Here is a 55,898-nt window from a genome sequence, read left to right as displayed (position 1 = left end):
GGCGGCGTCAGTGACGTAGACGAGGCCGGCGTCAGCCTGCCCGCTGGTCACCTTGCCCAACACGTCGGTCACCGACGACTCCTCGCTCGCCGGGGTGAGCTCGACGCCGGTGGCGGTCTCGACCTTCTGGGCCGCCGAGCCGCACGGCACCTGTGGCGCGCAGACGACGACGCTGATCCCGGGCTTGGCAAGATCCCGAAAAGTGCTGATCTGCTTGGGGTTTCCCGGCGCCACCGCGATCGTCAGGGTGTTGGATGCGAAGTTGACGGGAGCACCGCCAAGCAGGCCGGCCGCCGCAGCCTTGTCCATGTTCTTGGTGTCGGCGGACGCGAAGACGTCGGCGTGGGCGCCCTGGGTCAGCTGGGTGACGAGATCGGAGGACCCCGCGAAGGAGAACTCGACCGACGATCCGGGATTGTCCTTGCTGAACTGGTCACCGATCGCGGTGAAGGTCTTCTTCAACGACGCCGCGGCGAACACCACGATCTTCTCACCGGCGGGCGCCGACGAGTTCTGTCCCGACCCGCAGGCGGGGAGGGTGGCCAGCAGCAGCGCCGTGGCCAGTGCGGGCCACCGCCGGGTCACGACTGACCGCCCGGGGTCTCGACGATGACCGTGGTCGCCTTGACCACCGCGACGGCGATGCTGCCCGGCTCGAGCTGGAGCTCGCGCACGGCCTCACTGCTCATCAGCGAGACCACGGTGAACGGGCCGCACTGCATCTCGACTTGGGCCATCACAGTGTCGGTGACCACTCGGGTCACCAGACCGGCGAACCGGTTGCGCGCCGAGCTGGCGACCGCCAGTGGGTCTTTCGGTGCGGTTGCGGCGTGGTCTCGGGCATAGGCGGCCAGCGCGGCACCGTCGATGGTTTTGCGCCCGGCCGCGTCGTTGCTGACCGGCAGGGCGCCGTCGTCGATCCATCGCCGAACGGTGTCGTCGCTGACGCCGAGCAGTTCGGCGGCCTCGCGGACTCTGATGGTGGGCATGCCCGCAGAGTATCCGATCTAGCCGCATATGCGGATAGATAGCGATTACTAGTCCGCTTATGCGGGTTGATCGCGGATCGGCATCTCGATGTGTATGCGGGCGGTGCCCTGCGCCTCAGCGGCCGCCAGCTGCCCGCCACTGACTTCGATCCGTGCCCGTTGCGCTGCGAGTCCGGCGTCCTCCGCCGCCGACCCTGCCCGCGGGCAGTCGAAGGTTATGTCGAGGGAAATGCCGTCATCGACCACCCGGAGCGTGATGTCGGCCTGCGTTGCCTGCGCAGAGGGAACCACGCTGCAGAGCACTTCACGCACGGCACCCAGCACGATCGGTTGGGCAGAGCTTCGCGCTCCGGCATCGTCAACGTCGGTCACAATGGCGATTCCGGATCGCAGCTCCGTCTGTCGCGCTATCAGTTCGATCGCGTCGGCGAGGCCGATCCTCTCGATCACAACGGGATTCAGGTCGAACACCGCCTCACGCAGTTGCGTCGACGCCACGTCCAGACTCGCTACGGCACGATCGATTCCGGCGCGGTCCGAGCTTCCCGAAAGCTCGACCAGTTCCTGTCGAGCGACCAGGAGGTCCTGCAGCGCACCGTCCTGGATCCGGCGGGCGACATGTTGTCTGAGGCTGTCGGCACGCTGCAGCACCGCGGCCAGTAGTTCGTTCGCCGGATACGAACCGGGGGGAGCGTCACTCTGGTGCTGACATACCTCGATCTGCGGCCCCGCAGCCATGTGTCTGCCCACCTTCTAGGTCTCTTGGACCACTGGGATGCTGCGCATCCAAGCATCGATGCCGGGCAGTCAGGATCGCCGACTCCCAGTCGAAACACAGAAGAACTTTTCCACGGTGGCGTATGCCGCGGTATCGGTCAAATGTCCGGAACTTCTGTCCACCGAATGGGGGACACCGGCCTGCCCCGGTGGCGGTGCCCGGCCATTCTCGTGCCGACTGGCGCGGAACGCTGAATAAATTGCGGAACAGCGCATTTCGGTGTGACTGTCCTCCAAATTGGGGAAGATGGTGTCATCAACTTCGAGATCCCTTTTGCCGATACAGCCCAACCAATCCCGCTGCAATAGTTCATTTCAGGCCAGGAACACCCGGCCAACAGAACAAAAACCGGCATCGCCCTTACCCAGGAGAATCTCATGAACGCAGCGACCCAGAAACTCACCACCTATCTCGCCGGCTCGGTCATGGCCCTCGGCCTGCTCGGCGCAGCGACCGGCATCGCCAACGCCACCATCGGCGACCTCAGCGGCCTGACCTCGGCCGGCGCTGTCGACACCATCACTGCCAACGTTGTGAACCGCACGCCGCCGAAGCCGCGGGTTCCGTCCGTGCCCAAGGCGCCCACCAGCACCGGCGCGAACCCGGCCCCGCCGACCGCCCCCTGAACGCGGACCCTGCAGTCCGACAACAACAGTGGTGTGACGTATCCCGATCGGGGTAGGCCACACCACTGTTGGCAGTTGCGCGACGGCTACTCCACGAGACCCTGGCGCATGGCTTCGGCCACCGCCGAGGCGCGATCGCTGACTCCGAGCTTGTCGTACAGGCGCTGAACGTGAGTCTTGACTGTCGAGGGAGCCAGGAACAACTCGTCGGCAATCACGACAACGGTCTGTCCCTTGGCAATTCGCTTGAGCACCTCGAGTTCCCGAGCACTCAGCGTTGCGGTGGGCGGCCTTTCCCCGCGACGCCGGACCTCGAGGGCAAGTCCGGCCGCCAGCGCAGGCGAGAGCACCTCCTGTCCGTCGGCGCACTGCAGCACTGCGGCAACGATCTCAGAGCGCGCCGATTCCTTCGGCAAGAATCCAGCCGCGCCCCGCTGCAACGCGTGGTACACCAGTGTCGAATCTCTATTCGCCGACACCAGAAGAACTCTCGTCGGCAGACCCTCCTGCCGTACCGCGGCGGCGATCTCCGACCCATTCAGGCCCGGCATCTGATAGTCCAGCAGCGCCACGTCGGGTTGGTGCTCACGAATGAGGGCCAGCGCCGCATCGCCAGTGTCGGCCTCTGCCACGACGGTGGTGTGGTCGCATTCCTGCAATGCCCGCACCAGGCCCTCCCGATATACGGGATGGTCATCGGCGACGATTACCTGTACCGGTGCCGCGCTGTTCATGATTGGCAGCTTCGCATAACGGCACCGATTTTGGGGTGGGGATTCGGCGTTCGCTACTTCGGTGGCCGGATATGCCACTTGGGCAAACTCGCTGGGGCGGTACAGAACTGAGAGCCGGAAAACATGCAATAGGTTCATATTGCAAATAGGAACGCGTCGGCACGAACGCAGAGCGAATCGTGTCCGTCGTTTTACGGACACAGCTGTCCCCACTTTCGAGGCCCGTCTTCCCGATAGAACTCCCCGCTCCGCGACTGCCACGCTGGCAGCCATGACCACGCTCCCAAAGCCTTCAGTGCCCTCGTTCGCAAGCAGCCTCATGGCGGCAGCGGTCGTCGCCGGCGCATTCGGCGCACTGACCGTCGCACCCGCAGCCAACGCCAGCTGTGCCTCCTTCTTCGGGATGAGCACGAGCGCCGAGTGCACCAGCGGGCCCACCGGCATTGCGATCGCCATCGGTACCGGCGCCAGCGCACAGGCCAACGGACTGTTCGCAGTGGCCATTGCGGCGGGCATCAGCACCTCGGCAACAGTCGATACCGGCGCCTTGTTCAGCAGTGCCGCGGCGATCGGCGACGACACCCACGCCGACGTTCGAACCGGCGCCTTCGATGTGGCCTCACGACTGGGCAACGCCGGTGGGGCGACCGCAGCGGGCTACTTCAGCCTGGCCGCCGCCTGGGGCGAGAACGTCTCAGCTCGCGCGGGCAAGCTCAGCACAGGCACACCTGTCGGCAACATTGCCCTCAACCTGGCCAACAGCACACTGACCAACAACGCGGTGACGGCCGACGGGGCGTTCAGCCTGGCCGTCAACGTGTTCGGCGATCGCACCGCGCAGACCGTTCAACACGTCGCCGCCTATGGAGTCGGTGAGGTTGCGGTCAATGTCGCCGGCACCAACAACGACGTCGCAGCCGGGGGAGCACGCACCACCGCTTACGCAGGTCTGGCATTCAGCGCATTCGGCTCCAACAACGTCGTCAGATCTGGCCAGGGTCCGGTCGCGCTCGCCGGGTCGATCAACCAGAACTCGGCCGTCGTCTCCCAGTCGGCACCCGGAGTGAACATCAACCATTCCGCCACCGCCTCGCCCGCGGCGACTGTCGCGCGGCGCGGCACGCCGGCCGCCGACACCAAGCCGGGGACGTCCGCTTCAGTGGGCAGCGCCCGGTACCGCGGACACAAGCGGTGACAGTGCCGGCCAAACGTCGGCACTGCCCGCCGAGTTCTCGCAAAATCGGCATATGCCGACGGCCCCAGTGCTAAGACAATTCGCATTGTCAGATCGATTTCCGTCCCCGGAGCCCAATACATGAGTGCCGTTCCCGCCTCGCCCACGACGGACGACAACCCGTTTGGGATCAGGGCAGCATTGAGATCGGCTTTCCTGCGCGGCCGGCCGCCCTCTGCTGCACTGGGATTCGCGATCGCGGCGGGCCTCATCGTTGTCGAGACGTTCGCCCTGGTTCTCTTCAAGAGCCAGTATGCCGAAGCGTTTGCCGCACTGTTCCTGGTCGGTGTGGTGGTGACCGCCGCGCTGTGGGGGATCGGTCTGGGCTTGTTCGCCGCGGCAGCCAGTGCAATGGCGCTGAACATTCTCCTCTCCGATCTGGCTGACACGCAAAGTGTGCAACGCATGAACGCCCTGTTGGTGTTTGTGTTCTTCGCGGTGGTGGCCGTGGTGACCTCGAAAGTCGTCGGCCGGCAGAGCTGGGAGATCAAAGACGCTGCCGCTGAGCAACGTTGGTCGAGTTTGGGTAATGTCGCACGCCAGCACCAGATCCGCCGACTGCGCGTTGCGTCGATCTTCCGTGTCGGCACAGTGGCGATTCTGATATCGACAGCGCTGCTGCAGGCCCCCTCAGCTCACCCGCTCGCACAGAAGGTGCTGCTGGGTTGCTATGCCGCTGCGGCGATTTCAGCGTTTGTGGTGGCCTTCCACCCCGGCGGACCTGCGACGCTGACACCCGAGCGACTGCTGGTGTTCGCGTTGGCCGATGTGTCGGTTGTCTTCGGCTTTCAGTTGGTATCGGCAGGAGGCCCGCTTCCACTTCTGGTGCTGGCGCTCGCTCCGTTCATCGTGGTGCCGGAGGTGTCGTGGCGTGGAGCCGCGGTGGTACTGGTCATCGTCAATGCCGCATTCGTCGTCGCGCTGCTGCGGGAAGGATCTGTCACCGAAGCCCTCGGGCCGCTGCAGACCGCACTGGTCATCAGTGTCTACACCGCGTTCTGCTTCATCGGATTCGTGGCTGCCTACCTCGCCGAGAACCATTTCGGCGAGATCGCCGAGCTCATCGGATCTCGAGAGGCACTCTTGGCGTCGACCATGACGGCGACCGACAAGCTGCAGCGCGAAGTGGCCGAGGCCATCCATGACGGCGCGCTGCAAGATATCGTCGTGGCACGGCAGGACCTGATGGAACTGGCGTCGGCATCGCCCGACCCGCGCATCGACCGCGCGTTGCGCAGCCTCGAAGACGCCACCGCAAGGCTGCGCGAGGCGGTATTCGAACTGCACCCGGTGGTCGTCGAACAGCTCGGGCTCGGACCCGCCGTCGAGAAGCTCGCCGACGACACCGCTCGCCGCTCAGACATCGAGATCGCGACATTCGTCGATCAGACTGGTCCCACGGCGGTCGACGGGATCGTCTTCGGGGTGGTGCGCGAACTGTTGTCCAACGTCGTCCGTCACTCCGGGGCGACCTCCGCTTCGGTGCACCTGGCCCTCGTCGGGGACAGCTACCGTCTCGACGTCCAGGACGACGGCGTGGGCGTGGATCCAGCTGCCGCACAGGAGAAGGTCGCCCGGGGACATATCGGACTGGCCTCACACCGCGCCCGAGTCGAAGCCTCCAACGGGGTGTTCGAATTCATCCCGGTTGCGGTGGGCACCCACGTCCGGGTCGAGGTACCGCTCCCGCGCGGCCAGCAGGCAGCCGGCCCGAGCCTGAAATCGACCTCGGCGGCCTGACAACTCGGCCGGACGGCCGTCGCCGACCTTAGGGTGTGACAATGCGCAGCAGATGCCTCGTCGTGCTGGTCGGGATGGTCGTGCTGGGCTGGCTCGCCGGTCCGGTCGGCGCCCAGGCCGACCCCAATGCGCTGTGGACGATCGTGCACGACCAGTGTGTCGCCGACGAAGGTGCGCACCACGATCCGGCACCGTGTTCCCGGGTCGATCTCAGCGCCGGCGAGCAGCGTGGCTATGCCGTCATGAAGGACATCGACGGGGCCCGGCAATACCTGCTTCTTCCCACCGCGCGGATGGCCGGTATCGAGAGCCCCGAGCTGCTCGCACCTGATGCCACGAACTACTTCGCCGAAGCCTGGCAGGCCCGGGCATTCGTCGAGCAGCGGGCCGGCGGGACGCTGCCGCGCGACTGGATGAGCCTGGCCATCAATTCGGCGGTGGCGCGGTCCCAGAACCAGCTGCACATCCACCTCGATTGTGTGCGCACCGATGTCCGCGACGCGTTGCGCGCCGACGCCGCCCTGATCGGGCCGACGTGGGCACCGTTCCCGATACCGCTCACCGGGCACTCGTACTGGGCGATCGCGGTGCCGGGCGTCGACTTGGCCGCCAACCCGTTCACGCTGCTGGCCGACGGGATCGACGGGGCTCGCGCCGAGATGGGGCTCTACACCCTGGTCGTGGTCGGCGCCGAGGACGTGGGTGGGCGTCCGGGATTCGTGGTGTTGGCCGACCGTGCGGACAGCGTGACCGGCGACATCGCTGGGGGAGAGCAGCTCCAGGACCACGATTACTGCCCGCCGCCGATTCCCGCGACCGGTTCGACGGGCAAGTAGCCCGAACTGCCCGCAGCGCTCGAATCAGGGCGATCCGATTGCTGGCCATTGTTCGCCGACCTCTCGAACATCGATGCCGTAACTGCACCACGGCGACCATGAGGTGATCACGTGACCGAACCTGACCGGCCCAGCGGGGTCGACGGCAGCCCGCAGCGGCTCCATCTCAGCGTCGACTGGTGGGCGACGATCGTCGCCGGCGTCGTCGTCGTGCTGGCGGTCCTCAACGTCCTTCCCAAGATTCCCTGGTGAGGCCATGAGCACAGTAGAGGTCGCCTCCGACACCGACGAACCGATCTTCACCAGTCGCAACCTGCTCGACTACATCCCTGGCGTGCTGCTTCTGGTCGGGATCGGACTCTTGGGCAAGTACGCCCAGGTGTGGTGGAATTCGCTTGCCAAGCACCAACATTGGACAGTCCCAGACATCGAGTATGTGCTGTGGGCAATCGTGTTCGGACTACTGGTCGCCAACACCGTCGGCGTGCACCGCATCTTTCGACCCGGTGTCCAGACCTACGAGTTCTGGCTCAAGATCGGCATCGTCGCGCTGGGGGCGAGGTTCGTCCTGGGCGACATCGTCAAGCTCGGAGGGATCTCACTCGTTCAGATCCTTCTGGACATGACGATTGCCGGCGCGATCATCCTGGCCGCGGCGCGCCTCTTCGGGCTGTCGGGCAAGCTCGGTTCGCTGCTGGCGATCGGCACGTCGATCTGCGGGGTGTCGGCGATCGTTGCATCCAAGGGGGCGATCCGCGCCCGCAACTCCGATGTGAGCTATGCCATCGCGGCCATCCTGGCCCTCGGTGCGGTGGCCCTGTTCACGCTGCCGGTGCTTGGGCACCTGCTGGGTCTCAGTGACCACGAGTTCGGATTGTGGGCCGGGCTCGCGGTGGACAACACCGCGGAGACCACCGCCACCGGCTATTTGTTTTCGGAACAAGCCGGGAAGCTGGCCGTTCTCGTCAAGTCGGTCCGCAACTCACTGATCGGATTCGTCGTCTTGGGCTTCGCGCTCTACTGGGCATCCCGCGGTGAGGCCGACCAGATCGCTCCGGGATTCGCCGCGAAGGCGCGATTCATCTGGGAGAAGTTCCCGAAGTTCGTGCTGGGCTTTTTGGCGGTATCGGCCATCGCGACCGCGGGCTTGCTGACCAAAGGCCAGAGCACGAACCTTGCGAACGTATCGAAGTGGGCGTTCCTGCTCACGTTTGCCGGGGTCGGCCTGAACACCAACTTCCGAGAACTGGCCCGCACCGGGTGGCGTCCACTGGTTGTGGCCGTCATCGGGCTTGTCGTGGTAGCCGCGGTGTCACTGGCCCTGGTGCTGGTCACCTCGCGGGTGCTGCACTGGGGTGTCGGCGCTCATTGAACAGGTCTACGACGTCGGCAGCTGACCGTTTCCTGACGCGCCGGACAGGCCGTTGATGACGTCCAGGTAGTGCTTGAGCTGCAGCTGGGACAGCCACGGCGGGTTCTGGTTGGGGGGCGGCGCGTCGGTGAGCTGCCACGGCTGGCACCCGTTGGTCTTGAACGCGGTATCCGTCGGTTCGATCTGGACGACCTGCGGCTTGCCGCTGAGCGCGTTGTCGAGGGTGGTTGCCCCGTCCGGGCCGCCGATCCGCTTCCAGTAGCACCTGTCGCCGTCGACGGGGCCCGCCGAGGCGTAGGTGCCGGCGACGATGTCGGTGCCGACCGTGTATGTGCCGTTATGAGTCATCGTCGTTTGCGGCACGCCGGGCGGGGTCGTCGGCGCCGTGGTGGACGGGGCTAGTGACAGCGCGGGTGCGGCTGACGGTGCCGTCGATGTCGACGGAATCGGTGCAGGTGAGGGATCCGGCGTCGCGGGATCAGCGCCTGCGGCGCCGGCTCCGGCGAGGACCACGGCGGCAGCCAGCGACGCAGCGGTCAGGATTGCTGATGTTCGAACCACGCTGATCAGGGTACGCGCGCCGGGTAAGCCGGCGAGCCGCGCTCAGGCCGTCTTGCTCAGCAGCGGCAGCAGGAACCGGCGGCGGTTGAGTATCGCGTCGTCGAACTCGTGCTCGGCCTCGGCCACCGAGCCCACGACCGGGAACAGGATGTCGTTGTTGCGGATGCGCAGGCGCCGGGTCACGGCATCGCTGCCGACGACAGCCCAGTCCACGCCGACCACACCGCAGCGCTCATCGACAGCAAAGAGCAGCCGAACTGCTTGCGGGGTAAAGGAATCCACCCCACTGAGATCGAGGACGAACGGCTTGTCGGCCAGCACGAACCGCGTGACGTAGTCGGTGACCTGGTCGACGTTGGAGGCATCGATGCGGCCACTGATGGCGGCTACCGTCGCCACATGCCGGAAGTGGGCGCGAACGTGAGCACCCTTGAAGTCAACAGCGGGGTTGCCGTAGCGCGAGGTGAAACTCGTCATGTGCAGCCTCATTCCGGTCAGTGTGCGGATGCGGGTACGCCTTGCGGCCTCCCCACCAATGACCCAAACGCTATGCCGCAAATCTAAGGCCGCTGGGAGCAGTGCCTAAAACTCTGTTAAGAACCCAACTTTCGCTCGAGCCCCCGAAAACGGGCAACGTCGGCCGCAATGAGGCGACCCTACCGATCAGTAAGTAATCGCCGGACGGGACTGTCAGGTCAGCGCCGGCAGGACGTGGTCGGTGAGCAGCTGCACCGACTTCCACGCCTCCTCGACGGGCATCCCGCCGACGAGCGGATGCAAGGTGATGGGGCCGTAGTCGTCGGCGCCGCGCACTTCGGCGATCAGTTCCTCAGGGGTCAGGAAGCGGTATCGCCCCGATACCCGCACCTCATCGAGGGTTTGCACACCCGGTAGGTGCATCAGCGAGCGGGTCTCCTGCGACCACTGCCCGTAGGTCACGGCCTCCCACAGGATGTGCTCACCGAGTTCGGCCCAGGCCCGGTCGGGATCGGGGTGCAAGTAGATCATCCCGCGGTTGACCTCGGCAGGCATGATGACGAACGGCCGGATCCCGGCCTGGGCACACAGCTCGTTGTAGTACTGCGCGAGGTCGGGCCGGTGGTCGGGCAGGCTCAACGGCAGACCGAAGCGGACCGCCCGGCGCACGGTCGCACGCACCCCGCCACCGACATACAGCGGCGGCCGCGGGCGCGACCACGTTCCCGACACCACGCCGGTCGTGCCCGACCAGGCCGCGAGCATGATCTCCAGGGCCTCGTCCATCAGCTCACCGCGCCGGGCGAAGTCCACACCGAGGGTGTCGTACTCGACTTCGCGATATCCCAGGCCGACGGTGGTATGCAGCCGTCCGCGGCTCATCGCGTCGACAAGGGCGATGTCCTCGGCCATCCGCACGGGATTCCACAGCGGCCCCAGGGCACAGTCGATGCTGGCGATGACGTTGGAGGTGCGGGCCAGCAGCATCCCGGCCGTCATGACCGGATTGCAGCTCCAGCCGTGGCCGGTCGCGTGGTGCTCGTCGACGCTGACCGCGGCGACACCGCGGGTGTCGACGAACTGCGCCAACTCCAGTGCCGCCGAGAGCAGTTCACCCTGGAGCTTGGGGTCGCCGCCGGGGGAGGCGAAATTGAACCGCAGCACTGCGAGAACCATCAGAGCACTGTATGGGCACGGGTCACGTTTTGGCAGACCTGGTTCGTCGGTTCCCGGTCCTGTCGGACGGCGCCGCTACGGTGACTGCGTGCGCGAGGACCCGAGGCTGACCACCGCGGTGCAGTGGCTGGGTCTGTGGCTCGGGGCGACAGCGCTGCTGGGGCTGGCAGGCCTGCTCAACAACGCGGTGTGGGTGCTGGCCGCGCTCACCGCGGTCGCCAGCGTGGTCAGTGCGTGGCGGGCCGCGCTGGCGTACCTCGACCATCGACAGAACCGGCGGCTCGACGCCCTCTACCGCGCCTCCGGCCAGGCCGCCGTCGACGCGATGACCGGTGTCGAATTCGAGCACTACGTCGCCGCGGTACTACGAGGGCGCGGCTACGACATCGAAATGACCAGGACCACAGGCGATTTCGGAGTCGACCTGATCGCGACCCGCGACGGCGTGCGCACCGCGGTGCAGTGCAAGCGGCAGGCCAAGCTGGTCAATGGCGCCGCGATCCAGCAGGTGGTCGCGGGGGCAGCGGTCTACGACTGCACCGCCACGATGGTGGTGTCCAATCACCGCTACACCAGAGCGGCCGAGCAGCTGGCCGAGGTGCACGGCTGCGCGCTCGTCGACCGGACCCGGCTCGCGCGGCTGGCACGCAACCCTGTTCAGCCGACGAAACGCTCCCGATAGCTCCGCAGCCTGGCGGCCACGTCGTCGGCATCGAGTCCGACGTCGGCGAGGTCGTAGATCACCTCGCCGTAGCGGCCGCGGGGATGCTCGGCGATGAACTGGGCCATCGCCGCGCGCACCTCGTCGTCGTAGGGCTGGTCGGCCAGCTCGTAGATCGCCGCGAGGGTGCCGGACTCGTCGGCCATGAAGTCGGTGAAGCGCACGTCGATCGATTGGTGGGCCGGCAGCACGTCACGGTCCCACACGCATCCGTTGAACAGATCCTCGGCGCGGCCCAGCCAGTACTGACCGATCTTCACCGGATCGGGGTGCGCGGTGGCCATCCGGGAGGCGTAGGCCACCATGGTGGACATCGACCGGGTCACCTCGACCGGATCGCGATGGGTGACGACGAACGTGGCGTCGGGGAAGGTCGCGTACAGCGTCGGGAACTGTTCGAGATGCTGCGGCGACTTGAGCACCCAACGAGTGCCGCCGCGCAGGAACTGCAGGGCCTTGAGGCTGCGTTTGAGGTAGGCGTACGACGGGCCCTGATCGTGGGCCTTGTAGTACTCGGCGAAAGACGGCAGATAGTAGGTGGTTTCGAACAGCATCGTGGACAAGTCGTTGGCCAGCAGCTGAATCTCTTCGTGCGCGTGGTCGACCGTCATGTCGTGCATGCGCCGAAACTCCGGCATCGAGGTGTTGACCAGATCCAGGCCCGCCGAACATCGTTCCCGCCGCGGTGTCTCGTCCTCCTCGTCGGGGGCGGGGAACGGCTCGAGGCTCTCCCAGTACGGCAGGTAGCGCAGGTTCGGGTCGGCGGCCATCAGGTTGTGCAGGTGCGTGGTCCCGGTGCGGGGCAGCCCACAGATGATGATGGGCCGTTCGATCTCGATGTCCTCGATCTGAGGATGCTCGGCGATCAGGGCCTCCAATCGCAGCCGGTTGACCAGATTGCCGACCAGCTGCTCGAAGGCCACCGCGACGCCGACGTCGGACAGGCCGGCTTCCTCACGCAGCGACGCACACAGCACGTCGAGGCGTTCGCGGAATGCCGAGTCGCCGAAGTCGTCGAGTCCGGTGCGTTCGGTCGCCGCGCCAAGCAGCGCCTGTGGGTCGAGTTCGAGGATTGCGCCGTAGCCGGCCAGCGCCTCGCGCATCGGCAGCGCCGCGTCCGGATAGACCGGGTCGGCCAGGTCGGTGAATCTGATGGGCTTGGGCCGAGCCACACCGGTCGTCACGCCGACACCTCCGCGACGTCGACCACCCGGCACACCGGGCGTTTCGGAGTTTCCTCGGGCAGGAACCAGCGCAGCCAGATCAGGCCCGTGCGGCGCCCGGCGGTGGACACCCAGTTGGGATGGCCGGGGTCGGTGTCGCTGACCACGATTCGCCACGACCCGTCCGGCTCGTAGGTGATATGCGCACCGTTGATGGTCACCCGCTCGTAGGTGTAGTCGTAGGTGTGCAACCACGGGTTCCACAGGCACAGGTTCCAGAACACGCAGGGCGGCGAGGTGCCTTCGATGATCAGGGCCTGATCCGGCGCCAACTCGTAGGCGCCCATCGCATATGCCGCGTCGCCGGCCGCCCAGCCGTAGGTCTGTTGCGGAACCGGGTAGGGCTCGGCGATCTCGTTCGGCGGCTCGACTTTGACGGGGATGAACGAAACCTGTTCGTTGAGCCAGTTTTTCGCTGCCCGCAGTCGACGGATCAGATCGGTGCGGCTCTCGACGAGGCGGGCCGGCGGGTCGACGGCCTCGATCTTCCACTGCACGCGGCGGTCGGTTTCCGGGTTGTCCAGGTAGTCGCGGGTGAGTGCGACGACGGCATCGGGTTCGAGTTTGAGCCATGCCCCGGGTTGCGGATCGGGGCTGATGGTGAACTCGAAGTTGCCCTCGTCGTCGAACTCCAGCGAGCGGTCGTTCATCGTGCCGACGATGCGGTTGCTGTAATGCCCGTCGTCGGGGCCGCCGTAGACGGTGATGGACAGATACACCGAGTCGCCGCGGTTACCGGTGACGCGGTAGGTGCGATTCGGGTCGATCGGTGCGAGTTGATAGAAGGCGTCGGAGTTGTCACCGCCCCAGCGCTGATAGGGGCCGATGACGTCGACGAAGCGGGGGTTGGCCTTGTCGCCCCATACGTAGGCGTCGACGGCGACCCGCAGCAGGCTGAACGTCAGCCGGTATCCGTCGATGACGTCGGACTCGTCCAGTGCGGGATCGGCGTCGAGAATCTTGGCCTCGATGGCCGCGACTTCGTCGAGCAGGTCCCGGAACGCCTTCGAAAGGTCCTGCGCCACAACGTCGGTCGTCATCGTTGTTCCTTGTCTTGTCGGTCGTCCTGCACGCCTCGCATCAGCAGGGCGCTCAGCTTGTCGGCGAGTTGGTCGGAGGTGTCGCGCCCGTCGACCAGCGCGGTGTAGAACGCCGCCCCGACGAGGGTGTTGAACAGTGTGTCGGTGTCGACGTCGGCGCGAACGACGCCCTGCTCGGCACCGGATCGCACCAGCGCGGCCAGCTCGGCGCGGATCATGTCGTCGAGCAGTTGCTGTGTGCGGATGTGCAATTGGGCGTCGCGGCGCCGTTCGGCGAGGATGCCCATCGTCGCGGCCTCCACCACGGGCTCGCGCCAGAACGCGAGCGCACGCGCAATGAACTCGTGCAGGTCGCGGGTGAAGTCCCCGGTGCGCACCACCATGTCGGGCTCGGCGGCGGAACCGAACGCCGCCTCGAACACCACGTGGGCTTTCGACGGCCACCGCCGGTAGATCGTCGGACGGCTGACGCCCGCGCAGCGGGCGATCGACTCCATCGACACCTGCTCGTATCCGACGTCGGTCAGCAGCTGCCGGGTCGCCGCCATGATCGCGTCATCGGTGCGTGGATCACGGGGCCGCCCGCGCGCCGGCTCGCGTCCGGATTCGGGTTCCGGGGCAGCAGTTGAGCTCACGGCGCTTTATATTTCGTTACGACACGTAAATTGTCAACGGTCGCCGCCCCGACCCGATGACGCAATTCTGACCCCTGCCCCGATGACGTAGCCGCGGTTTGGGCAGAGCAATACGGTGAACTTCTGAACAGTTCAGTTCGTGACACCACAGTGGGCCGGCTCGACACCGGCCGGCGTTACGGCGACACCCTCAACGGCCGGGAGGTCATCTCATGAAGCTTCGATTGCACCGAGTCATTCGAACGGCTGCCCTGGTTCTGGCGAGCACCGCGCTGGTGTTCAGCGTCGCCAACCCGCCGGCCGCCGTCGCCGACGACCAGCTGAACTTCACCGGGACCACCCTCAGCGGCGCCCCGTTCAACGGGGCAAGTCTGCAGGGCAAGCCCGCGGTGCTGTGGTTCTGGACGCCGTGGTGCCCGTTCTGCAACGCCGAAGCTCCCAACGTCAGCGCGGTGGCCGCGGCCAACCCGAAGGTCACCTTCGTCGGTGTCGCCGCCCGCTCCGACGTCGGTCAGATGGAGAACTTCGTCTCGAAGTACAACCTGAACTTCACCAATCTCAACGACGCCGACGGATCGATCTGGGCACGGTTCAACGTTCCGTGGCAGCCCGCCTACGTGTTCCTCCGTCCCGATGGAACCTCGACGTTCGTGAACAACCCGACCTCGGCGATGTCGCAGCAGGAGCTCACCGACCGGGTGCGCGCCCTGGCGTCCTGACGCCAGGTGGACCAGAACCTCGTCGGTCTGGCGTTCGCCGCCGGAATGGTCGCGGCGTTCAACCCCTGCGGCTTCGCGATGCTGCCGGCCTACCTCGCGCTGGTCGTCAACGGTGAGCAGTCCAGCCGTCTGACGGCGGTGGGGCGAGCGCTCGTTGCCACCCTCGCGATGGCACTGGGGTTCCTCGTGGTGTTCGGATCCTTCGGCCTGCTGACCGTGTCGATCGCCTCGACGGTGCAGCGCTATGCGCCGTACCTCACCGTCGTCGTCGGGATCTCCCTTGTTGCCCTTGGTCTTTGGCTTGCCGCCGGGCGCGAACTCGGCGGCATGGGATCGGGGGCCGCCCGGCTCGGCAGCCGGTGGACGCCCACCGCGAAGGTCGGGTCGATGTTCGGCTACGGCGTGGGATATGCGATCGCATCCCTGTCGTGCACCATCGGCCCGTTCCTCGCCGTGACCGGCAGTGCGGCCCGCGGCGGTCCGCTGCTCGACGGCCTGGCCGCCTACGTGGCCTATGCGGCCGGGCTGGCCCTCGTCGTCGGGGTGCTCGCGGTGGCGGTCGCGCTCGCCAACTCGACTCTGGTCGATCGCATGCGCCGGGTGCTTCCCTACGTCAACCGGGTCAGCGGTGTCGTCCTGGTGCTCGTCGGGCTCTACGTCGGCTACTACGGCGTCTACGAGATCCGGCTCTTCAGTGGCAGCGGCAGTGCCCAGGACCCGGTGATCGACGCCGCGGGCCGAATCCAGCGAGCGGTGGCGGGCTGGGTCTACACCCACGGCGGCTGGCCGTGGCTGCTAGCGCTCGGAGTGCTCCTCGCAGCGGCCGTGACCACCGGGGTGATGTGGCGCCGACGCCGTCGCAGCACGGTCGGCTGACGGGCCGACTGCCTGCGGCGATACGCGGATCGGTGGTGCGCACAGCGGGCGTCGATATACTCCCCAGCACGTCCGAACCCGGCTCGGCCGACGAGGAAAGGGGACCGGCTATGAAGTATTCGGTGCGAACTCTGGGGGGTGCCGCCGCGGTGGTGTTCGCCCTCGCCGGCCTCCCGCTGACGGTCACGACCATCCAGCCCAGTGGCGATGCCAACGCCGACGTCTGCGCCAGCGCAGGCCGGCGCGTCACGGTCAGCGGCTGCGCCAACCTGGCTGACGTGGTGGCCCCGTATGTGCCGCCGCCGGCCTACTACGCGCCGCTGCCCGAGGACTACCCGCCGCCTCCGCCGCCGCCACCGCCGGCGGTCACCGGGTGCGTGGGCTGGAACGGCCGTTGGGTCAACGCCGGCGCCTGCAACTAGCCACAATGACGAAACCCCGCGGACCGAGGTCCGCGGGGTTTCGCTGTTAAGGGACTGCTGTCAGGCCAGATCGAACCGGTCGTTGTCCATGACCTTCGCCCACGCCGAGACGAAGTCCTTGACGAACTTCTCCTTGGCATCGTCTTCGGCGTACACCTCGGCCAGCGCCCGCAGCTGCGAGTTCGAGCCGAAGAGCAGATCGACGCGGCTGGCGGTGTACTTGGCCGCACCGCTGGCTCGGTCCTTGCCGATGTAGGTGCCGTCGTCAGCCGGCGAGGGCTCCCACTTGGTGCTCATGTCGAGCAGGTTGACGAAGAAGTCGGTGCTCAGCACACCCGGCTTGTCCGTGAACACACCGTGCTTGGTGCCACCGAAGTTGGTACCGAGCACACGCAGCCCGCCGACCAGAACCGTCAGCTCCGGACCCGACACGCCGAGCAGGTTCGCCCGGTCGATCAGGTGGTACTCGGCGGGCAGGTTCAGACCCTTGCCCGCGTAGTTGCGGAAACCGTCGGCCTTGGGCTCCAGGTAGGCGAACGACTCGACATCGGTCTGATCCTGGGTGGCATCGCCACGGCCCGAGGTGAAGGGCACCTCGATGTCGAAACCGGCTGCGGCAGCGGCCTTCTCGACACCGACATTGCCGCCCAGCACCACCAGGTCGGCGAACGACACCGGGAAGCCGGCCGAGGACTGGATGCCCTCGAGCGCGCGGATCACCTGAGCCAGTTCGTCGGGCTCGTTGACCTCCCAGCCGAGCTGCGGCTGCAGCCGGATGCGGCCGCCGTTGGCACCACCGCGCATATCGCTGTTGCGGTAGGACGACGCCGCCTTCCATGCGGTCGACACCAGCTGGGCCACGGTCAGACCGGAGTCCGCGATGGCCGACTTGAGCGCGGCGACCTGTTCGGCTGACAGGGGAGTGCCTGCCGGGATCGGGTCCTGCCACACCCACGTCTGCTTCGGCACATCCGGGCCGAGGTAGCGCACGACCGGCCCCATGTCGCGGTGCAGCAGCTTGAACCAGGCCTTGGCGAACTCGTCGGCGAGCTCTTCGGGATGGTCCAGCCAGCGGCGGGTGATCTCGCCGTAGATCGGGTCGAACCGCATCGACAGGTCGGTGGTCAGCATCGACGGGTGCGTCTTGCCGTCACCCTGCGCCATCGGAACCGAGTTGGCCCAGCCGTCGTTCTTAGGCTTCCACTGGTTGGCACCGGCGGGGCTCTTGGTCAGCTCCCACTCGTTGCCGTAGAGGATCTCCAGGAAGCTGTTGTCCCACTTGGTCGGGGTGTGCGTCCAGGTGACCTCGAGACCACTGCTGACGGTCTCGTTGCCGACACCCGAGTTGGCCCAGCCGAAGCCCTGCAGCTCCAGCGGCGCGGCTTCGGGCTCGACGCCGTTCTCGACCGGGGTCGCACCGTGCGTCTTGCCGAAGGTGTGTCCGCCGACGATCAGCGCCGCGGTCTCCACGTCGCTCATCGCCATCCGGCCGAAGGTCTCGCGGATGTCGACCGCAGCGGCCAGCGGGTCCGGAACACCTTCCGGGCCTTCGGGATTGACGTAGATCAGGCCCATCATGGTGGCGCCCAGCGGGTTCTCCAGCTTGGTGCGGTCGCTACCGGCGTAGCGGTCCTGCGAGCCGAGCCATTCCGCCTCCGCGCCCCAGTAGACGTCCTCTTCGGGCTCCCAGTAGTCGGGACGGCCGAACGCGAATCCCGCGGTCTTGAAGCCCATGTTCTCCAGTGCCCGGTTGCCTGCGTAGACCAGCAGATCCGACCACGACAGTTTCTTGCCGTACTTCTTCTTCACCGGCCAGAGCAGCCGGCGCGCCTTGTCCAGGCTGACGTTGTCGGGCCAGCTGTTGAGCGGGGCGAACCGCTGCATGCCCTTACCGCCGCCGCCGCGACCGTCCTGCACCCGGTAGGTACCGGCGGCGTGCCAGGACATCCGGATGAAGAACGGGCCGTAGTGGCCGAAGTCGGCGGGCCACCAGTCCTGCGAGTCGGTCATGACCGCGTCGACGTCCCGTGCCAGCTCGTCGAAGTCCAGGCCGAGGACCTCCGAGCGGTAGTCGTAGTCGGGGTCCATCGGGTTGATGACCTCGGGATCCTTCTGCAGGATCTTGAGGTTGACGGCGTTCGGCCACCAGTCGCGGTTGCTGCCGCCCTCGACGGGCGGCTTGATGCGCATCGGGCAACCGCTTTCGGCGGGTTCGCTCTGTGCCGCACCGATGGGTGGGGTTTCCTCAGCCACGTTCATTCCTTTCGGGATTGGGTGTTGGTGAATCCGGCCGCGGTCACGGTTGTGCCCGCGAAATCTGTTGGGTGGAGCAGTCGGGGCACAGGCCCCAGTAGATGACCTCGGCTTCGTCGATGGCGAAGCCGAGATCGTCGGCGGCGGTCAGGCATGGCGCCTCACCGACGGCACAGTCGACGTCGCCGATCACTCCGCAGTGTCGGCAGACGATGTGGTGGTGGTTGTCGCCGACCCGCGACTCGTAGCGCGCCACCAGACCCGAGGGCTGGATGCGGCGCACCAGGCGGGCCGTGGTCAGAGCGTGCAGCACGTCGTAGACGGCTTGCCGGGAAACATCGGGCAACCCGGTGCGCACGACGCTGAAGATCGTCTCGGTGTCGGCGTGCGGATTGGCCTGCACGGCCTCGAGGACCGCCACCCGGGGCCGGGTGACCCGCAGGTCAGCTGCACGCAGCTGGTCCGCGAAATCCGCCATCGAGCTCACACGGCAGATACTTCCACCGTTTTCTGGACTGAGTCAAGACTAAGTTTCCAGCGTGTCGTGAGTCCTCGATCACGGTCACGGCGTGGCTGCACCTTGGGTCGGTACCACGGGTGTCAGCGGCGGCAGGGGTTTCGGGCTGAACGAGTTGGGACCACCATTGACCGCTTTGCTGGTGGGCTGGACCGATCCACTGGTCGTGGACTGCTGCGGCGCCTCCGCGGGCTTGGCGCATGCCGCCACGACCATGAGGGCCGCCGCGGTCAGAAGAATCGCCCAACGCCGTCCCGTCGAACGCCTCATCGGCTCACCCTCCGCACGATTCCGCCATGGCACCCGAAGCCGGGCCGCCGACACCCACCGAAGCTACCCCCCGGCCGAGTCCCGAACAGAAGTTTGCCCCATCTACCGGCAGATGTCCTGGCAGGCGGGATGTGGGCAGTCCTGAACGCCTGTCTGAAGTCCGGTCGGTATGGTGATGCATTCCCTGTCGTCTGATCAGGAGCAGCTTGGTGCCCCTCAACACGGTCGCGCTCGAACTCGTGCCACCGAATACCGACCGCGGTCCCGAGGAAATTCTGGACGAGGCTCGCAAGGTCATGCGGTACTCCGCCGAAACAGGGCTGCACGGGGCGATCCGGCACGTGATGATCCCCGGCATGATCGCCGAGGACGACGACCGTCCGGTCGAGATGAAGCCCAAGCTCGACGTGCTGGACTACTGGTCACGTATCGCGCCGGAACTTCCCGGCTTCCGCGGACTGTGCACCCAGGTCACCGCTTTCATGGACGAGACCACGCTGCGTGCCCGATTGACCGAACTGCTTACCGCCGGGATGGAGGGCATCGCGTTCGTCGGCGTTCCCCGCACGATGAGTGACGGCGAGGGCTCCGGCGTCGCTCCCACCGACGCGCTGACCATCTACCGCGACCTGGTGCCCAACCGGGGCGTCATCCTGATTCCCACCCGCGAGGGCGAGGAAGGACGGTTCGGCTTCAAGTGCGGTCAGGGCGCGACATACGGCATGACCCAACTGCTGTACTCCGATGCCATCGTGGGGTTCCTGACCGACTTCGCCCGCGAGCACGACCACCGCCCGGAGATCCTGCTCTCGTTCGGTTTCGTTCCCAAGGTCGAAACCCGTGTCGGACTGATCAATTGGCTGATCCAGGACCCCGGTAACGCGCTGGTGGCCGCCGAACAGGACTTCGTCGCGACCCTGGCCGGCAACGAACCCGACGTCAAACGCAAGATGCTCGTCGACCTCTACAAACGCATCATCGACGGGGTCGGCGACCTCGGCTTCCCGCTGAGCATCCACTTCGAGGCCACCTACGGCATGTCGAAGGCGGCGTTCGAGACGTTCGCCGAGATGCTTGCCTACTGGTCACCGTCTCCTTCGTAACCCGGCGCCCGTGCAAACCCTGATCGACTTCGACAACGCGCCGGTATTCGCGATCCCGGTCCGCGATGGCTATCCCGGTTTCGCCGGTCGCGAGGGGATGCTTCTGGAAGGCCCGCAGGGCTGGGGTGAGTTCAGCCCGCCCGCCGCTGCGACAGATCTGCACGCGGTGCGGTTCCTGACCGCGGCGGTCGAAGCGGGAACCGTCGGCTGGCCGGATCCGGTGCGCGGACGGGTGCCGGTCGCGGTCACCGTTGCGGCCGTCGACCCCGCCGAGGCCACTGCCATGGCGTCGCAGAGTGGCTGCCCGGCGGCCGACGTGCGGGTGGCCGCGCACCCGGACTCGCTGCCGGAGGACATCGCCCGGCTCGAAGCGGTGCGCGCCGCCCTCGGACCGGCGGCCGCCATCCGCTGTGACGCCGGGGGAGCGTGGGACGTCGACACCGCCGTCACCGCGATCGCGGCCCTCGACGCCGCCGCAGGCGGGCTGGAGTTCGTCGAGCAGCCGTGCGCGACGCTGGCGGAGTTGGCCGCCGTACGCAGGCGAGTCGACGTGCGCATCGCCGCCGACGAATCGATCCGCGATGCGCCCGACCCGTTCGGCCTCGACCTCGCCGACGCCGCCGACGTCGCCGTCCTCACGGTCGGGCCGCTCGGGGGTGTTCGCCGCACGCTGCGGGTCGCCGAGTCCTACGACATCCCCTGCGTCGTCTCCTCGCCGCCGGACAGCAGCATCGGCCTCGCCGGTGGGCTTGCGGTGGCGGGCGTGCTGCCCGACCTGCCCTTCGCCTGTGGCCTGGCCACCGTCATGGCGCTGGCGGGCGATCTGGTCTCGCCGGGCCGTTCACTGATCCCGGTGGACGGCCACCTGCCGGTCGCGCCGATGCCGGCCGCGCCGGACCGCGATCTCCTGCAGCGCTTCGCGGTCACCGACGCCGAGCGGGTCGCCTGGTGGCGTGAACGATTGCGGACCGTTCAGCACCTGCTCTAGCGCCTCGGCCGCCAGGCCGCGATGGCGACACCGACGCCGATCAGGGCGATGAGCGGTCCGAGCACCGACCACGTCGTCGTATTGCTCATCGGGCTGCCCTGCACCGCCCCGAAACCCTGCAGGGTGAACAGCAGGCCGAACAGCGCCACCAGAACACCGAGACCACCGACGACATTGCGCATGTCAGTTCCTTCCTCCGTTGGGGATGGCGGCGGAGAAGGCACGCATCACCATTCGTTTGACTTTCACCGCACCGGTCTCCGTATTCGCCCGCTGCGGCGGTTCCAGTTGCAGCACATCGCCTTCGGCGATCACGCCCGGTTTCGCGACGTCGCCGTACGCGCCCAGACAACGCCTCGAGTGGGTAGCGATGGCCCGGGTGACGTCGCGATCCTGCTTGAGCTCGGGCTGCTCGTGCGACGGCATGACGCAGCGGATGGTCGGGATCAGCGGCGCCAGGTCGGCGTGCGGACCGTGCAGCACTCCACCGCACCAGTCCCACTCCGGATGCGCCGAGTCCGAGGCGGCATCCACCAGGACCGTCGGCCGGAATCGCCGCACGTCGAAATCGGAATCAGGGGCCACCGCCGCCATCGCGGCCAGGCTCTGCGTGGTCAGGATGTGCACCGGGTAGGCATCGACATAGCTGCCGACCGGGGTGGCATACCGGGTGATCTCGGCGAGCTTGCGCACCGGAAACATCGACAGGTCCGGCAACGGCTCGTCGTCGGCGAGGCCGAAGATCGTCCGCAGGTCGCTCTTGGTGGCCATCGGGGTGCGGTACTGGTGACGGTCGGAAATAGGTGGCAGCGGCCGCAGTTCGACGTCGTGGTCGACGTACTCCGACAACGCCCGGTGCACACCGGGATCGGCGCTGGAGAACTCCCGGCCGTCGGGCAGCCCGACGATCACTTCCGGCGCGCGCCCCGGCCCGGCGTCGGCGGCCGGCGGCTGCGCGTAGCGGGCCGTGCACCACAGCAGTCCCGGCAGCTTCTTGGCGCTGGTCGTGGTGTCGTGTTCGACGTCGCGCACCGCCCAGGTGCGATCGGCATGCAGACCGAGCGTTCCGATCTGCGCGTTGGCGATCCGCTCGCCGGCCATCGATTTCACGGGATATCGCCAGAGCGACACGATGCGACCGGCTTTGACCATGGCGTCAGCTTATGCCTGCCACAGTCGCACCGGCCGGGCAACGACCTGCCGTCGGTGCAGCACCCCGCTGCTGCCAGGATGGTGCTGCACATTCGCGGCAGGAAAGGCGCCAGGGCAACACCATGTACGACCAGAGCAGCGGCTGGGATTCCAACGAGTCCCACGACGTCGGATTCCGCATCGACCCGGTGCTGGCCCGCAGCTGGCTGCTGGTCAACGGCGCCCACGCCGACAAGTTCGCGGCGGCGGTGCGCTCGCGTGCCGACATCGTCGTGCTCGACATCGAGGACGCCGTCGCACCGAAGGACAAGACATCGGCGCGGGACAACGTGGTGGCATGGCTGGCGGCCGGCAACAGCGACTGGGTGCGCATCAACGGCTTCGGCACGCCGTGGTGGGCCGATGACCTCGAGGCGTTGGCCACCACGTCGCTCGGTGGGGTGATGCTGGCGATGGTCGAGTCCGTCGACCATGTCACCGAGACCGCCAAGCGGCTGCCCAACACCCCGATCGTCGCCCTGGTCGAGACCGCGCGCGGACTGGAGCGGATCACCGAGATCGCGTCCGCGAAGGGAACCTTCCGGCTGGCGTTCGGCATCGGCGACTTCCGCCGCGACACCGGGTTCGGCGACAATCCGGCCACGCTGGCCTATGCGCGGTCGCGGTTCACCATCGCCGCCAAGGCGGCGCACCTGCCGGGCCCGATCGACGGCCCGACCGTGGGCTCGAGCGCACTCAAACTCAGCGAGGCCACCGCGGTCTCCGCCGAGTTCGGCATGACCGGCAAGATCTGCCTGACGCCGGATCAGTGTCCGACGGTCAACGAAGGGCTCGCGCCGTCGCAGGAAGAGATCACCTGGGCCAAGGAGTTCTTCGCCGAGTTCGAGCGCGACGGCGGCGAGATCCGCAACGGCTCGGATCTGCCGCGGATCGCGCGCGCCAACAAGATCCTCGACCTGGCCCGCGCCTACGGCATCGAGGTCTCGGAGTTCGACGATCAGGCGGTCCACGCCAGCGCGCCGTCGGACACCTACCACTACTAGGACGAGTCGATGACGCAGAACCGGGGCTCGCGACTGTTCAGCCTTGCCGGACGGCTGATGAGCCGCCCGTGGATGCGGCCGGTGACGCGCACGTTCAGCGATCTGCACGCGACGCTGTACCGGGCGACCGGTGGCGCGGCGCAGAACCCGAACTACCCGACCATGCTGCTCACCGTGACCGGCCGCAAGAGCGGCAAGCAGCGGACGGTGCCGCTGATCTACCTCCAGGACGGCGACCGGCTGGTCATCGCTGCGGCGTACGCTGGTAGCGACTCGAACCCCACGTGGTGGCTGAATCTGCAGGCGAACCCGGAAGCCGTTGCGCGGCTGCGGGATCGGGAGATTACGGTGCGCGCCGAACTGGCTCCTGCCGAACAGCGCGGCGAGCTGTGGCAGCGGTTGGTGGCGATGTATCCGTATTTCACCGAGTACCAGCAGCGCACCGGCCGGGAAATCCCCGTGGTGATCCTGACACCGACCGGATAGCTCAAGGTTTGACCGCCTGCAACGTATAGCTCAGCGGCAGCCGGTCACCGTGCTCGATCAGCCGCCATTCGCCGCCGTCCTCGCGCATCCGCCCGGGCAGTGCATCCCAGGGCACCGAGTCGTGTTCGACGAACATGGTCAGGCGCAGGCCGGCGTCGAGTATCGCGGTGACGATCTCACCCATGCCGTGGTTCCACTCCCGCGACTCGGCGTTGGTGAAGACCGCGTCGGTCTGCACATAAGTCTCCGAGGCGTCAAACCGTAACGGCTCCTCGTGTTCGAAGTACGGATATGCCAGCGCGATCACGTCCGTGCGGGTCTCGTCGACCGACCACAGCACCGGGTGACCTTCGCGCAGGAACAGCCGGCCGCCCGGCCGCAGCAAACGGGCGACCGATTCGGCCCAGCGACCGACGTCGGGCAGCCACACCAGCGCCCCGATTCCGGTGTACACGAGATCGAAAACGTTCCCGCACAACACTTCCGGTGCCGCATAGACGTCGGATTCGACGTAGTCGACGCTCACCCCCGCCGCCGAGGCGATCCCGCGGGCGATCTCCAGTGCGGCGCGGGAGAAGTCCAGCCCGGTCATCCGCGCCCCGAGACGGGCCAGCGAGATCGTGTCCGTGCCGATATGGCACTGCAGGTGAACCGCGCGCAGTCCGGACAACGCACCCAGTCGGGGAACGTCGAATCGGACGACGTCGGAGAGTCGGTTCGGATCGGCGATCAATTGTTGAACCGCATAGTCCGGCGATGCCGCATGCGCCGGGGCGCGCTCGTCCCACATCGCGCGGTTGACCTCACGGTGTTCGGTGTACACACCACCCACTGTGGCAGCCCGCTCGCGATTCAGCGCGCGTTCAACCGTCGAACATCGACCGAAGATGAGGACTGAGGCCGGGGCCCCTACAGGTCCACCGGCATCGGAGTGACGTTCCAGATGTCGTCGCAGTACTGCGCGATCGCCCGGTCCGAGCTGAACTTGCCGCTGCGGGCCGCGTTGAGGATCGACATCCGTGACCAGGTGTCGCGGTCCTGCCAGGCCGCACTGACCTTGGCCTGGCAGTCCACGTACGAGCGATAGTCGGCCAGCACCAAGAACGGGTCATGGTGAATCAGGTTGTCCACCACCGGCCGAAGGACCTCGGTGTCGCCGTGCGTGAACGCGCCCGAAAGGGTCAACTCCAGCACCTCGGCAAGTTCGGGATCGTTCTCGATGTAGCTCGCGGGCCGGTAACCCTCGGCCTTGATGCGCTCCACCTCGTCGACGGTGAGACCGAACAGGAAAAAGTTCTCGGCCCCGGCCTCTTCGCGGATCTCGACGTTGGCACCGTCGAGTGTCCCGATGGTCAGCGCGCCGTTCATCATGAACTTCATGTTGCCGGTGCCGGAAGCTTCCTTACCCGCGGTGGAAATCTGCTCGGAGAGGTTGGCGGCCGGGTAGATCAGGTGGGCGTTCTGGACGTTGAAGTTCGGCAGGAACACCACTTTCATGAAGCGGTTGACATCGGGGTCGTTGTTCACCGTGGCCCCGACCGCGGTGATCATCCTGATGATGCGCTTGGCCATGAAGTACCCGGGCGCGGCCTTGCCGCCGAAGATGAACGCCCGGGGGGCGATCGCGAAGCTCGGGTTCTGCTTGAGCCGGTTGTAGAGCGTGATGATGTGCAGGACGCTGAGATGCTGGCGCTTGTACTCGTGGATTCGTTTGACCTGGATGTCGAACATCCAGGTTGGGTCCAGCTCGATGCCGGTGGTCGAGTGGACGAACTCACCGAGTCGACTCTTGTTGGCACGCTTGACATCTCGCCAACGCTGCCGGAACTCGGGATCGTCGACGAAGTTCTCCAGCTCACGCAGCTGGTCGAGTTCGGTCAGCCAACCCTCGCCGATCGTCTCGTCGAGCAGGCTGCGCAGCCCCGGGTTGGACAGGGCCAGGAAGCGGCGCGGCGTCACGCCGTTGGTGACGTTGCCGAAACGCTCCGGCCACATCTCGTAAAAGTCTTGCAACACACTGGCTTTGAGCAGTTCTGAGTGCAGTGCGGCCACCCCGTTGATCGCGTGACTGCCGACCGTGGCCAGGTGTGCCATCCGCACGCTCTTGCCGCCGTCCTCACCGATGAGCGACATCCGGCGGATACGATCCTCGTCGCCGGGAAAACGTGCCCGCACCTCGTCAAGGAAGCGGTTGTTGATCTCGTAGATGATCTCCAGATGCCGCGGCAGCGACTCGCCGAAGATGCCCAGCGGCCACGTTTCGAGCGCCTCGGGCAGCAGCGTGTGGTTGGTGTAGCCAAAGGTTTCCAGCGTGATGGCCCACGCGTCATCCCAACTCAGATGGTGCTCGTCGATGAGCAGCCGCATCAGCTCGGCCACCGCGATCGAGGGGTGGGTGTCGTTGAGCTGGATGGCCCACTTCTGGGGCAGCGCGTCCAGCGGCAGGCTGGCCCGCTCGGTGTGGATGCGCAGGATGTCCTGCAGCGAGCACGACACGAAGAAGTACTGCTGCTGAAGGCGCAGGCGCTTACCGGCGTCGGGCTCGTCGTTGGGGTAGAGGACTTTTGAGACCTTCTCGGCGACAACCTCGTCTTCGACGGCCTTGTAGAAGTCGCCGGTGTTGAACGCCTCCAACGCAAAGGACTCCACCGACCGGGCGCTCCACAGCGTCAACGTGTTGCAGGTGTTGACCCCGTAGCCCTGGATCGGGGTGTCATAGGAGACACCCTTGATCACCTGCTGGGGAATCCATCGCACGCGGTGATGGCCGGCCAGGTCCTCGTACTGCTCGGTGTAGCCGCCCCAGTTGACGATGTAGCTGGCGTCCGGCTTGTCGATCTCCCAGGGGTTGCCACCCACCAACCAGTTGTCCGTCTTCTCGACCTGCCAGCCGTTCTGGATCTCCTGGTCGAAGATGCCGAACTCGTAGCGGATGCCGTAGCCGATCGAGGGCCGCTCCAGGGTGGCCAGCGAGTCCAGGTAACAGGCAGCCAGCCGGCCCAGGCCGCCGTTGCCCAGTCCGGGCTCCTCTTCACAGCCCAGGATTTCGTCGAGCTCCTGGCCCAGCGCGGCCAGCGCCTCCCGGGCCTGCTTCTCGATTCCGAGGTTGAGCAGGTTGTTGCCCAGTTGGGGACCCATCAGGAACTCGGCCGACAGGTAGCAGGTCACCTTGTTCGACAGGTCGAGCCAGTCCTGGGTGGTCGCCATCCAGCGCTGCTGCATCCGGTCGCGCACCGCCAGGGCCAGCGCCCGGTAGTAGTGCTCGGGAGTGAGCGCCGCGGCGGGCCGGGCGATCGAGTACATCAGGTGGTCACTGATCGCGCGGCGCAGCGCATCTGCGGACAGGCCGGTGCGGCTGTGCTCGTGCGGCGGCGGGACGGACCCGGTGGCGTCGAAGTCTCCCACGTTGTCCGGCGTGGTGTTGACGACGTCGGTCATTGCCTGCTCCCTGCTTCTAGACAGCTAGTTGAGGACCGCAGTGTGGCATCGCCATGTTTCGCCACGGCGAGGTCTGCGAGTCGCTCCCGTGAACTATGGCCCATCAGCGGGCGTGCCGCAGGCCGAGCAAATCTGACGAGTCCCGCTTCTTGCCCCTGCGCCCGGCTCGGGGCTATACAGTTTTTCAAGGTTGTTCACTGCCGTGCAGCCCACCGCGTCAAGATCGGAGATTTCAGTGACGTCGACTGTCGAAGCGGGGGATCAGGTTCTGACCGTCGCGCGCGGGATGCGCGATCTGGTGGCCGCCCAGGCCGCCGAGTCCGAGCAGTTGCGCACGATGTCGCCGGCGATCGTCGAGGAGATGTGGGGCAGCGGCCTGATGACGTCGTTCAACCCCGTCGAGGCAGGCGGTGTCGAACCGACCTTCGCCGAGATGATCGAGACCTGGATTGAGATGGCCTGGCAGGACGGGTCCTTCGGCTGGATCGGCATCGCGAACCTGCCCTCGGCATTCGCGGTAGCCGCATATCTGCCCGACGACGGGTTCGCCGAGGTGTTCACCGCCAACGACAACAAGGTGACGATGGGCGGGCAGTTCTTTCCCAACGGCCAGGGCACCGCGGTCGATGGTGGGTACCGGGTGACGGGGTCCTGGAGCTTCGGGTCGGGCACCGGCCACTCGGAGTACGTGTGCGCAGGTTTCTTCCCGCTCGATGACGGCCAGCCGCGGATGGCAGCCGACGGGCTCCCGGACATGCAGGTGGCGGTGATCCCGCGCGAGGAGATCGTGTTCAAGGACGGCTGGCATGTCCAGGGGCTCAAAGCAACCGGTTCCTACGACTACAGCGTCGAGGATGTCTTCGTGCCGACCCGCCGGACTTTCCCGCTTTTCTCCCGGATCCCGAACCGGGGTAGTTCACCGGCCACCCGGATGGGGCTGATGCCGGTGACCGCCGCAGGCCACGCGTCGTGGGCGCTGGGCGTGGCCAAGAGCATGCTCGACGACGTCCAGGCCCTGGCAGCGACGAAGTACCGGATGAGCGACATGGCGTCGCTGGCCAGCCGCCCGACCTTCCAGAAGGACCTCGCGCACCATGTCTCGGCCTGGCGGGCGGCCAGGTTGTTGGTCCTGGATGCGTTCGGTGCCGCCGAGGACGCCGTCGCCGGCGGCGCAGACCTCACCCCGATGCTGCGCGCCGACATGCGCGCCGCCGCCGTGTACGCCACCGACGTGGCACGCAACTGCGCCGAGTGGGCCCACCTGGCCGCGGGCACTACGGCGATCCGGGAGGGCAGCCGCCTGGAGCGAGGCTTCCGCGACATCTACACCGGAACCCAGCACGCGTTCATCAGCGAGAAGGTCGCGATGGACGCCGCCCAGATTTGGCTCGGCATCATCGAGGATCAGCCGGGCCTGTAAGCGCCACGCTGAGCAATAGCGGCGCGTCGGGAGCCGGTCGCCGCTAGAGTCAGGAAGCTATGACGACCTGGTCGGCCCCGGCGACGCTCGATGCCCGGTCCTGCAGCCGCCGCCAGGCCAAACGCCTCAGTCGACAGTTCGCCGAAGTGGGCGTCGACATCAGTCCCGAACGCCTGCGTCACATCGCGATGGGCCGGCCGAGCAGCGAAGCCGAGTTGATCGACGTCAACTTCGCGCTCACCGCCAGCCAGCTGCTCGGCGAGAAGCGCCAGTCCAAACGTGGCCGCGCCCAACGCCGTTGGACGCATTCGCTGATCGTGATCGGCGCGATCGTGGTCGCACTCAATCTGCTGCTGTGCCTGGGACTGGTGATGTTCGTCCTGACCCAGCACACCTCGCCGTACTGACCTCAGCGGGTCATGTACGAGTCGGCGACGTCGAGCGCTTTGTCGAGGATGGCCAGGCCTTCGGCGACCTCGGCATCGGTGATGTTGCAGGCCGGCACGGCGTGGATCCGGTTGAAGTTGGCGAAGGGCAGCAGCCCGCCGGACTTGCAGGCCGCGATGACGGCGTTCATCGCGTCGCTGGATCCGCCGTAGGGTGCCAGCGGTTCCCGGCTGGCCTGGTTGGCGACGAGTTCGATCGCCCAGAACACACCGAGTCCACGGACCTCGCCCACTGAGGCATGCCGGGCGGCCAGTTCGCGTAGGCCGGGGCCGAGCACGGTCTCACCGATGCGGGCGGCGTTGGCCACCATCGCCTCGTCCTCCATCGCGTTGATGGTGGCGACCGCGGCCGCGCACGCCAGCGGGTGACCGGAGTAGGTCAGCCCGCCCGGATAGGCGCGGTCGGCGAAGGTGTTGTAGATCGCGTCGTTGATGGCCACGCCACCGAGCGGCACGTAGCCCGAGGTGACGCCCTTGGCGAACGTCATGAGGTCGGGCACGACGTCGAAATGGTCGATGGCGAACCACTTTCCGGTCCGGCCGAAGCCGGCCATCACCTCGTCGGCGATGAACACGATGCCGTGCCGGTCGCAGATCTCCCGCACGCCGGCCATGTAGCCGGGCGGCGGAACCATGATGCCCGCGGTCCCCGGGACCGACTCCAGGATGATCGCGGCGATGGTGGCCGGACCCTCGTGGGCGATGAGACGCTCGAGGTACTCCAGGGCACGCTGCGACTCCTGCTGCTCGTTCTCGGCGTAGAACGACGAGCGGTAGAGGAACGGGCCGTTGAAGTGCACGACGCCTGCGCTGGCGTAGTCGTTCGGGTAGCGCCGCGGGTCGCCGGTCAGGTTGATCGCCGTATCGGTGCCGCCGTGATACGAGCGGTAGCGGGAGAGCACCTTTCGCCGGCCGGTGTGCAGCCGTGCCATCCGCACCGCGTGCTCGACGGCGTCGGCGCCGCCGTTGGTGAAGAACACCCGGTTGAGGTCACCGGGGGTGCGCTCGGCGATCAGCCGGGCGGCCTCCGAGCGCGCGGCATTGGCGTGCTGCGGGGCGATGGTGCACAACTTGGCGGCCTGGTCGGCGATCGCCGCGACGACCTTCGGGTGCTGGTGGCCGATATTGGTGAACACCAGCTGTCCGGAGAAGTCGAGCAGCTTGTTGCCGTCGCCGTCCCAGATGTAGGAACCCTCCGAGGCGACGACGGTCATCGGCTTGATCTGCGCCTGCGCCGACCAGGAATGGAAGACGTGCTGGCGATCCAGCTCGTAGGCGCGGGCGGCTTCGGCGCGGGCGCTCTCAGCGTCCAGGCCGTTGGGCAGCAGGTGTGACGTAGTTGCGGTCATTGCGGTGTCTGCCTCTTTCGGGCTCAGTTGTTCTGGGGGAAGCCGAGATTGATGCCGCCGTGGGACGGGTCGAGCCACCGGGTGGTGACCACCTTGCCACGGGTGAAGAAGTGCACTCCCTCGGTTCCGTGGGCGTGGGTGTCACCGAACAGCGACGATTTCCACCCACCGAAACTGTAGTAGGCGGTCGGCACCGGGATGGGCACGTTGATGCCGACCATGCCGACCTCGACCTCGTTCTGGAAGCGGCGGGCAGCGCCGCCATCGTTGGTGAAGATCGCGGTGCCGTTGCCGTAGGGGTTGGAGTTGATCAGCGCCAGCGCCTCGTCGTAGGTGTCCACGCGCAGCACCGACAGCACCGGTCCGAAGATCTCGTCGGTGTAAACGCTCATCTCGGGGGTGACGTTGTCAATCAGGGTGGGGCCCAGCCAGAACCCGTCTTCTCCGCCGTCCGCGGCGACCGTGCGGCCGTCGACCACGATCGTCGCGCCGTCGGCTTCGCCGGCGTCGATGTAGGAGGCCACCCGATCGCGGTGGGCCTTGGTGACCAGCGGCCCCATGTCGGAGTTGCGGGTGCCGTCGCCGGTCTTCAAAGTCTTTGTGCGCTCGGCGATCTTGGCGACCAGCTCGTCGGCGATCGGTCCGACGGCGACGGCGGCCGAGATGGCCATGCAGCGCTCGCCGGCCGAACCGAAGCCGGCGTTGACCATCGCGTCGGCGGCCAGGTCCAGGTCGGCGTCGGGCAGGATCAGCGCGTGGTTCTTGGCGCCGCCGAGGGCCTGGACGCGCTTGCCGTGCATCGTGCCGGTGGAGTAGACGTACTGGGCGATCGGGGTGGAGCCGACGAAGGACACCGCCTTGATCGCCGGGTTGGTCAGCAGCTCGTCGACGGCAACCTTGTCACCCTGCAGGACGTTGAACACACCGTCGGGCAGGCCGGCCTCGGCCCACAGGTTGGCGATCCACAGCGAGGCCGACGGATCCTTCTCCGACGGCTTGAGGACCACGGTGTTGCCGGCGGCGATCGCGATGGGGAAGAACCACATCGGCACCATGGCCGGGAAGTTGAACGGGGAAATGACCGCCACCGGGCCGAGCGGCTGGCGAATGGAGGCCACGTCGACGTTGGTCGAGGCGTTCTCGGTCATACCGCCCTTGAGCAGGTGCGCGATGCCGCAGGCGAATTCGACGACCTCCTGGCCGCGGCTGACCTCACCGAGGGCGTCGGAGAGCACCTTGCCGTGCTCCGCGGTGATGAGCTCGGCCAGTTCCTGCTTGCGGGCGTTGAGCAGCTCGCGGAAGGCGAACAGGATAGTCGTGCGCTTGGCGACCGAGGTGTCGCGCCAGGCCGGGAAGGCGGCGCGCGCGGCCTCGATGACGGCCCGCGCGTCGGCGACGTCGGCCAGGGCGACCTGACCGGTCACCTGGCCGGTGGCGGGGTTGGTGACCGGTGCGGTCCGGTCGCTGCTGCCGGCGAAGGGCTTACCGTCGGCCCAGTGGGCGATGGTGCGGACGCGGGTGTGGGGCGCTGCGAGGGTCATGCATTTATCTTGGCCGCACCGGCCCCACCTCGATGCCGACAGTATGTATGGAGATTCCACTGAGCTCTTACACTGTGTAAGTGCAGCCCACACTTCGCGAGATTCTCGACCTCCCGACCGTTCGCGCAGGCCAGCCGGACGTGGTCTGCGCCGGCCAGTTGGACGTACCGGTGCGCTGGGTGCACGTCAGCGACCTCGCCGACCTCTCCGGTCTGCTGACCGGGGGCGAGTTGGTGCTGACGACGGGGCAAGCGCTGGCCGACCCGGCGGTGCGCGACGACTATCTACCGGGCCTGGCCGAGGCCGGTGCGGTGGGCGTGGTCGTCGAACTCGGGCTGCACGTCCAGGAGATTCCGGAGTCGGTTCTACGGTCGGGTGCGGAGCTGGCGTTTCCGGTCGTCGTGCTGCACCGCCCGGTGCGCTTCGTCGACGTCACCGAGGACGTTCACCGGCGGATCGTCACCGACCAGTACGCCGAGGTGGCCTACGCCCAGCGGGTGCACGAGGCCTTCACCGCGCTGAGCATGCGACGAGCCTCGATCGATCAGATCGTCTCGGCCACCGCCGAGATGCTGGAGACCCCGGTGGTCCTCGAGGACCTCAACCGTCAGGTGCTCTCCTTCGCCGCCCGCGAGATCCCGACATCGCAGCTGTTGTCGGACTGGGAACGCCGGTCGCGGCTGGCGGGCCCGCAGTCCTGGACCGCACGTCCGGTCGGCCCGTACCGCGAGGTGTGGGGCCGGCTGATCACACCGGAGGTCGCCGACGCCGATTCCCGGACGGTGACCACGCTGGAGCGGGCGGCCCAGGCGCTGGCCCTGCACCGCATGGTCGAGCAGAACAGGACGTCGCTGGAGCTGCGAGCGCAGAGCGGGCTGGTGGACGACCTTCGCCGGGGACGCGTCACCGACGAGGCCGAGGCGACCGCACGGGCCCACGCACTGGGGTTGCGCCCCGCGCTGACCTACGTGCCGATGGCGGCGCGGCTGCGGGAAGGTGCAGCCGCAGATCAGGTGGTGGTGCAGCAGCGCCGGGTGCGCACGCTGGACGCGATCATGCACGCGGTGCGCGTGGCCGGCCATACCGGACTGGCCGCCACCCGCGACGACGGCCAGATCGATCTGGTACTGGCACCGCAGCGGGCCAGCGGCCAGCCCACCTCGCTGGAGGCGGCGCTGACCGTGGTGTGCACCGAGATCAGGCGCACGGTCCTGCGACTCGATGGGGTGATCGACTGCGTGATCGGCGTCGGACCCGAGTCGAGCCGCCTGATCGATGCGGTCGGCGGATTGCGCGAGGCCGGGCACGTGGCCGAAGTTGCTATGTCGATGCCGTCGCACGACAGGCCTTTTCACCGATCTGCCGATGTCCGGCTGCGCGGCCTGATCTCGCTGATCCGCTCCGATGCCCGGGTGCAGGCCTTCGCCGAGACCGAACTTTCGGGGCTGCTGGCACACCGGGCCATCCATGGCGACGAGATGTTCGATCTGCTGCGCAGCTTCCTGACGGCCGGCGGCAACAAGGCCGAGCTGGCCCGCACCCTGCACATGTCGCGGCCCACGCTGTACTCGCGGCTCGATGCCCTCGAGCGGATCGTCGGCCTGGCTCTCGACGACGCCGAGTCGCGGGCGTCGCTGCATGTCGCCATGCTCATCCTCGGGTCGGCAGGGGAGTAGACGCCGTCATTCCTGCTCGGCATGGCGGCGCTCATCCTTGAGCCGTTCCTTACTGCGCAGCAACCGCAGCACTGTCACCAGACCCAGGCCACCGACGACGTTGCCGATCGCCGTATAGCCGAACCAGCCCAGCCAGTCGGCGTAGCCGAAGGGGGCTTCACCGGTGATCAGCGCGCCGAAGATCAGCAACGAGTCCAGGATCGAATGAAACAGCGTGAGACCGGCGAGCAGGAACGCCCCGGCTACCGCAGCCGCGATCTTGCCGGGCACCGAATCGGTGCCGTGCTGCATCCGCGTCATCAGCGTGATGACCATCCCGCCGAGCAAGGCCAGCGACACCGTCTGCACCGACAGCGGCGCCGTCGCGAAGTGCTTGGCGGACTCCACGGTCTGCTCGCGCAGTGTCGGCAGCGCCGCCATGATCAGCGCCATGATCACCCAGCCGCCGACCAGGTTCGCTGCCAGCGTTCCGCCCCACAGCTTGAGCAACTGCGGGAAGCCGGCCCGCTTGGCGGCCACTGTTGTCACCGGGACCAGGAAACCCTCGGTGAACAGCTCGCTGCGCCCGAGCAGCAGCGCGAGGAATCCGATCGAGAACGCCAGGCCCGCCAGCAGCTGGTTGTGGGTCTGCGCGAGTACCGACAGATACGCCAGGACGCCCATCGCGACCTCGGTGCCACCGAAGAAACCGGTCACGAGCACCTCTCGCCAGGTGCGGTGCAGACGTTGGCTGCCTTCGTCGACCATCCGCTCGAAGGCCTCTTCGAGTTCGTCCTCGATCGGACTGTCGGACTCGCCGAGTTGACGCTGGCTGGTTGTGCTCACGGACGGTCCTTAAGGGTCGAAGGTGCTTAGGGGTACCCGCAACCGGCACGGCAATACACTTGTGAGCCGTGGGCATACTCGTCGGCTTCGCGCCGTGGATCGTGTACTGGGTCCTGGTCGGCAATGTTCCCTTCGAGACCGCGGTGCTGGTCGCGCTGGCTACCGCGATTGCCGGCCTGGTGATCGGGCGGGCGAAGAAGGCACCGGGGCTGACCTTCGAAATCGGTGCTGTCGCAACGTTCTCGGTGCTGACGATCCTGACCTTCGCGGTCAGTCAGTCGTTCATGGAGCGCTGGATTCAGCCGTTGAGCAACGTCGGGATCTTCCTGGTGGCGCTCGTCGGCGTCATCATCGGCAAGCCCTTCGTCCGCGAGTTCGCCGCCGCCGGCCGCAGCGACGAGGTGGTCAACAGCGAGTTGTTCGGGCGCATCACCACCAGACTGACCTGGATCTGGGTTGCCGCCTTCGCTGGGATGACGGTGTCGTCCGCCATCCCGCCCGTCGTACAGGGCGACGCGACCATCCTCGACACCAAGACGCCGCTGTCCTTCGTCTGCTACTGGGTCATCCCGTTCGCGCTGCTGGGCCTGGCCGCACTGGCGTCACGCCTGCTTCCCGACAGAATGACCTTGCCGGACAACGCGATTCGCGAGACTTCGTTTGTCGCCTACAGCGAGGCTGCGATCGATGAGTTGTACTACCTCGCGCAGGAACATGCCAATCGCGAGGTCGGTGCGGGCAAAGAGGCCTATGACGTCAAGGTGGGCGGCATGGGGATGGCGCTCACCGGCGACGACACCCGAAAGTCGTGGCCGTCGACCTACCGGGTTCGCGACCGGACCCGCTAGGAGTCCCTCTCCGCCTCCCGTTGGTTGCTGGCCACACGTCCAACCGCCAGCGGGGTCCTCTGCGGGTGGATGGTCCAGACACCGATGGCCTCGTGGCAATTGCCGCCCAGGACGCCGGCAGACCGGAGTTCTCAAACACGCTGAGCGCCAACAGCGCAGTCGGCGCGCCGCCGGAAATCGCAACTGTTTGGGCAACATTGGACGGCGCTCAGGACACCGTTGCGTCACGGTTCGGACAAAACGCCTGCTCAGCGGAAAATTCGGGTAGCAGCCGCCACAATGTTTGCTGTAGAAGTGACAGAAGTGAAGTTTGTGAACACCGACGGAGTTTGCTCCCGAGGCCTTCACGTCACGGAAGTTGGGCCAGCTGTTGCATCAGCCGATCAGCAGCAGGCCCGGAGGAGATGGAGTCAGAAGATGAAGCGCCTATATGCCATTGCGATCAGCCTGGCCGTGTTGCTGGCGATCCCAGGCTTGGTGTCGGCAACGGCCGGCGCCGCGCCGGTGAGCCGCGATCAGTACGTCAAGATCGTCATCGACCGCGGATTGGCCCAGCGCGGGGTTCCGTATTCGTGGGCCGGTGGCGACATCACCGGTCCGACGCTCGGCAAGGGGACGGGCGCGACGACGGTCGGGTTCGATTCCTCGGGTTTGATCCAGTACGTCTACGCCGGTGTCGGGGCGAAGCTGCCGCGTTCTTCGGGTGACATGTACAAGGTGGGTCAGCACGTCACGGCCGACCAGGCGCTTCCGGGTGACCTGATCTTCTACGGACCCGACGGCACCCAGAGCGTGTCGATGTTCCTCGGCAACGGTCAGATGCTGGAAGTCACCGACACCGCGGTGGCGGTGTCACCGGTGCGCACCACGGACATGGCCCCCTACCTGGTCCGCGTCATCGCCTGATCCGGAGCACCAACGAATTACGTTGCACCGCAAAGACATCAACTAACCGCACCCGATCTGCACCGGCTGCTACGCGCAGTCGGTGCAGATCAGTTGCGTAGCGTCGGCCAGCCGGCTGCGGTGGTGCACCAGGAAACAGCTGGTGCAGGTGAACTCGTCGGCCTGCTTCGGGATGACCCGAACTGTCAGCTCCTCGTCGGAGAGATCAGCACCGGGCAACTCGAACGAGTCGACGGCGTCGGCTTCGTCCACGTCGATGACCGCCGTAGCCGCATCGTTGCGCCGACCCGCAAGGTCCTCGAGCGATTCCTCCTCAGGCTCAACCTGCGTGCGGCGGGGGGCGTCGTAGTCAACCGTCATTTCCGTGCCTTCCCGTTACGTTCTCTATCAACCGACGCGACAACGCGGCTGAATCCGGGTTTGTTCCCGGTCTTCGCTCTTGCTAAACACCGGGCCTGCCGCTCAGTACGTCCAGCCCTCTGCGGCCTGGTCATCGAAGGTGCGGTCGATCCGTTCGAACCTGCGCCGGATCGAGCCCCGCGCGTTGGTGTGCGGTAGAACATACAGCCTGTTGGCCGCAACGGCGTCAACAGTGAGGCGGGCCACGTCATCGACGTCCAGGACGACGTCGTCGGTCACGTGCTCGGAGAACGGCGGTTCTTCCTCGCTGCCGGACGGACTTTCGCTGACCGGGTCGGCCAGAACGCCGTCGTGGCTGCGCTGGGAGTTGGTCTCCAGGTTGGTGCCCACCAGCATCGGACACAGCACCGACACCCCGATACCGTCGGTGCGCAGTTCGCGCGAAAGCACCTCGGCCAGCGCGACGACGCCGTACTTGGCGACGCAGTACGGTCCCAGACCGACGTTGGCGACCAGACCCGCAAACGACGCGGTGAACAGAATGTGGCCACCGCCATTGCGCTGCAGGCGGGGGACGAAGACCTCAACACCATGGATCGGGCCCCACAGATCGATGTCGATGAGCCAGCGCCAATCCTGGTGGGACATCTCGGCGACCGGCCCGGCCAGCGCGACGCCGGCATTGTTGAAGACGATGTCCACCGGGCCCAGCAGTCGCTCGGCTTCGTCGGCGAGACGTTCGACATCCTCGAGCCGGGTGACATCACAAATCACTCCGTGCGCGGTGTAGCCGTCTGCTCGCAGCGCCGCCACGGCGTTGTCGAGCGCCGACAGCGCGACGTCACCGAGCACGACCTGCGCGCCGCGTCGGGCGAATTCCCTGGCACTGGCCAGGCCGATACCGCTGGCCCCGCCGGTGATGACCACGCGGCGGCCCTCGAATGTCCCCACGGGGCGCAAACCTAGCGCACCGCTGCGGGCGCCATGCTCAGATGCGCCAGAGTGACTCCTGGACGACGCTGGCGACCAACACGCCATCGTGGCGGTGTATCGAGCCGCGGGCCAGTCCGCGGGCGTCGCTGTGGCTCAGCGGGACTGAATCGTACAGGTGCCACTGGTGCGGATCGGTCGGACGGTGCAGCCACAGCGCGTGGTCCAGGCTCGCCGCGCCGCCGGGCCCCGGAGCCACCTGGCCGGGCGGGCGGGCCGAGGACACCAGGCCCATGTCCGAGATGAACGTCAGCGCGCATGCCCGCAACAGGGGGTCGTCCTCGAGGGGCTCCCGGGTGCGGAACCAGAATGGCTGTTCGGGCCAGTCGAGGGAACTCCCCGGTGCCACCCGGACCTCGAAGTGATCCGCCCATCGCTCGGGAAGCCGGGTCTCCAACGTGGCATCAGCCAACGTCAGCGGCCAGGCGTCGGTGTGCTGCCAGTCGGTGGTGGTCTCCGGCTGGTGAAAGGAGGCGAGCATCTCGAAGATCGGCACGCCGTCCTGGGCTGCGGTGATCCGGCGGGTGTTGAAGGACCGGCCGTCACGCGTGCATTCGACGGTGTACTCGACGTCCACACCGACCTTGCCGCCCCGGATGAAGTAGGCGTGCAGCGACTGCGGCAGCCGGCACGGGTCGACGGTTGCCGCCGCGGCCGCCAGTGACTGTGCCGCGATCAGGCCGCCGTACAGCCTCGGGCCGGCCCCGCCCGCCGGCGAGGTGCGAAAGCTTGTGCCGTTGCCGTCGAGCCGGACCAACTCGGCAATCCAACTCGGCATGGTTCCCCTGTGACAGACGGTGATGAAAATCGCACCAACGATAGCCTGCGACGTTCGCCCGGCATGCCCTGGACCGGAGCCACGGCTGCTTAGACTGCGGTCATGGATCGGCGGCTCGACGTGGTACCGGAGGGCCTGCTGCGCATCGAGGACTGCCTCGACCAACGGGGCGGTGTCGTGCTGCCGGCCGGGGTCACGCTCATCTCGTTGATCGACCGCAACGTCGCCAATATCGGTGACGCCGTTGCCTATCGATACATCGACTACGGTCACGACGCGCACGGACATGTCACCGAACTCACCTGGTCGCAGCTTGGCCGGCGGCTGCGGGCGATCGGTGCCCTCATTCAGCAGACCTCGGACCCCGGTGACAGGGTGGCAGTTCTGGCCCCGCAGGGCCTGGAGTACGTCGCGGGGTTCTTCGCGGCGATCAAAGCGGGCACCATCGCCGTGCCGCTGTTCGCACCCGAACTCCCCGGACATGCCGAGCGATTGCACACCGCCCTCGCCGACGCCCGACCGACCACGGTGCTGACCACATCGGCGGCAAGTGCGGCGGTGGCGGGCTTCCTCGATCAACTGCCACCCGCGCGCCGGCCACGGGTGATTCTCGTCGACACCATTCCCGATTCGGCGGCAGATACGTTTCGCCCCAGAGTGATTGACGTCGATGACATCTCTCATCTGCAGTACACCTCCGGAGCGACTCGCGCCCCGGTCGGCGTCGAGATCACCCACCGCGCGGTCGGCACCAATCTGATCCAGATGATCTTGTCCATCGACCTGCTGGACCGCAACACTCACGGCGTCAGCTGGTTGCCGCTCTACCACGACATGGGACTGTCGATGATCGGCTTCCCGACCGTGTACGGCGGGCATTCCACGCTGTTGTCGCCGACAGCCTTCGTCCGCCGCCCGCTGCGCTGGATCCAGGCGCTGTCCGCCGAATCCCGATCCGGTCATGTGGTCACGGCCGCACCGAATTTCGCCTATGAATGGACCGCCCAACGCGGCCTGCCTGATCCGGGTGCGGACATCGACCTCGACAACGTTGCGATGATCATCGGCTCCGAACCGGTCAGCATCGAGGCCATCAGGACTTTCGATGCGGCGTTCGCCCCGTACGGGTTGGCCCCCACGGCGTTCAAGCCGTCCTACGGTATCGCCGAAGCCACCCTGTTCGTGGCCACTATCGCTCCTACCGCGACACCGACGGTGGTGCATCTGGACGCCGACCAGTTGGCGGCCGGACATGCAGTCCCGACATCTTCGACCAATCCCACTGCTGTGCAGCAGGTTTCGTGCGGTCAGGTCGCACGCAGCCTATGGGCGGTGATCGTGGACCCACAGACGGGTCACGAGCTGCCCGACCAGCAGGTGGGCGAGATCTGGTTGCACGGGCACAACATCGGGCGCGGGTACTGGGGACGTCCCGCCGAGACGGAGTCGACGTTCGGCGCACACCTCGGCACACGACTGGCCGACGGCAGTCACGCCGGCGATGTGCCCGGCGATGCGAGGTGGTTGCGTACCGGGGATCTGGGTTTCTACCTCGACGGCGAGCTCTATGTCACCGGCCGCATCGCGGACCTGGTCATCGTTGGCGGCAGGCGGTTCTATCCGCAGGACATCGAAGCGACGACCGCGGACGCCTCGCCGGTCGTCCGGCGGGGCTATGTCGTCGCATTCGCCCTGTCCGGCAACGATGTTGCCGGACCAGCCGGGGGAGACGGGGCCGGCCAGTTGGTGATCATCGCCGAACGGGCCGCCGGTACCAGCCGGGCTGATCCGCAGGCCGCGATCGCGGCGATTCGGGACGCGATGGCGCAGCGCCACGGCATCGCCGACGCGAGAGTGCAGCTGGCAGCCGCGGGGACGATCCCGCGGACCACCAGTGGCAAGCTGGCTCGCCGGGCGTGCCGCACCGTCTACCTCGAGGGCGTTTTCACACCACGCTGACCGGATCGGCCGTCTACGCCCGGGCGCGAAAGGACAAGCGGCCCAGCCCAGGACAGGCTTGCCTCACGGCGCGCGTCAGCGCCGCTGCGGTGTTAGCGTGTGCCGATGTTGGACGTCGTTGCCACCTCGGCGATCTGGGACTTCCACGTGCAGTGTGACCGGTGCACCACCGCCATCGACGTGTCGGTTCTGGTGTGCATGCCCGCGCCTGCCCTTGCCAAGCACGCTCTCAACGAACTGCTGGTCGACTTCGGTTGGCTGCCGACCGTCGAGGGTGGCTACTGCCGCCGCCACGCGCTGACGGTCCGCGCCCGGTAGCCCTATCCGACAAGCGCTTTCACCACTGCGAACATCGGATCGCCCGGCCCGATGTCCAAGGTGCACTGGTCGGCGCGGGGGTCGGGAACGAACGCCCAGAACAGCACTCCGGCCGAGCCGGCTTCACGCTGGGTCCGCGCTTTGTAGGCCAGATCGTCGGCCCGCGCCGACAGCGGGCGACAGGACCCGGCGGGCTGTCCCATCTCGGCCACCACGAGCGGCTTGCCCACCGATGCGGCCTGCTGAAGGCGGCGTCGCACACCGTCCGCGGCGGAGCCCGGCAGCGCGACACCGGGTGGGCCATAGTCGTGGACGTCGAGCACATCGACACCGGGGGATTGCGCGGCCTTCACATAGTCGTCACCGGCCGACCCGCACTGCCCACCACCGGCCAGGCCCGCCCAGATCGGGGTATCGGGGTCGATGGCCCGCAGCCGGCTGCCCGCGCTGTCGAAGAATCCACGCAGGGCAGCAGCGGCATCGGGTGGGCAGGACCGCTGCTGCCACTGGCACTGCCCGTCACCGCACACGCTGGGTTCGGGTTCACCGACGAGTTCCCAGCCGGCCAGGGCCCTCGAGTGGCCCCAGCGCCGGACAGCGGTGTCGAGCCAGTCGGCGTAGGACGAGGACGCCCAACCGCCGGCGTACCAGTCGTGACCCTTGAAACCGCCGTCGTCGCAAGCACCTTCGCCGGCAGCCAACGTCACGACGAGCAACTGTTCATGTCGTTGCGCTGCGGCGAAGACCGCGTCGAGAGCGGTGAAGTCGGCGGCGCCCGTACGCCGGTCGCGCGCGAGCGGTGCGAACGCGTTGAAACGGGTGAGCGAGTTCGGCGGCAGGGAACCGAAATACCGGTCCAGATCCACCTGAGCACCGCAGCCGGAGTTGACCGCCCAGCTGGTGCCGAGCTGATAGGCGTCGAAACCCACTGGCCACCAGGGGTGCCCGTCGAGGGTGAACCTGCCGTTGACGACGCTGACCCGAGAACCGGACTCGGCGTGGGCCGCCGGTGACGTCACCGCCACGGCGGCAATCACCGCCAGCACGGCTGCCCATCGCGCAACGTTCATCGCTGAGTCACCCTAGGCGTTTGCGAGAGGCTGCTGCGGCGAATGACCGAGCCGTAACGAACCGGCGGGCCGAAGCTATCTACAGACATGAAGCCATCCACCCGGCGACTCCTGGGCAGCACCGCAGCACTGCTGGCCTGGGCTTTTGCCGGTCTGCCGCCGCACGCGACCGCCGACTCCACCCACATGCCCTGCGGGGTGCTCAACCAGCTTCGCGACACGCTGGACGACAGCGTCGCGGCGGGCATCGGCGGCGTTCGGACGGTCATCACCTCGCCGTATCTCACCGGAGGCCCGCAGAAGCGCGACGCCGACGCCAACCTCGCGCTGGTCAGCCATGGCGTACACGCCCTGCAGGACATCAACGGCGCCAGCAACGTGCCAGGGCTGGCGCCCATGCTCGACGCCCTGGGTCGCGCCACCGACGACATGACCGCCGCCGTCGATGCGCTGTTCCAGCCGACGGCGGGCGGCTTCGGTTACGGCTTCGACTACGGCTCGGCACTGTCGGTGGCGTGGCCACAGCCGGCGACCTGGACGGTGATCGACTACGCCGACCAGAAGAAGGACGCCGTCTATGCGCTGGTGAACGGCTTGCAGGCCAGCTGCTCCGGCTAGCTGCGGAACGCTCAGCGGCCCTTCCACTGTGGTGTGCGCTTCTCCTGCCAAGCCTGGATACCTTCACCGACGTCCTCGGTCGCACCGGCGACCTTGCGCATGGCCTCCCCGAAGCGGACCGACTCGATCCAGCCCATGTCCGCGGTTCGCCAGGCAACTTCCTTGGTGGCGCGTTGCGCCAAAGGTGCGGCCTGGGTGAGTACGCTGGCCCACGACCGCGCTTCGGCCAGCAGATCTGCGGGCTCCACCAGCTTCCACACCAGACCCATCTCCTTGGCGCGCGCAGCCCCGATCGCCTTTCCGGTGAGCAGCAATTCCATGGCATTGGCCCAGCCGACCCGGTTCGGCAGCCGGATGGCGCCGACGATGGTGGGCACTCCGAGGCGGACCTCAGGGTAGGAGAACGACGCCTCGGTGGTGGCAATCACGAAGTCGCAGAACAACACTCCGGTCAGTCCGTACCCGACGCAGGGTCCGTGGACGGCGGCGATCGTCGGCTTGAACAGCTCCATCCCGCTCTCGAACGAGTTGATCGTGGGCTTCTCCCAGAACGTGCCGCCGAAGGTTCCGACCGAACCCTCGCTGTCCTTGAGATCGCCACCGGCGCAGAACACATCGCCGTTGGCGGTCAGAATTCCCACCCAGGCATCCTCGTCGTCGCGGAACCGATCCCAGGCTGCGTTGAGGTCCTGTCGCAGTGCACCGTTGATGGCGTTACGCGCCTCGGGGCGATTCAGGGTGATGGTGGCGACGTGATCGTCGAGTTCGTAAGTGACCAGGGACATGGCTGAACTCTAGTGACGAACACTCGGATTCGGCCCTGACCTGTGCGCGCCGGGGGATAATGACGCAAGTCGGTTGAGCAGGGAGGACATCAGCCATGAAGAAGATTCGGGCAGCGCTGTTGGCGGCGGCGATCATAGGAGCGTCACCGTTGGTGGTCACACCGGCAGCACACGCCGACGTGTGCGGGGACGTCGGCGGCAGGCACGTCAGCGTCGGTGGTTGCACCAATGTCGCCGGTGACGTCGCGGCGGGGGCCGTGGTGGCCGGCGCGGCGACCGCCGACGACGCCGCGGCACAGGCAGCGGCCGGGCAGCCGCCGTGCTACACCCCGCAGGGTGTGCCGTACTACACCCCCGGTGACGCGCCCTGCAACTGAGCTCTACTGCTCGCCGAGGCCCATCATCTCGGTGACGTGGTGGTCGCGGCCTGCGGTGTAGCCGCCGTCTACGGCGATGGCCTGACCACTGACGAAGCTGGCATCCGGCGACAACAGGAACGCCGCTACCGCGGCGACTTCGTCGGCGCGGCCGAATCGGCGCAGTTTGTGCTCGTGGCGCAGTCCTTCGCGGGAGTGCTCGAGGCCCGGCAGACCGATCACCGACTCGAGCAGCGGGGTCTCGATGAAGCCCGGGCAGATGGCATTGGCGCGAATGCCGCTGGGGCCGTAGTCGATTGCGATGTTCTTGGTCAGCAGGACCACGCCGCCCTTGGAGGCGTTGTAGGAACTGCCGCCCGCGGTGCCTTCCAGGCCTTCGATGCTGGAAACGTTGACGATCGAGCCGCGCTCATCGTCAGCCCGGTCCTGCTCGGTCATCTGGATCAGTGCCGCCCGATTCACCACGAAGGTGCCTTTGAGGTTGACGCCGAGCACCCGGTCCCATTCCTCGTCGGGGAGCAGGTGCACGGGCCCGCCGCCGGCAATGCCCGCGGAGTTCACCACACCGTCGAGTCGGCCCGCGGCGGCCACGACGTCGGCGACAGCGGCTGCGACCGCGTCGGAGTCGAGGACATCGGCCTGCCGGTAGGCGCTCAGTCCAGCCGGCCCGTCGGCGGCCAGGTCGATACCCACCACGGTGGCACCGGCGGCCAAGAGCCGCTGCACCGTCGCCAGCCCGATACCCGAGGCGGCGCCTGTGACGAGAATTCCCTTGCCCTGGAGACCGTTCGCTGCGCTCAACGCAATTCCTTTCCGCGGGCCGAAGGGTGGGTGGGGCCCGCCGATCAAGATGCCAGAACTGCGCCGTTCAGGTGAAGAACTGTCTCAATTGGCCGGCGATCACCATCGGGCTGCCACCCTGATCCTGGGCGGCGCCGTGGTTGACAGCGGGCAGCTCGACCGATGTGGCATGCGGAAGCACCTGCAGCAGGGCATCACGGGTGCCGGTGAACAGCGGCGGTGCGCCGGCGCCGCACATCAGCAGGCACTGCGCGTCGACGCTGCGGTAGAAGTCGATGGTTCCCTCGGTGGCGGCGACCTCATGCAGCTCCGGGATCAGCGCAGGCACCAGGTCACGCAGTGCGACGGTGTCACCACGCGCTGTGAGCGCGTCCAGCGCCAGCAGGGCCCGGCAGACCACCGGCGTGGTCAGCACCCGCCCGAGTAGCCGTAACGGTGCCGAAACCGACTGTGTCCGAGGGTCATTGCCCGCATCGGCGGCCAGCTGCGCGACCGCCGTGGCGATATCGCCCGTGGCCACCAGGGCATCACCGCGCGCAATGGTCGCCGTGAACTCGTCGAGGCCGGGCTGCCCGACGAACACGACGGGTTCGAACACCGCCACCTTGCGGATCTGCGGGATCGACACCGAGCCGTGCAGGGCGAACAATCCACCGTCGGCGGCCCCGAAGACGCATTCGGCGCCGGTTTCGGAGACCACCGCCGCCAGGTCCTCGTCCTCGCGCTCGATGCTGTAGTCGGGTCCGTAGGGGCCGCTCATGCCGCGGCCGCGGCGGTCGGGGATGCAGACGGTGAATCGGTCGCCGAGGGCGGCACCGAGTTTCATGTAGTGCTGGGAGGCCAGCCCACCGCCGTGCAGGATCACCACCGCAGGCCCGCTGCCCAGCTGGCGGAAGCCGATCGTCGTGCCGTCCGTGGACGTCACCGACTTCGTCGAATACCGGACTTTGCCGCCCACGGCGCTGCCGTTACCCGAGCCGCCCCGCCGCCGATGCCAGCACTGCCTGCGCACCGTCCCACGTGTTGCGGATGATCTCGGCGACCGGTTCGATTCCGGCGATGCGCGAGGACACCTGGCCGGTGTTGGCGACGCTGGCCTCCATGTCACCGCCGAAGTAGAGGTCGGCGATCCCGCCGAGCAGGGGAGTCCCGGTGTGCTCCGCGGCGCGGCGGGCCAGCCCGGTGCGCAGCACCCGCATCGTCGGATTGCCCGGGATGTCCAGCAGCACGGTGCCGGCGTCGTCGGCGGCCAGGATCGCCTCCTTGAAGTTGGCATGCACCGCCGATTCGCGGCTGGCCAGCATCCGGGTGCCCATCTGAACGCCCTCGGCACCGAGCACGACCGCCGCGGCAGCCGACCGGGCATCGCAGATACCGCCCGCCGCGATGATGGGCAGGTCGACATGCTCGGCGACGAGCGGAAGCAGCACCATAGTGGAGGCCGCGAGAGCTGATTTGAAGCCGCCGCCCTCGACGCCCTCGACCACCAGGGCGTCCACGCCGGCGTCGACGGCCTTGCGGGCGCCGGCCAGCGACCCGACCACATGGACCACGGTCATGCCGGCGTCGTGCAGACGGTCGGTGAACAACCCGGGGTCACCCGCCGAGGTGAAGACGTGCCGGACGCCCGCGCGTGCCAGCACGTCGACGATGGAGGGGTCCCGTTTCCAGCCCTGGATCATCAGGTTGGCGGCCACCGGGCGGTCGGTCAGGGTGCGGACCTTCAGCAGGTCAGCGCGGCCGTCCTCGGTGAGTGTCTCGATCATCCCGAGGCCGCCGGCCTGCGACACCGCAGCCGCAAGCTCGGCCCGGGCGATATAGGTCATCGGCGCCTGGACGACGGGGTATGTGACACCCAGCAGGCTTTGGATCCGGTTGGCCACGCATCATCTCAGCACAGGGTCACAACCTGCAGGGCGTAACAGCCCTGCCGATATATGCGACGATGCCGTTAAGAGTTCGCTGATTTCGTGCCCGACAAGCAGTGCCGGCGAGCGCAACAGAAGGGACCGCCGGATACATGACCGATCGGCAGCGAACCGTCACCATCGCCCTGGCAGGCGCAGTCGTCGCGGCCGCGGCACTAGCGGCGTCCGTGCCGGCCGTCGCCGAACCCGCCGACCCGGCTCCCGCACCGGTGACCACTATCGCGGAGGCTCCGCCGCCGGCTCCCGTGCCCGGTGGGTCGTCGATGACGCCGAACCAGCCCGCGGTCGCCCCGGCCGATCCGGCGGCCCCGCCGCCGCCCGTCTTCCATCAGGATGTTCCCGAGATCGCGAACCCGACCTATGGCTCGGGCGGGGGAGTCCTCGGCAGTCTCAGGGACCTGTGGCACCAGGCTCAGAACCCCTACTACGCGCCCAACGAGGTGGCGGGTGGGGGCGGTTCGGTGGCCCCACCGCCAGGAGCCGGGCCGGCGCCGGCGCTGCCGCCCGGTTACACGTCGATCAATGCGCCGGGCTCTGAGACGCCCGCGAGCGCCAACCAGGGCGGCGGATCCGCGGCAGGGCGTCCGGCACTTCCGCCCGGCTATTACTCGACGAGCGGACCGCCGCCGCCCGGTTACGAGTTCGCGCCCGGACCCGGGGGCGCCGCCGCCCCGACGACGACCGCGGTACCTACACCTGGCCAGTAGGCATCGAGGACGCCGCCGGGCGGTGAAACACCGAAAGGCGCTGCACTACAACGCATTTCACGAGCCGCCAACGGCCAGGGCTAGGACGCGCTGAGTATCTTGATCGCGAAGATCAGGGTGTCGCCCGGCGCGATGCCGGCCCGCGGCTCACCGTCGGGATAGCCGTCTGCCGACGTCATCGCCACCGCAACCGTGGAACCCACTTTCTGGCCGGCGATTGCTTTCTGGAATCCCTTGACCACACCGTCGAGTGGGAAGTCGGCCGGCTCGCCGCGCTCGTACGCACTGTCGAACACCGAACCGTCACGGCCATTGACACCCATGTAGCAGACCGACACGGTCGCGGTCGGTGCGACGACTGGCCCGTCGCCCGCCTTGAGCGTGTGCACCTGGGTTTCGGTCACGCTGAACGGCGCGTTCACCTTGATATAGGGGGCCGTCGTATCGGTGGACCCGCTCACCGCGACGCTTCCCGTGGCGCCCGAAAGCGTCCACTCCGGGGTCGCGACACTGCCCGGTGCCACCGACGGGCACCCGCCGGCCGCGGCCGGCGGCGCTTGAGGAACCACGGACGAGAGCGCATCAGCGGCCGACGAGGTGGTCGACGCGGTCGAGGACGTCGACGATGCCTTGGTGTCCGACCCGCACGCGGTCAGCGTCGTGGCGACTGCGGCCGCGCACATGACGAGCACTGCGGAAGAGGACAAGCGAGAAATGTTCACGGCCGCCACGGTACAGCCACCCGGGGCCTGCGCGACCGGCCGGGCAGCGCGCACCTAGGGACTTACGTGGCCGGTCCCGGCCGGTTATTCCGAATCGGCTTATACACAAGGACGCAACTACAGCGAATGACACAGCGGTGGACTATTCGGATCGTGTACTGCGCATTTGACGTCAATTTGCGGATCAAGCAAATAATCCGTCTGACGCCAACGACAATATCGTGAATGCGCTCAGCGATCGCCGCGTGGGTCTGGGCGCCGAAATCAGTTGATGAGTAAGGCCTTCCGGCGCGCAGCACGCCGCAGGACTGACGTCTGCCGTTCGGAAAAATTTTCACCAATTCGTGCTGCAGCCAACACATCACTGAGTTAAGTTTCGCCCGTTAGCGTTTGCCGGCAGAAATAACCGCAGGGTAGGGGACGCAAATGGGGAACTCAGGCTTGGTCGGCGCTGTCGGCACGAAAGTACGTACACCCCTTAAGAAACAGGGACTCCCTCGCCCTGCGGAGGTTTATGCCGCATTGGCGGCAGGCGTCCTCGCATTGGGCGCCAGCGCGCTGTTGGCAACCGCATGCGGGGTGGCTCACGCGGACAGCGGCCGATCCGCAGACCATTCCGCCTCCTCCGGAGGTAGCGGAGGGTCGGCTTCCAGTGCGTCGGCGGCATCGGCTCGCACGGCGAGCGGAACGAGCGTGCAATCGGCCGCGAGCGTGCCGAAGGCGACTAGTCGCTCGCTGGTACAAGCCCTTCCCGCCTCGGTCCGCACAACCAGCATCGTGACTGTGCCTTCGGCGGTTTCGTCGCCGCCGGTGCCTCAGGAGGCATCGGCGGCTGCGGCTACCGGAACGTCACCCGCGGTCCTGGCCATCGGCCTCGTCGCCGCCGTGGGTGCGGCTGCTCCGGCTGCCGCCGCATCGCCGGCAGCCGCGACGTCCACGAAAACCACTGCCGCAGCGTCGACGTCGGCGAGGCGCAGCACCGGAGGATCAGGCAAGCCTGTCGTACCGAGCGCCTCGTCGACGGACAGCACAGCATCGCTGCAGGCACTCTTCGACAACCTGAAGTCCGGTCAGACTCTTACCTTGAACGCGGGAACCACCTACAAGCACAGCGGTGTCCTGACGATCAACGCCTCCAACGTGACCATCAACGGCAACGGTGCGACGCTGCAGGCGACCAACGACGCCACGTCGTCGCTGTCGATCGTCGGTAACGGAGTGACGCTCACCAACCTGAATCTGAGCGCCCCGCTGACCGGCACCCGCTACGACTCACTCAATCAGAACAGCCTCAACATCCTGGGCAACAACGCGACCGTCAGCAATGTCACCATCACCGGCTCGGCGGCCGCAGGCGTGTTCGTCTTCGGGGCAAGCGGTTTCACGCTGTCCAACGTCACCGTCCAGAACACCCGCGCTGACGGCGTCCACATCACCAATGGCTCGTCATTCGGCAAGCTCACCAACGTCACCACCAAGCTGACCGGTGACGACGGCATCGCGGTGGTCTCCTATGGGGCCGATCCGGCGCCGTCCCACGACATCGTGATCAACTCGTCGACGGTGGCGGGGACCACCTGGGGTCGGGGGCTGTCGGTGGTCGGGGGCTACAACATCACCGTCAACAACATCGCCGTGTCGGCCACCTCGGCTGCCGGCATCTACATCGCCTCCGAAGGGGCGCCCTGGTACACCAGTTCGGTCAGCAATGTCACCATCACCGGTGGCACGGTCACCGGCGCCAACACCAGCACCAGCGTGATCCAGGGCGCGGTTCTGATTTACGCGGGCAACAACGGAACGAGTGTCAGCAATGTCACCATCTCCGGACTGACGATCGCCAGCACCCCGACAACCGCCGGTCGAAATGCCGGGATCATCGTCGATGCGGGCAGCGTCAGCGGCATCCGATTCACCAACATCGCGCTGAAGAACACCAGCCTCTGGCCGCTCGGACTGGCGAACGTCCCGGCCGGCAGCTACACGGCGTCCGGGTGGACATTGAACGGAGCGGCCCTCACCGTCGCGTAGACCTCTGAGATCTTCACACCGATGTCGTGGCGTTTGGTGTGTGGATCGGTCGTTTGACCACCTATCTTCATGGGTGGGACAACCGGCAGCGCAACAGAGGGCAGGAAAACCAGGTGGCCGCGGAAGAAAGCTTCGCAACGTCGAAGCAGGACCGAATCGTCGAGGCAGCCCTCGACGTGTTCGCCCAGTACGGCGCCGCGGGCTCGACCTTGCAGATGGTCGCGAACGCGGCGGGCGTGTCGGTTGGATTGGTTCAGCATCACTTCGGTTCCAAGGACAAGCTGATCGAGGCGGTGGACCAGCAGGCCTTGTCGATGATCGGGGCCGCCATGGCGCAACCGCTGCCCTCTGATCCGACCGAAGCGGTGCTCGAACTCGGCAGACGAGTGATCTTCCTGCTCTCTGAGCATCTGACCGCGGTCGACTACCTGGCGCGGCTGCTCGTCGAAGGCGCTCCCGCAGGGGCGGCGTTCTTCGATGCCACAGCGGCGATCGTGATGGGGCACTGGCGTCAGCTCGACGACATCGGTGCCACCGCAGAAAACCTCGATCTGGTCTGGGCCGCGCTCAATCCGATCATCCTGACGATGGGTGCGGTCATCATGCGTCGACACATCGACCGCCACCTGCCGGAACCGCTCACCACCCCGGCCCAGCTGCAGCGTTGGGAGGATTCGGTCAACGCTCTGCTCGAACGCGGCCAGATCAGGCGACCCCCGGAGTAGGACAGACCAGGTTCAGCAAACCTCCAATATTTCGATATTGTAGGATCAGCAAATTATGGTCAGTGTGCCTCCTTCAGACGGTCCTATCAGTGCCGAGCATCTCGCACGCGCCCTCGCCACCTTGGGGGAGCCGGCACGAGCGGCTGTCCGAACAGCACACGACGAGGCGTACTCGTATGCCAGCAACTTCGTGGGGTCGGCACATCTACTCCTGGGCCTCATCGCCGACGCCTCGCACCGGATCACCGTTGGGCTCAAACAACGAGGGGTGAGCCCTGCGGTGATCCGGGAGCGCATCGAGCAGGTCTCCGGGGTTCGGCAACGGGCGTCACCGCGGTTCGTGCACCTGCCCTTCAGCCCGCACGCCCGATCGCTGATCGTCACCGCATCCCGGCAGGCACAACAGGCCGGGGCGGCAGCCACCGAACCCGACCACCTCTGGTTGGCCCTGGCCCACAGCCACGGACTCCTGGCCCGCCAGGTGCTGTCGGATCTGGACCAACTCGAGTTCGTCGAGGGACTGGCGCTCGATTCCGCCGCACGCCACGAGAGCCCGCCAGAGCTGTCCTGAGTTTCCGCCGCGGCGCAATCAGTGGCGCAGCGGATTTGCCCCAGTGGGGTAGATCACGTCCCGTTCCTGGAATCTCGACCTGTCTTGCCCACTTGTAGCAAGCAGTTGCCACCTGCGAAACCAGTCGCGATGACACCAGAACAGAACGGGGAACCCCCTCATGAGCGCATCGCTTCGGGCTCGCAGTGCCGTGTTTGCCGCCATCGCCGTCGCCGCCGCGATCGCCGGCCCGGTCGCAACGGCGCAGGCCGCCGAAGACTCCTGTCCCGCCGTCGAGGTGGTCTTCGCGCGCGGAACCTTCGAGTCGCCCGGAGTGGGGGACACCGGCCAGGCATTCGTCGATGCGCTGAGCGCACGCTTGCCCGGCAAGTCGGTGCCGGCCTACGGCGTGAACTACCCGGCTTCACTGAACTTCGGACAGGCCGTCGACGGCGTCGCCGATGCCGCAGGCAAGGTTCAAGCGATCAGCGCGCAGTGCCCGTCGACCAAGATCGTGCTCGGCGGCTACTCGCAAGGTGCCGCGGTAGCCGGTTACACCACCGCGAGTGCGGTCCCGGCCGGCTACCCGCTGCCGGCCAGCATCTCGGGTCCCATGCCGGCGTCCGTCGCGTCCCACGTGGCCGCCGTTGCACTCTTCGGCACTCCGGACAGCTGGTTCCTCGGCCTGGCCGACCACAGTGCGCCGCCGATCACGATCGGCGACCTGTACTCGAGCAAGACGATCCAGTTGTGCGCAGCAGGCGACCCGGTGTGCGAACCGGGCGGGATGGACCGCTCAGCCCACAGCTCGTACAAGGTGAACGGTATGGCAGACCAGGCGGCCGACTTTGTGGTGGGCAAGCTGGGCGGGCCTGCCGCAGCGGCAACGCTGGTGCAGACGGCCGCCCAAGTCGAACCCGGCAACTAAGGCGACTCGGCCGGATCAGGCCGTCGCCAACCGCCGATACCGAACCGTGACCACCGCATTCCAGGCCTCTAACGGAGTCACCGGACACTCTCAAGGTGGCAAAAGCTCCTGAATCACGCAGCCGGACAGCGGATTTCATACTCGGGCGGATCATGTTAGGTGCGAGCGGGTGCATTATCGGGCCGAAAAAGTCTTCGACGGAACCGAACTCACTCTCAGCAAAGACTCAGTCGCTCCCGGCATTCTGAACACGAGCGTCACTGTGGCGCATGTACGTCCGTGTCTCGAGGGAGAAGAACACACGCAATGAGCGACCGCTACACATATCAGCCGCAGGGCAACGATCAATTCGCGCAGCCCAAAGAATATGCCCAGCAATTTAACTCGGCGCCGTGGTACACCAACGGTTATCCAAACCACGGATCTACCCAATCAGGGCCGGCATACCACCAGCCCTACGGACCAGGCCGAGAAGCACGTGATCCGTCCCGCGCACAGCTCAACCGTGCTGCGGCTGGGCAAAGAAGGGGAGTGGGCGCGGCCGTCTTGGTCGCCGGCACGGCCGTCGTCGCCATGGCCGTCGGGGCCGCCGCAACAGCGGCCGTCGTCAGCAATTCCAGCCACTCGGTATCCAACTCTTCGGCAGGTGCCCCGCTTGCCGTGACACATCCCGCGCCTACGGCACCGACCCAGGGCCAGCCGGCCGCGGTGAGCGCACCCGGTTCGGTCGAAGAGGTCTCGGCCAAGGTGCTGCCCAGTGTGGTGAAGATCCAGATCGACAGCGGTCAGGCCCGCGAAGAAGGTTCGGGGATCATCCTGAGCTCCGATGGGCTGATCCTGACCAACAACCATGTGGTTGCCGCGGCGGCGGGCGATACGGACAGCCCTCGCGGACCGGGGGCAATGGGCGGCGGCCTGAAGGCGACCGTGTCGCTGTCGGACGGCCGCACCGCGCCCTTTGCCGTCGTGGGCACCGACCCGGCCGATGACGTCGCGGTGATCCGCGTCCAGGGCTTGGACAACCTCACCCCGATCAGCATCGGCTCGTCGAAGGACCTCAAGGTCGGCCAGAACGTCGTCGCGATCGGCTCACCCCTCGGCTTGCAGGGCACGGTGACGACCGGCATCATCAGCGCGCTGAACCGGCCGGTGGCCACCGGCGATGAACAGACCGGCCAGCATTCGGTGATGAGCGCGATTCAGACCGACGCGGCGATCAATCCGGGTAACTCCGGCGGTGCACTGGTCGACATGAGCGGCAACCTGATCGGAGTGAACTCCGCGATCGCCTCCATGGGCGGCGGCCAGGATTCGCCTGGCGCACAGGCGGGTTCGATCGGTTTGGGCTTCGCGATCCCGGTGGATCAGGCTAAGCGGATCGCCGATGAGCTGGTCTCGACCGGGACCGTGCAGCGCGCCTCGCTGGGCGTAAAGCTCAGCGCCGACGACAGCGGTCACGGTGCGGCCATCGCCGGCGTGGTGCAGGGCAGCGCGGCGGCATCCGCCGGCCTCGAGAAGGGCTCGGTGGTCACCAAGGTCGACGATCAGGTGATCGACGGCCCGGAGGCGCTCGTCGCGGCGATCAGTTCCAAGGCACCGGGCGACACCGTCGCACTGACCTACAACGACCCGGCGGGCTCGTCGCACACCGCGCAGGTGACGTTGGGCCAGCAGCAGCAGTCATAGCGTCTACTCCTGACACGCGACCGGGCAGGCCGCGTGTCAGGAGTAGAAGCCGGGTTCAGGATTCACACCGTTGAGTGCATAGTCGCCGATCTGCACCAGCTTGTTGCGCAGCGGATCGTGCAAACTGAGCGTTCTGGCGTCACGCCAGAACCGATCCAGCCCGCTCGCAAGGGAACTCGACCGCGCACCGGCGATCTCGAATACCTCGCTGGAGACCTTGAGCGCGACGTTACTGGCATGGACCCGTGCGGTGTTGGCAAGGGTGACTGCCGTACCCCGTTCTTCCCACGTGAGCTCAGCCCCTGTGCGCCGCGCCTCGTCAACCGCCGATACTGCATGTGCAGTCAGTGTCACCGCTGACTGCACGTCGACCCACAATCGGCCGTACCGCTCGAGGATGAGCGGATCAGCTTCTGGGCGAAGGTCTTCTGATTCGACCCAGGGGCGTGACGTGGTGCGGATGTACTCACCGGCCTCGCTGAGAGCGCCAACGGCGATACCGGTCAGTATCGCGGCGAATCCTGAGTACATGTACAACACGTCGAGTTGGTCGGGTCGGGCGGAGTCGGCAATGCCGTAGCTGATTACGTCCGCGGTACGCACCGCGACTTCGGTGAAGGTGGTACGCCCACTTGCCGTGCGCCGCTGACCCAGGTTGTCCCAGTCGTCACCGAATGTCAGGCCGTCCGCGCCGCCTTCGACGGCAACCGTCCCGATCTGACCGGAGACATCCTGTCCACGAAGCGTGGTTCCGGAGTCGAAGACCACCCACGCCAACAGCACATCGCCCAGGGCCGCGCCGGTCGTAAAGGGTTTACTCCCGTTGAGCCGGAATCCATCTGGGGTTTGGGTCGCCACGATCAGGGGCGGATACGCAGCCTGGGCGACGGTGCCGTGAAGCAGCTGCTCCTCGGCGATACGCCGTGCGCGGTCCGAACCGACGAATCCGTTCTCACCCCGGATCCCCGCCAGACCGCCGAAGTAGTGGTAGAGCAGCACATGGGCCAACGATGCGTCGGCTTGCGCAACAAGCCCCACTACGGCGGCGATCTGCTCCCAGGATGCACCGCCGCCGCCGTACTGCCGCGGAATGAAAATCCCCAGTAGCTCAGCGTCTTTCAGCCAGCCGATCTCCTCCCGCGGTGGGCGTCCGGCACGATCGCGCACGGCAGCGGTGGCGGCCAGCTTGTCCTTGATCGCCTCGGCTCGCTCCCGCCATCGGAGGCCTTGGTCAGCCACTCCCGGTCCTGCACCCGACCCGGGAACAGCCGCGACGTCCACCACACTCACAACGTTCCGCCTTTTCTCGGCCGGTGACCGGGAAGTACCGATGAGCCGAGGACTAACGCTGCAAGAAAGGGCCGCGGTTATCGAGCTATCGAATCGATACGATTCTTTCCGGGAGCCCACGGCCGGCGGCGATCACAGGATCGGCACGGTTTGATCGGCACCGATCCGCTTCATCACCAGTGTCGACGTGAGGCGCTGGACGCCCGGCAGCGCCCCGAGCTCATTGTCGTAGATGTCCTGGTAGGCGACGAGGTCGCGGGCGAGCACACGCAAGGTGAAGTCTGGTTCGCCGAAGAGACGTTCGGCGGTGACGATGTGCGGGTTGGCCGCGACGTCTCGCTCGAACGCGGCGATGGTCTCTTGGTCGGTGCGCACCATCGTGACGAACACCAGTGCTTCGAAGTTGAGTCCGAGCGCCTTCGGTGAGATGACCGCACGGTATCTCTCTATGGCGCCGGACTGCTCCAGATCCTTCACACGGCGATGGCACGACGACAGACTCAGTCCCACCTCTGCAGCCAGATCGGTGACGCTGATCCGGCCATCCTCTTGTAGCTGTGACAAAATATTCCGGTCAATGCGGTCCATAGGAATAATTCTCCCATCAATCGGGCAACATTGACGAATCTTACGAAGCATATTTCATACTTTGGCGGATAGGATTACCGGGAGATCTTTTGCCGACGGAAGCATCCGGGTGGCTCACGAGATCGAACACCAACCAGGACCAAGCAGAGGAAGATCGACATGACGTCGGCCCAGAATGAATCCCAGGCGCTTGGTGCGCTTGCCGCGCGGCAACTTGCGAATGCCACCAAGACGGTCCCGCAGTTGGAGACCATCACTCCGCGGTTT

The 55,898-nt window shown here is 66.9% G+C and carries 60 protein-coding genes and 1 pseudogene (1 of these 61 only partly in view); 29 read left to right on the top strand and 32 right to left on the bottom strand.

Annotated elements, in window-relative coordinates; translation table 11 throughout:
• The 3 genes in view from modA to HBE64_RS09820 are tightly spaced (at most 57 nt apart) and all read right to left on the bottom strand, a layout consistent with a single transcriptional unit that may run on beyond the window.
• Positions 1-585 carry the 5' portion of a molybdate ABC transporter substrate-binding protein gene (gene modA, locus HBE64_RS09830; protein WP_167100971.1) on the bottom strand. 180 nt of this gene lie to the left of the window's left edge, so 585 of the gene's 765 nt are visible here — the first part of the coding sequence; its start codon is at positions 583-585; its stop codon lies beyond the left edge, outside the window.
• Positions 582-989 carry a molybdopterin-binding protein gene (locus tag HBE64_RS09825; RefSeq protein ID WP_167100968.1) on the bottom strand — a complete coding sequence of 136 codons (408 nt, stop codon included), beginning with the start codon at positions 987-989 and terminating at the stop codon, positions 582-584. The genes modA and HBE64_RS09825 overlap by 4 nt, the downstream gene beginning before the upstream one ends.
• A 57-nt stretch (positions 990-1,046) precedes the next feature.
• Complete coding sequence (locus HBE64_RS09820) at positions 1,047-1,640, bottom strand: hypothetical protein (protein WP_208300608.1); 594 nt, start codon at positions 1,638-1,640, stop codon at positions 1,047-1,049.
• Between the two features lie 504 nt (positions 1,641-2,144).
• On the opposite strand from HBE64_RS09820, the gene HBE64_RS09815 reads away from it, so the two are divergent.
• The gene (locus tag HBE64_RS09815; RefSeq protein ID WP_167100962.1) at positions 2,145-2,393 is read left to right on the top strand and encodes a hypothetical protein; all 249 of its coding nucleotides are present in this window, start codon (positions 2,145-2,147) and stop codon (positions 2,391-2,393) included.
• Positions 2,394-2,479: 86 nt separating this feature from the next.
• On the opposite strand, the gene HBE64_RS09810 is transcribed toward HBE64_RS09815, so the two are convergent.
• Entirely contained in the window at positions 2,480-3,127 is a 648-nt protein-coding gene (locus tag HBE64_RS09810) for a response regulator transcription factor (RefSeq protein WP_167100959.1), read from the bottom strand.
• A 271-nt stretch (positions 3,128-3,398) separates the two neighbouring features.
• Here HBE64_RS09810 and HBE64_RS09805 point away from each other — a divergent pair, with 271 nt between their 5' ends.
• The 5 genes from HBE64_RS09805 (at position 3,399) to HBE64_RS09785 (ending at position 8,309) form a co-directional block, all read left to right on the top strand.
• On the top strand, positions 3,399-4,322 hold the full coding sequence (locus HBE64_RS09805; RefSeq protein ID WP_167100956.1) for a hypothetical protein: 924 nt from the start codon (positions 3,399-3,401) through the stop codon (positions 4,320-4,322).
• Between the two features lie 120 nt (positions 4,323-4,442).
• The gene (locus HBE64_RS09800; protein ID WP_167100953.1) at positions 4,443-6,101 is read left to right on the top strand and encodes a sensor histidine kinase; all 1,659 of its coding nucleotides are present in this window, start codon (positions 4,443-4,445) and stop codon (positions 6,099-6,101) included.
• A 41-nt stretch (positions 6,102-6,142) separates the two neighbouring features.
• On the top strand, positions 6,143-6,937 hold the full coding sequence (locus HBE64_RS09795) for a CDP-diacylglycerol diphosphatase (protein ID WP_243841562.1): 795 nt from the start codon (positions 6,143-6,145) through the stop codon (positions 6,935-6,937).
• Between the two features lie 111 nt (positions 6,938-7,048).
• The gene (locus HBE64_RS09790) at positions 7,049-7,189 is read left to right on the top strand and encodes a hypothetical protein (protein WP_167096566.1); all 141 of its coding nucleotides are present in this window, start codon (positions 7,049-7,051) and stop codon (positions 7,187-7,189) included.
• 4 nt (positions 7,190-7,193) lie between these two features.
• Positions 7,194-8,309 carry a YeiH family protein gene (locus HBE64_RS09785; protein ID WP_167100950.1) on the top strand — a complete coding sequence of 372 codons (1,116 nt, stop codon included), beginning with the start codon at positions 7,194-7,196 and terminating at the stop codon, positions 8,307-8,309.
• A 6-nt stretch (positions 8,310-8,315) separates the two neighbouring features.
• Here the strand turns inward: HBE64_RS09785 and HBE64_RS09780 are convergent, their stop codons facing one another.
• From HBE64_RS09780 to HBE64_RS09770, 3 genes are all read right to left on the bottom strand, one after another.
• The gene (locus tag HBE64_RS09780; RefSeq protein ID WP_243841561.1) at positions 8,316-8,870 is read right to left on the bottom strand and encodes a hypothetical protein; all 555 of its coding nucleotides are present in this window, start codon (positions 8,868-8,870) and stop codon (positions 8,316-8,318) included.
• Between the two features lie 42 nt (positions 8,871-8,912).
• Positions 8,913-9,347, bottom strand: coding sequence for an STAS domain-containing protein (locus HBE64_RS09775; RefSeq protein ID WP_167100947.1), 435 nt, complete (start codon positions 9,345-9,347; stop codon positions 8,913-8,915).
• A gap of 213 nt (positions 9,348-9,560) precedes the next feature.
• Complete coding sequence (locus HBE64_RS09770) at positions 9,561-10,523, bottom strand: LLM class flavin-dependent oxidoreductase (protein WP_167100944.1); 963 nt, start codon at positions 10,521-10,523, stop codon at positions 9,561-9,563.
• Between the two features lie 88 nt (positions 10,524-10,611).
• Here HBE64_RS09770 and HBE64_RS09765 point away from each other — a divergent pair, with 88 nt between their 5' ends.
• The gene (locus HBE64_RS09765) at positions 10,612-11,205 is read left to right on the top strand and encodes a restriction endonuclease (protein WP_167100941.1); all 594 of its coding nucleotides are present in this window, start codon (positions 10,612-10,614) and stop codon (positions 11,203-11,205) included.
• Here the strand turns inward: HBE64_RS09765 and HBE64_RS09760 are convergent.
• The 3 genes from HBE64_RS09760 to HBE64_RS09750 are packed head-to-tail and all read right to left on the bottom strand — an operon-like array spanning position 11,181 to position 14,142.
• Positions 11,181-12,428, bottom strand: coding sequence for a sulfotransferase (locus tag HBE64_RS09760; protein WP_167100938.1), 1,248 nt, complete (start codon positions 12,426-12,428; stop codon positions 11,181-11,183). The two genes, HBE64_RS09765 and HBE64_RS09760, sit on opposite strands and share 25 nt — an antisense overlap.
• Positions 12,425-13,507: a DUF1214 domain-containing protein gene (locus HBE64_RS09755; RefSeq protein WP_167100935.1), complete on the bottom strand. Its 1,083-nt coding sequence runs from the start codon at positions 13,505-13,507 to the stop codon at positions 12,425-12,427. Before HBE64_RS09755 ends, HBE64_RS09760 begins: the two co-directional genes overlap by 4 nt.
• The gene (locus HBE64_RS09750; protein WP_243841560.1) at positions 13,504-14,142 is read right to left on the bottom strand and encodes a TetR/AcrR family transcriptional regulator; all 639 of its coding nucleotides are present in this window, start codon (positions 14,140-14,142) and stop codon (positions 13,504-13,506) included. The genes HBE64_RS09755 and HBE64_RS09750 overlap by 4 nt, the downstream gene beginning before the upstream one ends.
• A 212-nt stretch (positions 14,143-14,354) precedes the next feature.
• Between HBE64_RS09750 and HBE64_RS09745 the strand changes: the two genes are divergently transcribed.
• From HBE64_RS09745 to HBE64_RS09735, 3 genes are all read left to right on the top strand, one after another.
• Positions 14,355-14,861, top strand: coding sequence for a protein disulfide oxidoreductase (locus tag HBE64_RS09745; RefSeq protein ID WP_167100932.1), 507 nt, complete (start codon positions 14,355-14,357; stop codon positions 14,859-14,861).
• 6 nt (positions 14,862-14,867) lie between these two features.
• Positions 14,868-15,737 (top strand): cytochrome c biogenesis CcdA family protein, encoded by an 870-nt coding sequence (locus tag HBE64_RS09740; protein ID WP_167100929.1) that lies wholly within the window; start codon positions 14,868-14,870, stop codon positions 15,735-15,737.
• A 122-nt stretch (positions 15,738-15,859) separates the two neighbouring features.
• Positions 15,860-16,159, top strand: coding sequence for a hypothetical protein (locus tag HBE64_RS09735; protein WP_371744181.1), 300 nt, complete (start codon positions 15,860-15,862; stop codon positions 16,157-16,159).
• A gap of 60 nt (positions 16,160-16,219) precedes the next feature.
• Here HBE64_RS09735 and katG read toward each other — a convergent pair whose 3' ends face one another.
• The 3 genes from katG to HBE64_RS09720 form a co-directional block, all read right to left on the bottom strand.
• On the bottom strand, positions 16,220-18,412 hold the full coding sequence (gene katG / locus HBE64_RS09730; RefSeq protein WP_208300607.1) for a catalase/peroxidase HPI: 2,193 nt from the start codon (positions 18,410-18,412) through the stop codon (positions 16,220-16,222).
• Positions 18,413-18,455: 43 nt separating this feature from the next.
• Positions 18,456-18,899, bottom strand: a complete 444-nt coding sequence (locus HBE64_RS09725; RefSeq protein WP_167100920.1) for a Fur family transcriptional regulator — start codon at positions 18,897-18,899, stop codon at positions 18,456-18,458.
• 75 nt (positions 18,900-18,974) lie between these two features.
• Positions 18,975-19,199, bottom strand: a complete 225-nt coding sequence (locus HBE64_RS09720) for a hypothetical protein (protein WP_167100917.1) — start codon at positions 19,197-19,199, stop codon at positions 18,975-18,977.
• Between the two features lie 209 nt (positions 19,200-19,408).
• On the opposite strand from HBE64_RS09720, the gene HBE64_RS09715 reads away from it, so the two are divergent.
• Complete coding sequence (locus tag HBE64_RS09715; RefSeq protein ID WP_167100914.1) at positions 19,409-20,302, top strand: mycobacterial-type methylenetetrahydrofolate reductase; 894 nt, start codon at positions 19,409-19,411, stop codon at positions 20,300-20,302.
• Positions 20,303-20,312: 10 nt separating this feature from the next.
• The gene (locus HBE64_RS09710; RefSeq protein ID WP_167100911.1) at positions 20,313-21,290 is read left to right on the top strand and encodes an o-succinylbenzoate synthase; all 978 of its coding nucleotides are present in this window, start codon (positions 20,313-20,315) and stop codon (positions 21,288-21,290) included.
• On the opposite strand, the gene HBE64_RS09705 is transcribed toward HBE64_RS09710, so the two are convergent.
• A complete protein-coding gene (locus tag HBE64_RS09705; protein WP_167100908.1) occupies positions 21,287-21,472 on the bottom strand; it encodes a hypothetical protein in 186 nt (61 codons plus the stop codon). The two genes, HBE64_RS09710 and HBE64_RS09705, sit on opposite strands and share 4 nt — an antisense overlap.
• A 1-nt stretch (position 21,473) precedes the next feature.
• Positions 21,474-22,442, bottom strand: a complete 969-nt coding sequence (locus tag HBE64_RS09700) for an MOSC N-terminal beta barrel domain-containing protein (RefSeq protein ID WP_167100905.1) — start codon at positions 22,440-22,442, stop codon at positions 21,474-21,476.
• 122 nt (positions 22,443-22,564) lie between these two features.
• Here HBE64_RS09700 and HBE64_RS09695 point away from each other — a divergent pair, with 122 nt between their 5' ends.
• Together HBE64_RS09695 and HBE64_RS09690 are read left to right on the top strand one after the other, a co-directional pair.
• Positions 22,565-23,485: a CoA ester lyase gene (locus HBE64_RS09695; protein ID WP_167100902.1), complete on the top strand. Its 921-nt coding sequence runs from the start codon at positions 22,565-22,567 to the stop codon at positions 23,483-23,485.
• A 9-nt stretch (positions 23,486-23,494) separates the two neighbouring features.
• A complete protein-coding gene (locus HBE64_RS09690) occupies positions 23,495-23,971 on the top strand; it encodes a nitroreductase/quinone reductase family protein (RefSeq protein ID WP_167100899.1) in 477 nt (158 codons plus the stop codon).
• A 1-nt stretch (position 23,972) separates the two neighbouring features.
• Here HBE64_RS09690 and HBE64_RS09685 read toward each other — a convergent pair whose 3' ends face one another.
• Positions 23,973-24,794, bottom strand: a complete 822-nt coding sequence (locus HBE64_RS09685) for a bifunctional 2-polyprenyl-6-hydroxyphenol methylase/3-demethylubiquinol 3-O-methyltransferase UbiG (protein WP_243841559.1) — start codon at positions 24,792-24,794, stop codon at positions 23,973-23,975.
• An 86-nt stretch (positions 24,795-24,880) separates the two neighbouring features.
• Entirely contained in the window at positions 24,881-27,409 is a 2,529-nt protein-coding gene (locus tag HBE64_RS09680; protein ID WP_167100897.1) for a glycogen/starch/alpha-glucan phosphorylase, read from the bottom strand.
• A 286-nt stretch (positions 27,410-27,695) separates the two neighbouring features.
• Between HBE64_RS09680 and HBE64_RS09675 the strand changes: the two genes are divergently transcribed.
• Positions 27,696-28,829 carry an acyl-CoA dehydrogenase family protein gene (locus HBE64_RS09675; protein WP_167108993.1) on the top strand — a complete coding sequence of 378 codons (1,134 nt, stop codon included), beginning with the start codon at positions 27,696-27,698 and terminating at the stop codon, positions 28,827-28,829.
• 59 nt (positions 28,830-28,888) lie between these two features.
• Positions 28,889-29,236, top strand: coding sequence for a hypothetical protein (locus HBE64_RS09670; RefSeq protein WP_167100894.1), 348 nt, complete (start codon positions 28,889-28,891; stop codon positions 29,234-29,236).
• Between the two features lie 2 nt (positions 29,237-29,238).
• On the opposite strand, the gene HBE64_RS09665 is transcribed toward HBE64_RS09670, so the two are convergent.
• Complete coding sequence (locus HBE64_RS09665) at positions 29,239-30,624, bottom strand: aspartate aminotransferase family protein (protein ID WP_167100892.1); 1,386 nt, start codon at positions 30,622-30,624, stop codon at positions 29,239-29,241.
• Positions 30,625-30,647: 23 nt separating this feature from the next.
• A complete protein-coding gene (locus HBE64_RS09660) occupies positions 30,648-32,165 on the bottom strand; it encodes a CoA-acylating methylmalonate-semialdehyde dehydrogenase (protein ID WP_167100889.1) in 1,518 nt (505 codons plus the stop codon).
• Positions 32,166-32,245: 80 nt separating this feature from the next.
• Between HBE64_RS09660 and HBE64_RS09655 the strand changes: the two genes are divergently transcribed.
• Positions 32,246-33,841, top strand: coding sequence for a PucR family transcriptional regulator (locus tag HBE64_RS09655; protein ID WP_167100887.1), 1,596 nt, complete (start codon positions 32,246-32,248; stop codon positions 33,839-33,841).
• Positions 33,842-33,847: 6 nt separating this feature from the next.
• Here HBE64_RS09655 and HBE64_RS09650 read toward each other — a convergent pair whose 3' ends face one another.
• On the bottom strand, positions 33,848-34,666 hold the full coding sequence (locus HBE64_RS09650; RefSeq protein ID WP_167100884.1) for a formate/nitrite transporter family protein: 819 nt from the start codon (positions 34,664-34,666) through the stop codon (positions 33,848-33,850).
• 68 nt (positions 34,667-34,734) lie between these two features.
• On the opposite strand from HBE64_RS09650, the gene HBE64_RS09645 reads away from it, so the two are divergent.
• The gene (locus tag HBE64_RS09645; protein WP_167100882.1) at positions 34,735-35,514 is read left to right on the top strand and encodes a hypothetical protein; all 780 of its coding nucleotides are present in this window, start codon (positions 34,735-34,737) and stop codon (positions 35,512-35,514) included.
• A gap of 417 nt (positions 35,515-35,931) precedes the next feature.
• A pseudogene (locus HBE64_RS09640) lies at positions 35,932-36,414 on the top strand (NlpC/P60 family protein); the annotation flags it as partial.
• A gap of 75 nt (positions 36,415-36,489) precedes the next feature.
• On the opposite strand, the gene HBE64_RS09635 reads toward HBE64_RS09640, so the two are convergent.
• The 3 genes from HBE64_RS09635 to HBE64_RS09625 all read right to left on the bottom strand — a co-directional run bounded on the left by HBE64_RS09635 (position 36,490) and on the right by HBE64_RS09625 (position 38,548).
• Positions 36,490-36,780, bottom strand: a complete 291-nt coding sequence (locus tag HBE64_RS09635) for a DUF4193 domain-containing protein (protein ID WP_167100876.1) — start codon at positions 36,778-36,780, stop codon at positions 36,490-36,492.
• Positions 36,781-36,882: 102 nt separating this feature from the next.
• On the bottom strand, positions 36,883-37,731 hold the full coding sequence (locus tag HBE64_RS09630; RefSeq protein ID WP_167100873.1) for an SDR family NAD(P)-dependent oxidoreductase: 849 nt from the start codon (positions 37,729-37,731) through the stop codon (positions 36,883-36,885).
• A gap of 37 nt (positions 37,732-37,768) precedes the next feature.
• The gene (locus HBE64_RS09625; RefSeq protein ID WP_167100871.1) at positions 37,769-38,548 is read right to left on the bottom strand and encodes an acyl-CoA thioesterase II; all 780 of its coding nucleotides are present in this window, start codon (positions 38,546-38,548) and stop codon (positions 37,769-37,771) included.
• A gap of 102 nt (positions 38,549-38,650) precedes the next feature.
• Here HBE64_RS09625 and HBE64_RS09620 point away from each other — a divergent pair, with 102 nt between their 5' ends.
• Together HBE64_RS09620 and HBE64_RS09615 are read left to right on the top strand one after the other, a co-directional pair.
• A complete protein-coding gene (locus HBE64_RS09620) occupies positions 38,651-40,507 on the top strand; it encodes a fatty acyl-AMP ligase (protein ID WP_167100868.1) in 1,857 nt (618 codons plus the stop codon).
• A 105-nt stretch (positions 40,508-40,612) separates the two neighbouring features.
• Complete coding sequence (locus tag HBE64_RS09615) at positions 40,613-40,825, top strand: hypothetical protein (protein ID WP_167100866.1); 213 nt, start codon at positions 40,613-40,615, stop codon at positions 40,823-40,825.
• 2 nt (positions 40,826-40,827) lie between these two features.
• Here the strand turns inward: HBE64_RS09615 and HBE64_RS09610 are convergent, their stop codons facing one another.
• Positions 40,828-41,895: a beta-mannosidase gene (locus HBE64_RS09610; protein WP_167100863.1), complete on the bottom strand. Its 1,068-nt coding sequence runs from the start codon at positions 41,893-41,895 to the stop codon at positions 40,828-40,830.
• A gap of 87 nt (positions 41,896-41,982) precedes the next feature.
• Here HBE64_RS09610 and HBE64_RS09605 point away from each other — a divergent pair, with 87 nt between their 5' ends.
• Complete coding sequence (locus tag HBE64_RS09605) at positions 41,983-42,513, top strand: hypothetical protein (protein ID WP_167100859.1); 531 nt, start codon at positions 41,983-41,985, stop codon at positions 42,511-42,513.
• A gap of 11 nt (positions 42,514-42,524) precedes the next feature.
• On the opposite strand, the gene HBE64_RS09600 is transcribed toward HBE64_RS09605, so the two are convergent.
• Positions 42,525-43,298, bottom strand: a complete 774-nt coding sequence (locus HBE64_RS09600; protein WP_167100857.1) for an enoyl-CoA hydratase/isomerase family protein — start codon at positions 43,296-43,298, stop codon at positions 42,525-42,527.
• Between the two features lie 95 nt (positions 43,299-43,393).
• On the opposite strand from HBE64_RS09600, the gene HBE64_RS09595 reads away from it, so the two are divergent.
• A complete protein-coding gene (locus HBE64_RS09595) occupies positions 43,394-43,675 on the top strand; it encodes a hypothetical protein (protein WP_167100854.1) in 282 nt (93 codons plus the stop codon).
• 3 nt (positions 43,676-43,678) lie between these two features.
• Here the strand turns inward: HBE64_RS09595 and HBE64_RS09590 are convergent, their stop codons facing one another.
• The 3 genes from HBE64_RS09590 to HBE64_RS09580 form a co-directional block, all read right to left on the bottom strand.
• Positions 43,679-44,476, bottom strand: coding sequence for an SDR family NAD(P)-dependent oxidoreductase (locus HBE64_RS09590; protein WP_167100852.1), 798 nt, complete (start codon positions 44,474-44,476; stop codon positions 43,679-43,681).
• A 67-nt stretch (positions 44,477-44,543) separates the two neighbouring features.
• Positions 44,544-45,401: an alpha/beta fold hydrolase gene (locus HBE64_RS09585; protein ID WP_243841558.1), complete on the bottom strand. Its 858-nt coding sequence runs from the start codon at positions 45,399-45,401 to the stop codon at positions 44,544-44,546.
• Positions 45,402-45,444: 43 nt separating this feature from the next.
• Complete coding sequence (locus tag HBE64_RS09580; RefSeq protein ID WP_167100846.1) at positions 45,445-46,359, bottom strand: nitronate monooxygenase family protein; 915 nt, start codon at positions 46,357-46,359, stop codon at positions 45,445-45,447.
• 137 nt (positions 46,360-46,496) lie between these two features.
• Between HBE64_RS09580 and HBE64_RS09575 the strand changes: the two genes are divergently transcribed.
• Complete coding sequence (locus tag HBE64_RS09575; RefSeq protein ID WP_167100842.1) at positions 46,497-47,111, top strand: hypothetical protein; 615 nt, start codon at positions 46,497-46,499, stop codon at positions 47,109-47,111.
• Positions 47,112-47,191: 80 nt separating this feature from the next.
• On the opposite strand, the gene HBE64_RS09570 is transcribed toward HBE64_RS09575, so the two are convergent.
• Together HBE64_RS09570 and HBE64_RS09565 are read right to left on the bottom strand one after the other, a co-directional pair.
• Positions 47,192-47,833 carry an FKBP-type peptidyl-prolyl cis-trans isomerase gene (locus HBE64_RS09570; RefSeq protein ID WP_208300605.1) on the bottom strand — a complete coding sequence of 214 codons (642 nt, stop codon included), beginning with the start codon at positions 47,831-47,833 and terminating at the stop codon, positions 47,192-47,194.
• An 815-nt stretch (positions 47,834-48,648) separates the two neighbouring features.
• On the bottom strand, positions 48,649-48,864 hold the full coding sequence (locus HBE64_RS09565) for a hypothetical protein (RefSeq protein WP_167100839.1): 216 nt from the start codon (positions 48,862-48,864) through the stop codon (positions 48,649-48,651).
• A gap of 52 nt (positions 48,865-48,916) precedes the next feature.
• Here HBE64_RS09565 and HBE64_RS09560 point away from each other — a divergent pair, with 52 nt between their 5' ends.
• The 5 genes from HBE64_RS09560 to HBE64_RS09540 all read left to right on the top strand — a co-directional run bounded on the left by HBE64_RS09560 (position 48,917) and on the right by HBE64_RS09540 (position 53,753).
• Positions 48,917-49,864: a right-handed parallel beta-helix repeat-containing protein gene (locus HBE64_RS09560; RefSeq protein ID WP_167100837.1), complete on the top strand. Its 948-nt coding sequence runs from the start codon at positions 48,917-48,919 to the stop codon at positions 49,862-49,864.
• Between the two features lie 113 nt (positions 49,865-49,977).
• Entirely contained in the window at positions 49,978-50,589 is a 612-nt protein-coding gene (locus HBE64_RS09555) for a TetR/AcrR family transcriptional regulator (protein ID WP_167100834.1), read from the top strand.
• Positions 50,590-50,779: 190 nt separating this feature from the next.
• Complete coding sequence (locus HBE64_RS09550; protein WP_208300604.1) at positions 50,780-51,160, top strand: Clp protease N-terminal domain-containing protein; 381 nt, start codon at positions 50,780-50,782, stop codon at positions 51,158-51,160.
• 160 nt (positions 51,161-51,320) lie between these two features.
• Entirely contained in the window at positions 51,321-52,067 is a 747-nt protein-coding gene (locus tag HBE64_RS09545; RefSeq protein WP_167100829.1) for a cutinase family protein, read from the top strand.
• Between the two features lie 546 nt (positions 52,068-52,613).
• Entirely contained in the window at positions 52,614-53,753 is a 1,140-nt protein-coding gene (locus tag HBE64_RS09540) for a S1C family serine protease (RefSeq protein ID WP_371744180.1), read from the top strand.
• Positions 53,754-53,789: 36 nt separating this feature from the next.
• Here HBE64_RS09540 and HBE64_RS09535 read toward each other — a convergent pair whose 3' ends face one another.
• The gene (locus tag HBE64_RS09535; RefSeq protein WP_167100825.1) at positions 53,790-54,992 is read right to left on the bottom strand and encodes an acyl-CoA dehydrogenase family protein; all 1,203 of its coding nucleotides are present in this window, start codon (positions 54,990-54,992) and stop codon (positions 53,790-53,792) included.
• A 183-nt stretch (positions 54,993-55,175) separates the two neighbouring features.
• On the bottom strand, positions 55,176-55,631 hold the full coding sequence (locus tag HBE64_RS09530) for an Lrp/AsnC family transcriptional regulator (RefSeq protein WP_167100822.1): 456 nt from the start codon (positions 55,629-55,631) through the stop codon (positions 55,176-55,178).
• Positions 55,632-55,898 lie beyond the last annotated feature (267 nt).

It is taken from the genome of Mycobacterium sp. DL592 (assembly GCF_011694515.1).
GTDB lineage: Bacteria > Actinomycetota > Actinomycetes > Mycobacteriales > Mycobacteriaceae > Mycobacterium.
The sequence above is the reverse complement of the archived record's forward strand: the minus strand, read 5'-3'. Positions and strand labels throughout refer to the sequence as shown.

Bases quoted from the DNA above. Each gene is read 5' to 3' on its own strand.
- HBE64_RS09825 (WP_167100968.1), bottom strand. From the start codon at position 989: ATGCCCACCATCAGAGTCCGCGAGGCCGCCGAACTGCTCGGCGTCAGC.
- HBE64_RS09815 (WP_167100962.1), top strand. From the start codon at position 2,145: ATGAACGCAGCGACCCAGAAACTCACCACCTATCTCGCCGGCTCGGTC.
- HBE64_RS09810 (WP_167100959.1), bottom strand. From the start codon at position 3,127: ATGAACAGCGCGGCACCGGTACAGGTAATCGTCGCCGATGACCATCCC.
- HBE64_RS09805 (WP_167100956.1), top strand. From the start codon at position 3,399: ATGACCACGCTCCCAAAGCCTTCAGTGCCCTCGTTCGCAAGCAGCCTC.
- HBE64_RS09800 (WP_167100953.1), top strand. From the start codon at position 4,443: ATGAGTGCCGTTCCCGCCTCGCCCACGACGGACGACAACCCGTTTGGG.
- HBE64_RS09795 (WP_243841562.1), top strand. From the start codon at position 6,143: ATGCGCAGCAGATGCCTCGTCGTGCTGGTCGGGATGGTCGTGCTGGGC.
- HBE64_RS09785 (WP_167100950.1), top strand. From the start codon at position 7,194: ATGAGCACAGTAGAGGTCGCCTCCGACACCGACGAACCGATCTTCACC.
- HBE64_RS09775 (WP_167100947.1), bottom strand. From the start codon at position 9,347: ATGACGAGTTTCACCTCGCGCTACGGCAACCCCGCTGTTGACTTCAAG.
- HBE64_RS09770 (WP_167100944.1), bottom strand. From the start codon at position 10,523: ATGGTTCTCGCAGTGCTGCGGTTCAATTTCGCCTCCCCCGGCGGCGAC.
- HBE64_RS09755 (WP_167100935.1), bottom strand. From the start codon at position 13,507: ATGACGACCGACGTTGTGGCGCAGGACCTTTCGAAGGCGTTCCGGGAC.
- HBE64_RS09745 (WP_167100932.1), top strand. From the start codon at position 14,355: ATGAAGCTTCGATTGCACCGAGTCATTCGAACGGCTGCCCTGGTTCTG.
- HBE64_RS09720 (WP_167100917.1), bottom strand. From the start codon at position 19,199: ATGAGGCGTTCGACGGGACGGCGTTGGGCGATTCTTCTGACCGCGGCG.
- HBE64_RS09705 (WP_167100908.1), bottom strand. From the start codon at position 21,472: ATGCGCAATGTCGTCGGTGGTCTCGGTGTTCTGGTGGCGCTGTTCGGC.
- HBE64_RS09700 (WP_167100905.1), bottom strand. From the start codon at position 22,442: ATGGTCAAAGCCGGTCGCATCGTGTCGCTCTGGCGATATCCCGTGAAA.
- HBE64_RS09695 (WP_167100902.1), top strand. From the start codon at position 22,565: ATGTACGACCAGAGCAGCGGCTGGGATTCCAACGAGTCCCACGACGTC.
- HBE64_RS09690 (WP_167100899.1), top strand. From the start codon at position 23,495: ATGACGCAGAACCGGGGCTCGCGACTGTTCAGCCTTGCCGGACGGCTG.
- HBE64_RS09680 (WP_167100897.1), bottom strand. From the start codon at position 27,409: ATGACCGACGTCGTCAACACCACGCCGGACAACGTGGGAGACTTCGAC.
- HBE64_RS09675 (WP_167108993.1), top strand. From the start codon at position 27,696: ATGCGCGATCTGGTGGCCGCCCAGGCCGCCGAGTCCGAGCAGTTGCGC.
- HBE64_RS09670 (WP_167100894.1), top strand. From the start codon at position 28,889: ATGACGACCTGGTCGGCCCCGGCGACGCTCGATGCCCGGTCCTGCAGC.
- HBE64_RS09665 (WP_167100892.1), bottom strand. From the start codon at position 30,624: ATGACCGCAACTACGTCACACCTGCTGCCCAACGGCCTGGACGCTGAG.
- HBE64_RS09660 (WP_167100889.1), bottom strand. From the start codon at position 32,165: ATGACCCTCGCAGCGCCCCACACCCGCGTCCGCACCATCGCCCACTGG.
- HBE64_RS09635 (WP_167100876.1), bottom strand. From the start codon at position 36,780: ATGACGGTTGACTACGACGCCCCCCGCCGCACGCAGGTTGAGCCTGAG.
- HBE64_RS09625 (WP_167100871.1), bottom strand. From the start codon at position 38,548: ATGCCGAGTTGGATTGCCGAGTTGGTCCGGCTCGACGGCAACGGCACA.
- HBE64_RS09620 (WP_167100868.1), top strand. From the start codon at position 38,651: ATGGATCGGCGGCTCGACGTGGTACCGGAGGGCCTGCTGCGCATCGAG.
- HBE64_RS09615 (WP_167100866.1), top strand. From the start codon at position 40,613: ATGTTGGACGTCGTTGCCACCTCGGCGATCTGGGACTTCCACGTGCAG.
- HBE64_RS09610 (WP_167100863.1), bottom strand. From the start codon at position 41,895: ATGAACGTTGCGCGATGGGCAGCCGTGCTGGCGGTGATTGCCGCCGTG.
- HBE64_RS09605 (WP_167100859.1), top strand. From the start codon at position 41,983: ATGAAGCCATCCACCCGGCGACTCCTGGGCAGCACCGCAGCACTGCTG.
- HBE64_RS09600 (WP_167100857.1), bottom strand. From the start codon at position 43,298: ATGTCCCTGGTCACTTACGAACTCGACGATCACGTCGCCACCATCACC.
- HBE64_RS09595 (WP_167100854.1), top strand. From the start codon at position 43,394: ATGAAGAAGATTCGGGCAGCGCTGTTGGCGGCGGCGATCATAGGAGCG.
- HBE64_RS09575 (WP_167100842.1), top strand. From the start codon at position 46,497: ATGACCGATCGGCAGCGAACCGTCACCATCGCCCTGGCAGGCGCAGTC.
- HBE64_RS09545 (WP_167100829.1), top strand. From the start codon at position 51,321: ATGAGCGCATCGCTTCGGGCTCGCAGTGCCGTGTTTGCCGCCATCGCC.
- HBE64_RS09530 (WP_167100822.1), bottom strand. From the start codon at position 55,631: ATGGACCGCATTGACCGGAATATTTTGTCACAGCTACAAGAGGATGGC.